The sequence below is a fragment of the Pectobacterium sp. HCp5_1 genome, assembly GCF_032905925.1.
GTDB classification, from domain to species: domain Bacteria; phylum Pseudomonadota; class Gammaproteobacteria; order Enterobacterales; family Enterobacteriaceae; genus Pectobacterium; species Pectobacterium brasiliense_A.
Genome location: NZ_JAUMIO010000029.1, coordinates 1 through 48,894, shown reverse-complemented (window position 1 = coordinate 48,894; position 48,894 = coordinate 1). Strand labels below are relative to the sequence as shown.

The window sequence follows — 48,894 nt, the reverse complement described above, 5'->3', positions numbered from 1 at the left end:
TCTGCGTCTCGTCAAGCCAGGTCGAAAGCATAAAAAAGCCCCATCAGAGAATTGATGAGGCTATTGTCGTCTACCCGCCGGATCGTTCAACCGATCATTTTGCTTAACCGATCGGTGTTACGCTTTTAGCCGGTTTGCTGATTCCTGTCAGTAAACCGGCAGCTTCTCGCTAACGTTTTCCCTCAGTTTGTCATCCTCCTCCAGACTGGCTATGTGCCCGGTGTCTCTTTTTTAACGCTGCATATTAATATTTTTCTCTTTTTTTATTTTCTAAAGCAGTAAACTTCGCTCCCTGTTTTCGGTGCGGTGCTACTCCGCTGCCGGGGAATTTCTGTCAGATAATTTATTATTCAGGTATCGAAACCCACTATGCTCGAACTTTTGATTGGTGTTGCTGTAACGATTCTGGTTGGTCGTTACATTATAAAAGGGTACTCCGCGACTGGCGTGTTGCTGGTGGGAGGCCTCTTACTTTTGGCAATCAGTGCCATGCTGGGGAAAAACGTATTACCAGCCAGCGCGAAGGCGACGGGCTGGAGTGCAACAGATATTGTTGAATACGTAAAAATTTTGCTGATGAGCCGCGGTGGCGATCTCGGCATGATGATTATGGTGCTGTGTGGATTTGCCGCTTATATGACGCATATCGGTGCCAATGATGTCGTCGTGAAGCTGGTTTCCCGCCCGCTTAAAATGATTAACTCGCCTTATTTACTGATGATCGCGGCCTATTTTGTCGCCTGCCTGATGTCGTTGGCGGTGTCATCAGCCACGGGATTAGGTGTGCTGTTGATGGCAACGTTGTTCCCCGTCATGGTGAACGTTGGTATTAGTCGCGGTGCCGCTGCTGCAATCTGCGCTTCCCCTGTGGCGTTAATTCTGTCGCCGACGTCGGGCGATGTAGTCCTTGCCGCACAGGCATCACAGATGAAATTAGTGGATTTTGCCTTTAAAGCCACGCTGCCTATTTCTATCATGGCGATCGTGTGTATGGCCGTCGCGCATTTCTTCTGGCAGCGCTATCTGGATAACAAAGCGAATGTCAGCCATGAGATTCTGGATGTCAGCGAGATCACGACGGATGCTCCGCGTTTTTACGCCATTCTGCCGTTTACGCCGATCATGGGCGTACTGGTGTTTGATGGCAAATGGGGGCCGGAACTCCACATTATCACTGTACTGGTTATCTGTATGGTGCTGGCCGCAGCACTGGAATTTGTCCGTTCGTTCAGTGCGCAAAAAGTGTTTGATGGGTTGGATGTGGCTTACCGCGGGATGGCCGATGCCTTCTCTAGCGTCGTCATCCTGTTAGTTGCTGCTGGTGTCTTTGCCCAGGGTCTTGGCACGATTGGTTTTATCAGTGGCCTGATTGGCCTGGCGCAGTCATTCGGCAGCGGTGGGTTGGTGATTATGCTGGTACTGGTCGCGATCACGATGTTGGCTGCGATGACAACGGGCTCGGGCAATGCGCCGTTCTACGCGTTTGTTGAACTGATTCCAAAGCTGGCGTCGCAAATGGGCATCAACCCTGCTTATCTGGCGATTCCGATGCTTCAGGCTTCCAACTTGGGCCGTACCATTTCTCCGGTATCCGGTGTAGTCGTTGCGGTCGCCGGGATGGCAAAAATATCGCCGTTCGAGGTGGTTAAGCGCACATCGGTTCCGGTTTTGGTTGGGCTGATTGTGGTGGTGGTTGCCACCGAAATTATGGTGCCAGCCTGATAGACCATAGAACACAGCCCCTACCGAATGGAAAGGGGCTGTAGAGATAAATGCGGTGTTGAGCATAGCGATAGCGCCGCTATCACACTTCAAAATCAGTCTGTGGTTCGTCGTTTGGTGTGATTCGGACCTCAATGATACGGTGGCTTTCCACCGCCAGAATAGTGAACTGATAGCTATCGATTGACAGCGTATCGCCCACCTGCGGAACCCGCTGCGCGTGTTCCATCAACAGCCCCGCTAACGTGTAGTATTCGCGCTTTTCATCCAGCGTCAGCGGAACATACATCGTTAAGTCTTCCAGCGGAATATAGCCATTTACGGTCCAACTGCCGTCGTCATTCTGCTGAATGCTATGGCGCGCATCGCGATCTTCGCCTTCGCGCGGCAGGTTGCCGGCAATGGTTTCCATCACGTCGCTTAATGTGACTATCCCTTCCATCGAACCAAATTCATCAACGACAAACGCAAAGTGTGTTCGCGCTTCTCTAAACTGTTCCAAAGCCTGTAACAGTGAAAGCTGTTCAGGAAAGACCAGCGGCTGACGAATCAGAATACGTGGATTGAACGGCTCGCGGTTTAGCTGCTGCTGGAGTAAATCGGCAACATGTACGATACCCAACGGTTCGTCGGAGGTATTGCTGTCGGTTACCACCAGTCGGGAATGCTGGTTGGTCGTTAACAGTTTAGCGAGCGCATCCTGTGTAATATCCAGCTCAACCGAGTCGATGTCATGCCGCGACGTCATAATGCTGCTGATGGTTCGCTGCGCCAGCCCCAATACCCGCTTTATCATCCGGCGTTCCTGAATATTGAAGACTTCCTGACCTGCCCGGGTGTTGTCTGCAATCATCGATGAGGTTTGATTGTCGAGTTCAGCTTCTTCATGGTTACCGCGCAAGATACGCAAAACCACTTCCGCGGTGCGCTGGCGCAGTGGAACCGAGGAAGAAAGAAAACGCCGGCGGTTGAACAGGGAGACCTGATTCAACATCTCAATCATCACCGAGAAACCTATCGCGGCGTAGAGGTAGCCTTTAGGAATATGATAACCAAAGGCGTCTGCGACCAGACTGAAACCAATCATCAGAAGGAAGCTGAGACACAGGATAACGATGGTCGGGTGTTCCGCGACAAAGCGGGTCAGCGGCTTGCTGGCCAGCAGCATGAGGAAAATAGCGATGGTCACGGCGGACATCATAACCAGCAAGTGATCGGTCATGCCGACGGCGGTAATCACGGAGTCCAGCGAGAATATGGCGTCCAGTACCACGATCTGTGCCACTACCGGCCAGAAACGTGCACCTTTACGCTGGGCTTGCTGCTCCTCATCTTTTCCTTCGAGACGTTCGTTGAGTTCCATGGTGGCTTTAAAGAGTAGAAACAGTCCTCCAACCAACATGATGACATCGCGAGCGCTGAATGTGTGCCCAAGGAACGTGAAGAGGGGGGTAGTCAAAGACACCAGCCATGAAATGGACGCCAGCAGACCCAGGCGCATAATCAGAGCAAGTAACAGACCGACGACTCTGGCTTTATCGCGTTGTTCTTTTGGTAGTTTCTCAGCCAGAATGGCAATGAAGATAAGATTATCAATGCCCAGAACCAGTTCCAGGACAACCAGCGTGGTCAACCCGGCCCATATCGTTGGATCAGCGATCCACTCCATATCTCTTTTTTCACCTTTAAAGGAACATAACCTCGATAGCGTATCAGGGCATGCACAGATGAACCAGAATTTGCAGGGATATTCTTTATGAGAAGCACAATCTATAACTACAAGCAAATTCTGAGCCGATAGGTGCCCTGATAGGTATTGTCATTTTTTTGACACGGAACGTTGTGTAGCTTGTTGGAGGGGGGGGCGAAAGATCGACAATAAGTAAAATTTTAAGAATGATACATAGAGTAACGCACGTTAGTATTTGATTGCATGAGCATACAACGCATAGAATATGCCTGCGGATTTAGCAAGATTTTTACGACAGGGATGCGCGTAGTCTTATTCTGAAAAGCTCCTTTTAAGCCATCTTACCCTTGTACTCGTTGCATCATCGTCAATACTATGGGGTGAAAATTTGGCTTTGTCGATTTAGTTATATTTTTATAAATAAATATATTTATTAGTCCTATTTTGTTAGCGAGATCAGTTGGCTAGCAAGGAAATGGAATCTTTACACACAAACAGATGGTTTACGGATCCAGGGTGTAGCCACAGGATGGTGTTCCGTACGTTGTTTGACAGCGCATTGGTAGCTATGAGCCAAGGGCGGTAGCGTGTCTGATGCGAAACATTCACATAACGGGTTGATGATGGTGCAAAAATGCAAGAATTCATGGTGGTTTTCCTGAGTGCCTTTATTGCGTTGTTCTTGGCAAGAAAAGTCGCAATAAAGATCGGGCTGGTGGATAAACCTAACGAACGCAAGAGACATAGTGGGCATATTCCACTTGTCGGCGGTGTTTCTATCTATATGGCCCTCTGGGTTATGTATGCATTTGATCCTATATGGCTCCCCAATTTCTCTCTCTATATGGTCTGTGCAACTGCACTACTGGCAGTTGGTGTGCTGGATGACCGATTTGATCTTCCTGTTCTCCCCCGGGTTGGCCTACAGGCATCCGTGGCAGGCCTGATGATGTACGCGGGGCTATATCTTTCGTCCTTAGGCAAGGTGTTATTCGGTTATGAGCTGTTTTTAGGGATTTTCGGTTATACGGTTACGCTGTTTGCGGTATGGGGAGCTATCAATGCTTTTAATATGGTTGACGGCATTGATGGCTTACTGGGCACACTTTCCTGTGTAACATTTGGTGCTCTGGCAGTAGTTTTTTATCTTGATGGGCGACACGAACTTGCACTGTGGAGCTTGTGCTTGTTGGCTGCGACGCTACCTTATATTTTTCTGAACCTTGGTGTGCCATGGGGAACAAAATTTAAAGTGTTTATGGGGGATGCGGGTAGCACACTTATTGGTTTTACGGTTATCTGGCTATTGATTTTGGCAACGCAAGGTAGCGAAGCTGTAATTCGTCCTGTAACTGCACTGTGGTTGATTGCTATTCCCTTGATGGACATGGTGACAATTATGGTGCGCAGAATCCGCAGAGGCGATAGTCCATTCAAACCCGATCGTGAGCATTTGCACCATATCCTGATGCGCGCAGGGCTGACCCCGAGGCAGTCACTATTAGCGATTGTTGCTGCAGCAATGACTTTGGCTGCTATTGGTATTACTTGTGAGTTAAGTGGTATAACTGACTCAGTTATGTTATGTGCGTTCCTGGTTGTTTTTGTCGGCTATTTTTGGGCAATTACGCGAGTGTGGCGCTTGCTGACATGGATAAGACGAACCAATCATGGGGCTGCTGTTGTTCCGGATAAAGTGGGGCAGCGCCGCTAACAGACAAATTAACGGTTTTTTACGCTTCAGACTGTAGGTTTATTTAACTAAACGTCCTCTATAATTATTTGATATTTTGTAGGGATTTGCACGATTTTTAATCAGAATACGATGGCATAAACAGGATGATAAAGCATAAATTGAAATTGATGCCGATGGTGGTGTCACTGGCTTTGCTGAGCGGCTGTACTATAATCCCCGGTGGCCATCTTTCTACAAGTGGCAAAGAAGTTATCGAGCAGCAAGATGCTGATTTTAATATTGATAAATTAGTAAATGTTTATCCACTAACACCGTATTTAGTGGATAAGATGCGGCCGAAGCCGTTGATTGCGCAAACTAACCCTGCGTTAGAACGTGAGCTACAGCAATATGAATACCGTATTGGTATTGGCGATGTCATCATGGTTACCGTGTGGGATCACCCTGAGCTGACGACACCTGCTGGTACATATCGCACTGCCGCGGATACGGGTAACTGGGTGCATTCTGATGGCACTATCTTCTATCCCTATATCGGTAAAGTGAAAGTTGCTGGTAAAACAGTAATGGAAGTGCGCAGTGAGATTTCATCCCGGCTAGCTACGTATATCGAATCTCCACAGGTTGATGTCAACATTGCGGCATTCCGCTCTCAAAAGGCCTATGTAACGGGTGAGGTGAAAACCTCTGGTGAGCAACCTATTACCAACGTGCCACTCACTATACTTGATGCGATTAATAAAGCCGGTGGGTTAAGCGAAGATGCCGACTGGCGTAATATCGTGTTGACGCATAATGGTCAAGAAAAACGCATCTCTCTTCAGGCGTTAATGCAAAATGGCGACCTATCCCAAAATACTCTGTTGTATCCTGGTGATATTCTCTACATTCCCCGTAATGACGACTTGAAAGTTTTCGTCATGGGCGAAGTTAAGAAGCAAAGCACGCTCAAAATGGATCGTAGTGGCATGACCTTGACCGAGGCGTTGGGCAACGCTGAAGGGATGGATCAGACATTTTCTGATGCTACAGGGATTTTTGTTATCCGTTCATTACGAGGAACGCAAGGTCCTAAGCTGGCCGATGTCTATCAACTTAATGCGAAGGATGCCACTGCAATGGTCATGGGGACTGAATTCCAGTTACAGCCTTACGACATTGTCTATGTTACGACGGCACCGATCGTTCGTTGGAATCGTGTTATTAGCCAGCTCGTACCGACCATTTCTGGGTTCAATGAACTGACAGAAGGTTCACTGCGAGTTCGTACCTGGCCATAGAGATAATTATGTTTGATTCTATATTGGTTGTTTGCGTCGGTAACATCTGTCGTTCCCCTACGGGGGAACGGCTATTAAAACAGGCATTGCCTAGCAAAAAAATTTCATCGGCAGGGCTGGGCGCATTGGTTGGAAAACCTGCAGACGCGACCGCAGCGGACGTGGCGAGCCAGCATAATCTCTCTCTTGATGGCCATGAAGCACAGCAATTAACGTCAGTACTATGTCGTCAGTATGATCTCATTTTGGTTATGGAGAAAGGGCATATTGATGGCGTATGTCGTATTGCGCCAGAAGTCCGAGGCAAGACAATGCTATTTGGCCGTTGGCTTAACCAGCAAGAGATTGCTGATCCATATCGCAAAAGTCGTGAAGCATTTGAATTCGTTTACTTGCAACTTGAGCAGTCTGCCCAGAAATGGGTGCAGGCATTAAGCCGTTAACAAGTCAGGGAAACCCATGGCAGAGAAAATTTCAGTAAAAGCATCCGAAACCAATACGGATGAGATTGATTTAGGACGTTTGTTGGGAACATTGCTGGATAATCGTTGGTTAATTATTGGTGTTACTGCAGTTTTCACAATTCTTGGTATTCTTTATGCGACCTTTGCCACGCCGATTTATAAAGCAGATGCACTCATTCAGGTGGAACAAAGTTCCGGTAACTCTTTGCTAAAAGATATTTCCAGCGTGTTACCTGATGCTAAACCAGAATCGGCTGCTGAAATTGAGTTGATCAAATCGCGTATGGTAGTCGGTAAGACAGTTAACGATCTCTCTTTAGATATTATCGCGCAGCAAAAATATTTTCCTGTCTTTGGTAAGGGCTTTGCTCGTTTGATGGGCGAAGAGGCTGGAAAAATCGCAGTATCAAGACTGGAAGTGCCTAAATCCTGGGAAGATGAGACCATCAGTCTTGTAATTATTGATGAACAAAACTATGCGATAGAAGCAGGTGATGCTCTAACGTTTAATGGAAAAGTTGGGAATATAGAAAAGCATAATGGTCTTTCTATATTGGTTAGTGATATTAAAGCCGAAAAGGGTACTGCTTTTCGCCTTAAAAAATTAAATACTATTACGGCTATTAATAATGTATTAGAAAATTTATCCGTTGCAGATAAAGGAAAAGATACTGGAGTACTTTCGCTGAGCTATGAAGGTGAAGATCCTGAGTTGACCAATAAAATACTCAATAGTATCAGTCAAAATTATCTTCAGCAAAATGTCGAGCGTAAATCTGAAGAAGCTGGGAAAAGCCTAGAGTTTCTTAAAGAGCAACTTCCAAACGTACGGCTGACGCTTGATGAAGCGGATAATAAATTAAACAACTATCGGCAAAAGAATGAATCGGTTGATTTATCACTAGAGGCTAAAGCGGTTTTGGATACGATGGTGTCCGTGGAATCTCAGCTTAACGAATTAACATTTAAAGAAGCAGAAATATCAAAACTATATACCAAAGAACACCCAGCTTATCGTGCGTTGATGGAAAAACGAAAAACGCTGGAAGAGGAGCGAGAAAAAATCAACAAACGGGTAGGAGGGATGCCAAAAACTCAGCAGGAAATTTTACGTTTAACGCGTGATGTGAACGTAGGGCAAGAAGTCTACATGCAGCTGTTGAATAAGCAGCAGGAACTGAGTATTAACAAAGCGAGTACGGTTGGTAATGTTCGTATTATTGATGCGGCAGCACTCCAGCTTAAACCTGTAAAACCTAAAAAACTCATTGTTGTGTTACTAGCGTTGATCATTGGTGCTGTGATATCAACGGCATTTGTTGTATTAAAAACTATGTTGCATAAAGGGATTGAAAGCCCTGAACAACTGGAAGAACTGGGCATTAACGTGTACGCCAGCGTTCCTTTATCAGAGTGGCAACAGAAGAAAGACAGGGCGCTATTAGGAAAAGGAAAGAAAGGTAATACGCGCTCGACTGAGCTCCTGGCTGTGGGGAATCCTGCTGATCTCGCCATTGAAGCGATTAGAAGCCTGCGCACTAGTCTGCATTTCGCGATGATGGAGGCTAAAAATAATGTATTAATGATCTCGGGCGCTAGTCCGGCAATTGGTAAAACGTTTGTCAGTGCAAACCTTGGTGCTGTTATCGCACAGTCAGGACAGCGTGTATTGATTGTTGACTGTGACATGCGTAAAGGGTATGCGCATGAATTGATGGGAGTACAAGGGATAAATGGTCTCTCTGATATTTTGTCTGGGCAAATAACGACAGAAAAAAGTATTCGCAAAACTGCTATAGAAAATATGGACTTTATCGCCCGTGGACAAATTCCACCCAATCCTTCTGAACTCTTAATGCATAGTCGTTTTTCTCAGTTCATTGACTGGGCTTCTGAACATTATGATATTGTTCTATTAGATACTCCACCAATCTTGGCTGTAACGGATGCCGCGATTATCAGCCGTAATGCGGGGACTTCTCTCTTAGTTGCGCGTTTTGAGGTGAATACTCTGAAAGAAATTGAAGTAAGTATTCGCCGTTTCGAACAGAATGGTACCGAAATTAAAGGGGTTATTCTGAATGCGATTGTAAAACGTGCTGCAAGCTATTATGGATATGGAAATTATAACTACTATACGTATGACTATAAGTCAGAAAAAAATAGTTAATATGTCTCTCTGAATTAAATTTTATCTTGCGATAGCCGGGTGTTCGCATCCGGCCTTCCTTATACCTCACTCATAAATTATCTGTCATAACTTTTCTATCAAAAATTATATCCCAAAAGTGATTTTTTATTGGAGTCAACCGTGAAAGGTATAATCCTCGCTGGCGGTTCAGGAACACGTCTTTATCCTATTACACTAGGTGTTTCCAAACAGCTGCTGCCTATTTACGATAAGCCGATGATCTATTATCCGCTATCTGTCCTCATGCTGGCTGGAATCCGGGATATTCTAATCATTACTACGCCGGAAGATCTGAAAGCATTTCAGCGGTTGCTGGGCACTGGTGATGCTTTTGGTGTGCGACTCTCTTATGCTGTCCAACCTAAACCTGAGGGATTGGCACAGGCATTTATTATCGGTGAAGAATTCCTGGCTGGTGATAGCTGCAGCCTGGTATTAGGCGATAATATTTTTTTCGGGCAAGGATTTAGCCCCGTTTTAAAACGCGCTGCCGCTAAGAAAACGGGCGCGACAGTATTTGGCTATCAGGTTATGGATCCGGAACGATTTGGCGTCGTTGAATTTGATGAGAATAAGAGGGTTATGTCCATTGAGGAAAAACCTAAAAAAGCCAAATCGAATTGGGCTGTGACAGGATTGTATTTCTATGATGAGCAAGTTGTCGAATTAGCCAAACAGGTAAAACCTTCGGAAAGAGGTGAGTTGGAGATTACGACGCTTAATGAAATGTATCTGGAGCGCGGGCAACTGGAAGTGGAGTTCTTAGGGCGTGGCTTTGCCTGGTTAGATACAGGCACGCATGATAGCTTAATCGAAGCCTCTACTTTTGTTGAAACGGTAGAGAAAAGACAAGGAATGAAGATCGCGTGTTTGGAGGAAATTGCCTGGCGTAACGGATGGCTAACTAATTCACAGTTGCTGGATTCAGTAAATAGACTGATTAAAAATCAATATGGTCAATATCTAAAACAACTGCTCAGAGAACGGTAGATAAATTATGCAAGTAAAAATCATACAACTGCAAACACACGGTGACGATCGTGGTGCATTAGTTGCGCTAGAGCAAGAAAGAAATATTCCGTTTGAAATTAAGCGTGTGTACTATTTGTTTAAAACTAAAGAGGGTGTTCGAAGAGGATTTCATGCTCATAAAACATTAAAACAAGTCGCTATTGCTGTGCGTGGTTCATGTCGATTTTTATTAGATGATGGAAATGAAAAAGTTGAATTAGTATTAGATAATCCGGCACAAGGCGTTGTTATTGAACCCCATTTTTGGCATGAAATGTATGATTTTTCCGAAGACTGCGTTTTAATGGTATTAGCCGATCAGCCTTATGATGAATCTGATTATATTAGAGAATATAATAAGTTCAGAATTGGAGTGAAAAAAAATGGTATCTAATATATCGAGCAAGACAATAAATTTGTCATTGGCAAAACTATCAGATTCTGATTTTATATTTAGCTTGCGTGTTAATGGAAAGTTAAATAAATATATTTCAACTTTTTCTGGGAACGTTGAAGATCAACATAGATGGTTAGAGGATTATAAAAAAAGGGAACGTGAAGAACGTGAATTTTATTATGTAATCCGTCGTAATGATAGTAATTTGCCTATCGGAACTGTTAGATTATATGACTTTATAGATGACAGTAACTCTTTTTGTTGGGGGAGTTGGGTTATCAATGAAAACAAAACTTCATCTTCAGCTATAGAAAGTGCACTTTTAGTGTATAAAATAGGTTTTGAATATTTGAGATTTTCTGGTTCGCATTTTTTCGTTGATAAAAGAAATACAGCGGTTGTAGATTTTCATAAAAAATCAGGGGCGATTTTTTTAGGGGAAAACGATATTAATTTTTTCTTTAACTACACGCCTGATTTGTATAATTCTCTCGCAAGTAAATATAAAAAATTCCTTTAATTATTCCGCTAGTACTAGATACAATGATGGAAAATAAAATGATTCATTTTCTTGATCTTAAAGAAGTTAATGCTAATTATAAATATGAGTTAAAAGATGCTTTTTCGAGAGTGTTAGACTCTGGCTGGTATATCGCTGGAAATGAGCTTTCTGAATTCGAAAAACAATTTTCAATTTATTGTGGAACTAGGCATGCAATTGGTGTGGCTAATGGACTGGATGCTCTGATTCTTACCCTCCGAGCATGGAAAGTTCTCGGGAAATTAAAAAATGGTGATGAGATTATTGTTCAAGCTAATACCTATATTGCTTCGGTACTCGCTATAACCGAAAATGGTTTAACACCAGTATTAGTTGAGCCAGACCCTGTAACTTATAATCTATCACCTGAATCTATAAAGTCCGCAATTACCTCGAAGACTAAGGCTATTTTACCTGTCCATCTTTACGGGCAGATTAGTCCCATGAATGAGATTATGGAGATTGCTAAAACACATAAACTCCTAGTTCTTGAAGATTGTGCTCAGTCCCATGGTGCACTACTTAATGGGAAGAAAGCGGGAGCATGGGGAGATGCCGCTGGGTTTAGTTTTTATCCAGGGAAGAATCTTGGTGCATTAGGTGATGCTGGTGCCATTACGACCAATGATGATGAATTGGCTGATGCATTAAAAGCACTAAGAAACTATGGATCACATAAAAAATACGAAAACCTTTATCAAGGCGTAAATAGCAGACTCGATGAACTTCAGGCTGCGTTGCTGGCGGTAAAATTAAAATATTTAGATGAGACAAATCGCAGAAGACAGGAAATCGCTAAAGTTTATTGTTCTGGCATCATTAATGAATTGATTTCATTACCTCATCCTCCTGAATATATTTCTGAACATGTGTGGCATTTGTTTGTAATACAGTGTGATGACAGAGATAAGTTGCAAAGATTCCTCTCGGGAAAAGGTATTCAAACGTTAATTCATTATCCGACTCCTCCACACCTTCAGCATGCTTATCAGGAATTAGGCTTTGGAGAAGGCTCTTTTCCTGTTACTGAATCTATTCATAAAAAGGTATTGAGTTTACCAATGGGGCCAACGTTATCTGATACAGAGGTTCAAGAGGTTATTACGGCGCTAAACGAGTACCGGGGATGAAAAAATTACTCTCGGTGACCTTTTTTAGCGGGCTACTGACATTAGCAAAAATGGGAAGTGGGTTTGTAATTGCCAAGGTAGTTGCTATTTATACTGGCCCGTCAGGTATGGCCATGCTGGGGCAGATTCAAAGCATAGTGACCAGCTTTAACGGCATTGTAAATGCTCCTGTTGGTAGTGGTATCGTACGTTATACTGCCGAGTTTGAAAAAGAAGGTGTGGAAGGGTGTGCACCATGGTGGAAAGCCGGCCTATGGTGGTTGGCTATTATACTTTCCATTTTAATGCCTGTCGGTTTTTTTTTCGCTCGTTCCTTATCAGATTTTTTACTTAATGACCCTAATTATGCATGGATCATTTGGATTACAGTTGCTTCATTACCTGTTGCTGCGCTTGGTACGCTGGTTAATTCAGTAATTAATGGATATCAGCAATATAGACGTTTTGTTATATTGGGAGCAATATCTACAGCTTTTTCATGTACGTTAATGATTACGTTAATCATTAATTTTGGTATCCAGGGTGCTCTGTTAGCTGCGGCTATCCAATCAGGACTGATTGGATTAATTCTTATTTCTAGCGTACTACGGCAGCCATGGGCTAAATTAAATTATTGGTGGGGGGGAACAGACACATCGAATAAAAAAAGGATTGGTGGTTATATACTCATGGCGACGACCACGGCCTTAACCACGCCCATCGCATTAATCGGGGTTAGAAATGTTCTGATTAGCCATGTCGGCTGGGAGGAGGCAGGGCAATGGCAGGCAGTTTGGAAAATCTCTGAGGTTTATTTAGGGGTTATCACCATTGCCTTAAGTACTTATTATCTACCTAAGTTATCGACGTTGAAGGGCGTTGAAAATGTTAGAACAGAGATTAATCAAACTGCAAAAATAGTAGTTCCGATTGCTGTTGTTATGGCTATTGGCGTGTATTTGTTTAGAGATATTGCTATCAGTTTACTTTTTACCGAAGGCTTTAGGTCAGCGAGAGAACTATTTGCTATACAACTTGTTGGGGATGTTATAAAAATTACCAGTTGGCTATATGCATACCCGATGTTATCCCGTGGTGCTACGAAATGGTTTGTGTCAACTGAAATTATTTTTTCTGCTACCTTAGTTATTTTGACTTATTTTCTTGTTCCTTTGTATTCGACACAGGGGGCAAATATGTCTTATGTTATTAACTATTCCTTTTATCTTTTGTTTGTCGTGAGTTTTTTTGGGCGCTATTCTCGGTAAGAATATTTATTTTTCCTGTGTATGATTGGTGGTCATTTTCCTGGTAATGTTGCTATTTCAGTATCTAGTCACCATAAGGTAGAGACTATTAGTATTATGAATAAAAAGCCAGTTTCCGTCGCTGTTATATCATTTAATTCATCATCTACTATACTTGAAACGTTGAATAGTGTCGTTAATCAAAGCTATGGTGCTGAGAATATAGAGCTAATTATAAGTGATGATAGTTCTAAAGATCATACTGTAGATTTAATTAAATCATGGTTAAAAGAAAATGAGTCTTTTTTTAAAAGAGTAGAGTTAATAGCTAACCCGATTAATGGAGGGGTTCCCAAAAATTGCAATCTTGCATGGAAAGCTGCTACTTGTGAGTGGATTAAAACAATTGCAGGTGATGATATATTATTAGTCAATTGCTTAGAGTTAAATGTGAATGAGGCAAATAAAAAACCTGATGTGGCTGTTATATTCTCTCTAATGGATGGCTTTTTTGTTAACGATCTAAATGATAAAATAATAAAAGCATCCTATCCACTTAGACACCAACAGAAAGTATTATTGTCACCAGCCTGTAAACAATTAAAATATCTAAGATATGGTGATATTAGCGGTGCGCCAACTGCATTTATTAATAATAAAAAACTGATCGAAATTAACTATGCTGATGAAAGAATGCAGCTTGTTGAAGATCTTCCTATGTGGTACAACTTTGTCCGAATTGGTTATAAATTACATTTTTTTCCTGAAAAAACGGTACTCTATCGAATGGATGGGGATTCAATAACAAACTCTAAAGCTAGATTGATTAATATTAATTTTATTAATGATTTAATTAAGATTGATAAATATATCATCAATAAAGATTTGAATCATAAACATGCTTTCTTGAAAATTAGGAAGTATTTATGGCCTCGATGCGCTTTTTTCATCTCGAGGGTGTTTAACAATAACTATAGTTTTATGGCAAAAATCATGCTTTCGACTACTTTGTTAATTAAACCAGGGAATATAAGCAGTAAACTGCTAAAATTAAAGGATAAGTATATAAATGAATGATAATCACATGGAGGCGAAAACAAAAAATAAATACACATTAAAATTTAATGGCTTCCTTATTGTCCTTCTTCTTACATATTTAATATATAGTGTAAGTTATAAATATCTTTATATTCCAAGTACTTATCTTGTTGTTTTTGTGTTTTTTTGTTTTTTCTTTCTTTATGCCGTTGGAAATAATCTAAAGGTAAATTATAACGCTAGTTTATTGCCGCTGTTTTTAGCTTTTATTTTTTTTGTTTGGTCTGTTTTTAGTTATTTGATTAATTTAAATGATGGCGCGGATTTATATATTATTCGCACCTCGTTCATTTATTTTCTAATGATTTTTTTAGTTCCTTTCGTAGTCCGTTATTTTTTTATCCGTCCTGCAAGTGTTTTATTTTTCTTTGGTCTTGTTGGTTTTATTAATGCTATTTTTATATTTTCGATGTTATTGATTAAACCATTTCAAGAGTTTTATCTTTCACTTATTGAGAGTAGTGCTTTTGATTTAATAGGAGGTAGTGAGTCTTTAGATAGCTTTATGTCATTACGTATGGTCGGTATTACGGGGTTGTCTGTATATTCCTCGGGTTTTATGCAAATGATGTTGGCTGTTTCTTTAGCCACGTACATGCATTTTTCGCCTAAAGAAACTCGACTCTTTCATTATGTTATGCTGGTGTTGATTATACTATCTGCATTAATCGCTGCGCGGTCTTCTATTATAGGTCTTTTGTTTTTTTGTGTCTTTTTCATGTCTTCCTTTAGTATAAAGAAAATAGTTAAAATTTTATGCATTATTCTGATTCTTCTTTATATTGTTTTTATTTCTATTATGAGTTTTTTATCTTCAGATTTAAGCGACTTTTTTTTGAAATGGGCTTCTGAAATATTTGTATCGGGAGCTAATACTGGCTCTGTGAAGGAAAATATATCGATGTTCATTTATGGCTTTAATGATTTTAGTTTGGTTGGTGATTCTAGGTGGTATGGTGATTTAGATGGATATTATAAAGGCACTGATGTTGGCTGGTATAGATTGCTTTTCTCTGTTGGATATTTAGGCCTCATTATTTGGTTTGGATTACTACTTTCTCTTTTTCATCATTCCTTATTTTCTTCTTCAAGAAAAGTTTTTTTATTAAGCTGGTGCATCTTACTCTATATTATAGTGATGATGTTTAAAGGCGCTGTTCTTTTTGATGCTTATCAAGCTGTTTTTGTAATTTATTCGATTTTTTTTGTCATGAAGCATAATGAAAAGCTGGTGAGAGGATAATATGAGTGTAGGGTTATATTGTAACTGGGGAGTTAAAGTTGAAAATAATGGCTTTTATATATCAAGTGTAGATGCTAAATATCTATATGCTTTTAAAAAAAAACACGGCGGTGTTACATTATTGAGTTCGACGACAACAGAGAGAAATGAAAACCAAGATGTATTCATCTCATTTAATGAGGCAGTATTAATCCCCCTTCCTGTCTTTAGCAGTTATCTTGGTTCTATTAGATTTTTTGTTTCTATTTTAATTGGAGTGAGAAAGTTATTGTCTGCATCTAAGAATATATATGTGCGTACTCCTGAGCCTTTCGGGTGGCTTTTCTCTGTCTTAAAAAATAAAAAGTGTCATTTAATAAATTATCATTTCACATCTAATCCTATTGAAGTAATTAAAAATAAAGAAGGTATGAGTGAAATAAAGAAAAAAGCCATGCTTGCTTTATTTTATCCTGAGTATCTTGCAAACTGTTTTTCCGCCTATATGTGCAAGTGTACTGTTAATGGCCCATCAGTTGTTGTAAATATTCCCCAATTTTTGAGAGGTAAGGCTGAGGTTTTAATAGAGACAACTCTAGATTTAGATGATGGCCTTATAGATATAAGCAATAAATTTGATGGAAATGTTGTTAATTTTATTTGCGTTTCTCGATTTGTTCCTGCCAAGGGGTTGCAACTTTTAATTGATGCTTTTGCTTCATTTAAAGCAAGGAACCCTAGTAAAAAATTTCAACTAATATTGGCAGGGAATGGTCCTTTGTTTGGTCTTATCAAAGATAAAGTTAACTCTTTGGATCTTGATGAACAAGTGATTTTTTTAGGATACTTGAAAAATGGAGATGAACTAAATAGTAGATATCGCGAGGCTGATGTTTTTATTAATCCATCACTATCTGAAACAGGGCCAAGGGTATTGCTGGAAGCTATGTCAAATGCGCTATTTTGCATATCTACAGATGTTGGTTATGTGAGGCATGTCATGAGTGATAATAATGATACTTATGGTTTAATTATTAATAAAAACTCAGTGTCAGAATTGGTTGGCGCTATAGATTTTGTTTTTAATAATATATCTTATTGTAGGGGAGTTGCGATAAAAGGGCCGATTGTTTCGTCCAAGTATACTTTGGAGCGATTCGTGGAGAGTGTTTTTTTATAGTTTTATTTTATACGGGAATTATATGTCTGAAACTTTCTCTGTTATTATGCCGACTTACAATTCATCTTCGACACTAAATGACAGCATCAAATCCGTGTTAAACCAATCTTTCCGTGATTTTATATTGTATGTCATCGATGATTGCTCTAATGACGAGACTGAAGAGATTGTTAAAAATTATTCTGATTCTAGAGTTGTGTACCTCAAGACTGATAAAAATTCCGGTGTTGCGGATGCTAGAAATATGGGCATTAGATCTGCATCAGGAAAATATATAACTTTCTTAGATAGTGATGATATTTGGTGTGAAGAAAAATTAGAAAAGCAGTATTGTTATTTTAATAATGGTTTTGATGTGGTATGTTCAAATTATAAAACTTTTTTTGAGATTTTTGATTTTAATTCTGGCGTAACAAGATTATCTCCTGAGTATATTTTTTATTCCGACATGCTTAAAAGTAATTTTATAGGGAACTTAACTGGAGCCTATAATGCTGAAAAATTAGGGAAGTTTTATCAGAAGAAAATTGGCCATGAAGACTATGTCATGTGGCTTGAAATTATGAAGAAAGCTAAGAAAGCATATTGTGTGCAAGAGTCTTTAGCTTACTACCGTGTTTCTTCTACCTCATTGTCTGGAAATAAATTTAAGGCATTGATTTGGCAGTGGAATATTTATCGTAATGAAGTTAAGCTTTCTCTGTTTTCTTCATTTTATTTCTTCTTGTTTTATATTTTCTATGCTTTGAAAAAGAGAAAGAACTAAAAGGTGTTTGTATGAATAAATATGTAGCAATAGTTGGTGGTTCTGGTTTTATTGGTACGATTTTGTCTAAGAAATTTATCAAAGATAATGTTGAATTTAAAATTTTAGACAAAGTTAAATCAAAAGAATTTCCTGATAAATGGGAGTATGCTGACGTTACTAATCTTGATACGCTTATCCCTGTGTTAAACAATGTTCATACGATTATTAATCTTGCCGCTGAACATAAGGATAATGTGAACCCTATAAGTCTGTACTATGATGTAAATGTCACAGGCGCTAAAAATATTTGTGAAGCTGCAAAAATAAATTCTATCAAAAATATTATTTTTACTTCTTCAGTTGCTGTATATGGTTTTGTAGAAAAAGAAACTGGAGAAGATGGTGAATATCATCCGTTTAATGACTATGGAAAATCAAAGCTAGAAGCTGAATATGTGTATGATGCATGGTTTGCTGAAAGTTCAGATAAAAAATTAGTGACGATAAGGCCAACCGTTGTTTTTGGTGAAAACAATCGCGGTAATGTATATAACTTATTTCGGCAGATTGCATCTGGTAAATTCTTGATGATTGGTTCAGGTAATAACCAAAAATCAATGGCATACGTCGAAAATATTGCCGCATTCATTCATTACGTCACCAGTTTATCTGATGGGAAATATGTATTTAATTATATTGATAAGCCTGATTTTACTATGAATGAGTTAACGGGGATAATAGCTAAAGCCTTAGGAAAAAAAGAAAGTAATATTAGAGTCCCATATTCTTTTGGTTTGCTCGGTGGTTACTGTTTTGATGTATTAAGTAAAATTACAGGTAAAGAATTTCCTGTTAGTAGTATTCGCATCAAGAAATTTTGCGCAAGAACCCAATTTAAGTCTAATTTTATTGATGATTTTGATTTTGTTGCGCCAGTTCCTTTGTCTGAAGGGATTGCAAGAACAGTTCGAAACGAATTTTCGAACTGATTTGACTGAGCTGGATTGTTATACTGTAAACCTGCCTTGATTACGAAGGCAGGCCGTTTTTAAATCATATCGTTGATTCTTTTTAACCAGTTTGATTGGTGAATATTAAGGCTGTTGATTTTCAAACAGCTCAATACCGAATACTTTGGTCGCTTCGCTGGCGTAGGGTATTCCTCACCGCTTATTGCCGCTAAGGTTGGTATACAAGAAATGGCATTTTTTTTACTGGCAACCTTAAAAATCCCCTCAGCAAATTCATACCAACTTACTTCCTTATCTCCACAGTAGTGATAAATCCCACCCACAGCATTTTTTTCCAGAAGAGAAATAATCGCCTGCGCTAAATCTCCTGCATAGGTTGGGCAGCCGCGCTGGTCGTTAACTATACTCAACGAGTCTCGTTCTTTAGCTAACCGGAGCATTGTCTTAACGAAATTATTGCCGTATTCGCTAAAGACCCATGCGGTGCGCACAATAATTGCTTTGGGGGAGATTTTTGTTACCGCCTGTTCACCTGCCAGCTTGGTGTTGCCGTAAACGCTTAGCGGATTTGTTGCACTATCTTCGTTGTAAGGTTCTGTTGCACTACCATCAAAGACGTAGTCTGTAGAGACATGAACGAGCCGCACATTGTATTTAGTCGCTACAATTGCTAGGTTCTGGGGGCCGTGCACGTTGATGCTTTCTGCAATCTCAGGCTCTGATTCTGCTTTATCCACGGTTGTGTAGGCCGCGGCATTAACGATAGCATCTGGTTGAAAACTTTTTACTACCTCTGCAACACGTTCTAAATCTGTGATATCCAGTTCATTAGAATCGGTTGCCAAAATCTCCCATTCTGCAGGTAAACGATCCTGAAAACAGCGACCCAATTGCCCATTCGCACCTGTCAGTAATATTTTCATTTTGCTAGATCCTTGAATAATTTACCTAACTTATCTTTCTCGGATAACAGCGGGGCTGATATTGGCCATTCAATACCCACCTCAGGATCGTTCCACAACAAGCAGCCCTCATCGCTGGGATCATAATAATCCGTGCATTTATATTCAAAATCAGCGATGTCAGAAAGCACTGCAAAGCCATGTGCTAGCCCTGGTGGTAACCAAAATTGGGTTTTGTTTTCTTCCGAAAGGATAACACCTTCCCATACTCCGTATGTTGGGGAACCCGGACGAATATCCACGGCGACATCAAATACCTCTCCGCGAACCACATGTACCAGCTTCCCTTGTGGTTTGGTTTTCTGAAAATGCAGGCCGCGTAAAACACCTTTACTTGACCGAGAATGATTATCCTGAACAAAGTCTACATCAATATTCAGCATCTGCTGATAACGCTTTTTCTCGAAGGTCTCCAGAAAAAAACCACGAGCGTCGCCAAATACTTTGGGCTGAATGATTTTTGCCCCATGAATTTTTGAGTCGGTAATCTGCATCTTATTTTTCTGCAATCAATCGTGAGAGATAAAGTCCGTAAGGAGTCTTCGCCATGACAGCGGCTTCCTCAGCAAGTTGGTGGGCTGTTATCCAGCCTTTTTTAAAGGCGATTTCCTCAAGGCAAGCGACCTTAAACCCTTGGCGTTTCTCGATAGTATGGATAAATTGTGATGCCTCAATCAGACTGTCATGTGTACCCGTATCCAGCCAGGCGAAACCACGTCCTAATAGTTCAACGTCTAGATTGCCTTGCTCTAGATACATCTGATTGAGCGTGGTGATTTCTAACTCGCCGCGGTGTGACGGTTTAACCTGCTTCGCCATTTCTACAATATTCTTATCGTAGAAATAGAGCCCAGTGACAGCCCAGTTAGATTTCGGTTTTACCGGTTTTTCTTCTATCGACAGCGCTCTGAAATCTTGATCAAACTCGACGACGCCAAAACGCTCAGGATCGGTGACTTGATAGCCGAAAATCGTTGCACCTTCTTCTTTTGCCGCTACTGATTCGAGTTTCTTACCAAAGCTCTGCCCGAAATAGATATTATCACCAAGCACCAGTGCACAGCGTTCCCCGTTGATAAATTCCTCGCCGATGATAAAAGCCTGGGCAAGTCCATCAGGGCTGGGTTGAATCGCGTAGCTAAGCTCAATGCCAAAACGGCTTCCGTCGCCCAACAGGCGTTGAAATGCTGGCATATCCTCAGGTGTAGTGATAATCAGTATTTCACGGATACCCGCAAGCATAAGAACGGAAATCGGATAATAAACCATTGGTTTATCGTAAATCGGCAGTAGCTGCTTAGAAACTCCGCGAGTAATCGGATATAGCCGAGTACCACTTCCCCCTGCAAGCACGATCCCTTTCATCAATAACTCCACCTTTGTTTCATTAAAAATTGTCTTTAAATAGTTGTTCTAGTATATCACTCTACCTCACCAGAATTGTCTGACGTATCAGAAAAAGTCAGATACCAGAGATCGCTTTGTCGCAGATTGGGTGTAATCTTAGTGTCATGCATGGCGTTGTGGGATTACGCTGCTAAGTGAAAAGTGTTCGATAAAACAAAATCGTTCTCCAGATAAAAACCATCAGATTGAAGAGAGTCAATCCATGACATCATTGAAAGCTATTATCCCTGTAGCAGGTTTAGGGATGAATTTGTTACCAGTGACCAAGGCCATTCCTAAGGAAATGTTGCCATTGGTTGACCGCCCGGTGATTGAGAAAATCGTCAACGAGTGTGTGAGGGCGGGGATTAAAGAAATTGTTCTGGTGACGCATGCGTCGAAAAACGCAATTGAAAACCACTTCGATACCTCGTTTGAGCTTGAATCTCTGCTGGAAGAACGCGCCAAGCGTCAACTGCTGGCTGAAGTACAGTCCATCTGCCCGAAAGGCGTGACGATCATGAACGTTCGTCAGGGAGAAACGCTGGGGTTAGGGCATGCGGTCTCCTGTGCTCGCCCAATCATTGGTGATAGTCCGTTTGTGGTGGTGTTGCCCGATGTGGTGTTGGATGAAAGCACGGCCGATCAGACGAAGGAAAACCTGGCGCTGCTAATCTCTCGCTTTGAAGAAACGGGGCGTAGCCAGGTGCTGGTGAAGCATCGTCCTTATGAGGTGTTGCCTGAGTATTCTGTCGTCGATTGCGACAAACCGCTGGTGAACCCGGGCGATGCCGCAGCGATTACGTCTATGATTGAAAAGCCTGAGGCACCCTCTGAAACGGGGTCTGATCTTTCAGCGGTCGGGCGCTATGTATTAACTGCCGATGCCTGGCCACTGCTGGAAAAAGCGGTCCCTGGCGCGTGGGGACGTATTCAGTTAACGGATGTTATTGCCGATATGATTGCGACTCAGCAGGTTGATGCTGTGCAAATGTCAGGCAAGAACTTTAACTGCGGCCGTAAATTGGGTTATGCACAGGCATTTGTGTCCTATGGATTGCGCAATCCTGAGTTTGGTGCCGAATTTAAAGAAAGTATTAAGGCGCTGCTGAAAAAGTAATATTGCGTGATAACTCGCTGTAAAACCGCAGATCGTTGAATCGTTCTGCGGTTTTTTCTTTTTCCCGCCATACGTTCCGATTGGGTGAGCTTTCGCTATCAAACCAATCACTACCCACTCACGCAAAGCTGAGTTACCATGTCGGCCTGTTTTTAAATTGCTTGCGAGGTCGCAATGCGAGGCGTTGTCGCCGTTGCAGGCAGGTTATCCTTCAGACAGGAGTTGCTTTAATGTCCAAACAGCAAATTGGCGTTGTCGGTATGGCGGTGATGGGGCGCAATCTGGCGCTGAACATTGAGAGCCGTGGCTATAGCGTTTCCATCTTTAACCGTTCTTCCGATAAAACCGATGAAGTTATCGCGGAAAATCCGGGTAAAAAACTGGTGCCGTCTTACACCGTTGAAGAGTTTGTCGAATCCCTGGAAAAACCCCGCCGTATTCTGCTGATGGTGAAGGCCGGTGAAGCAACCGATAAAACGATTGAATCGCTGAAACCTTACCTGGAAAAGGGCGATATTCTGATCGATGGCGGTAACACCTTCTATAAAGATACGATTCGCCGTAACCGCGAACTGTCCGCTGAAGGGTTTAACTTCATCGGTACAGGCGTATCTGGTGGGGAAGAGGGCGCGCTGAAAGGGCCTTCCATCATGCCGGGTGGCCAGAAAGAAGCGTATGAACTGGTTGCTCCGATTCTGGAACAGATTGCCGCACGTGCTGATGGCGAAGCCTGTGTGACCTACATTGGCGCTGATGGCGCAGGCCACTATGTCAAGATGGTGCATAACGGCATTGAATACGGCGACATGCAGCTGATTGCTGAAGCCTATGCATTGCTCAAGCAGGCACTGAATCTGAACAACGACGAGCTTGCTACGACGTTCTCTGAGTGGAACAAAGGCGAGTTAAGTAGTTATCTGATTGAAATTACTGCCGATATCTTCAAGAAAAAAGATGAAGAAGGCAAATACCTGGTTGACGTGATTCTGGATGAAGCCGCTAACAAAGGCACGGGTAAATGGACCAGCCAAAGCTCTCTGGATCTGGGCGAACCGCTGTCTCTGATCACGGAATCCGTTTTTGCCCGTTACCTGTCTTCACTGAAAGATCAGCGTGTTGCTGCCTCTAAAGTGCTGACTGGTCCGACGGCTCAGCCATTCGGTGGTGACAAAGCTGAGTTTGTTGAGAAAGTGCGTCGTGCACTGTATCTGGGTAAAATCGTTTCTTATGCTCAGGGCTTCTCACAGCTGAAAGCGGCATCAGACGAGAACAACTGGGATCTGAACTACGGTGAAATCGCCAAGATTTTCCGCGCGGGTTGCATCATCCGTGCACAGTTCCTGCAGAAAATCACCGATGCGTATGAGCAGAAAGCAGATATCGCTAACCTGCTGTTGGCTCCTTACTTCAAGAAAGTGGCTGACGAATACCAGCAAGCTCTGCGCGACGTTGTCTCTTATGCTGTTCAGCAAGGTATCCCGACGCCAACCTTCTCCGCGGCCATTGCTTATTACGACAGTTACCGTTCAGCCGTATTGCCTGCTAACCTGATTCAGGCTCAGCGTGACTATTTCGGTGCACATACTTATAAGCGTACAGATAAAGAAGGCGTATTCCATACCGAATGGCTGGAATAATCGTTTCTTATGCTTAGATAGCGCTGTTTGTTAATAAAACGCCAGATTAGGAAATATCTGGCGTTTTTATATTGCTGAATCAGTGGATTGATATCGTTAAGATATCTATGACTTTTTTTCTGCAATACTGTAAATTTCATTAAAGAAATCTGCTTTTTTACCGAGATCATTGCTGTTTATTACATCGGGATCTTGCTATTTTTAACAGTGTTGCAAAAATCGAGTTGTAGTTTTGCTTTCTGGTGTTGCTTATCAGAGGCTGTTGCCTCTTAAAGAAGATGCTGTCATAGAAAGCTTGATCGCCATTGAACTGTAACTCATTACTGGGAGGATCCCGGTAACGGTCAGTAAACGAGGTATAAGGTATTTTTCCTTGTGCTGGCTGGAATGAAGGACGGGGTATGGTCTTTTTGACGGTACCCCACCCTGAAGTACTTCATGTTAAAAAGGAAATCGTAATGAAGAAAACGTTAATCACGCTGGCCGCTGTTCTGGCCATGTCGTCAAACGCGTTTGCTGTTGATGGCGTCTCCAGCGCAACCGCTGCAGGTACCACGACCACCTCGACGACCAGCGCTAGCGTTGGTGTTGCGGCTGGTGCTGCAGGTGCCGGCGCTGCTGCGGGTACCACTGCACTGATTGCCGTGGGTGTTGCTGCTGCTGTTGCTGTTGGTGTAGCTGTTGCTGTTGCCAGCAATGACAACAACAATACGACGACAACGACGACAAGAACCTGATGTCTCGCTAATCCCAAGGCCACTTCGGTGGCCTTTCTTTTTCTGGGCTACGCTGTTCAACGAGAACTTCATTGTATGACAAGAATAAAGCGAATAGCAGAAATGAAAGCGCTGATTGCTATCCCCCTTTTCTCAATTTTATTAACCGGTTGCTCCCAAAATATGGATCAGGTGGGGAAAACGTTTAAACTGGCATTTTTCGGGCAGGATGATACTCATGTGACGGCCAAACAGGTTGCTAATACGCCCTATGCCTCGGCTTATCTGAAGGTAGGGAAAGCACCGCAAGCGTTTGTCGTGCTCGCTTTTGCTGAACAGAACCAACTGAAATGGATCGGGGCCGATAAAAATATGGTATCGACCCAACATGGCCGCCTGGTGAAAACACAGGGCTTCGGTGAAGACATTACCTATGTGGATAACCTGCAACAGGATCCCCTGACGTTAGGCCTATTGAAGACATCGACGCCAATGACATGGCAAAGTCGGGTTGAATGGGCTCAGGTCTTCCGTGGTGGTTACGATACCCGGTCCGTTTTTCAGGCTCGTGGCAAAGAAATCGTAAAAATTCTGGATACCTCGCGTGAGTTGCTGCGCTTTGATGAGCAGGTGACGGTTCCCGCCTTGAATGAATCTTACACTAATAGTTACTGGCTTGATCCGGCTAACGGAAGCGTGGTTCAAAGTCAGCAGTATATGGGGCCGGGTATGGCATTGGTTACATTCACCGTATTAAAACCCTACGCACAATAAGGGGCTGCAATGTTGGCACTCAATCGTATCGCTACCTTGTTGCTGCTGGTTTCCAGCGTCGCGACGTCTGCGCAACTGACGGTGAAATCGCCTCAAGAGACGGTCGCTGTCGTTAAACTTGACGACGGTACGCGTCTTGAAAAATTTTACGAACAGGTTCCCTGGCCACAAAATATTAACTGGCAAACCGCATTTATTTCTGATTTTGCGACGACGCAGAAGGTACGCGCGCAAGGAGATGTCTTGCTGCAAAAGCTGGCTGAACTGGAAACGCGCTGGCGCAATTCAGGCGATGGCGATCTGGCTATCTCCGCCTGGCTGCTGAGAAAGACCATTAATCCGATTAATGTTGCAGGTCGTATCAGTACCGATCTTGATCCTGACCGCGTGCGTGTCTATGCAGAAAATAATCGCCCTCTGGTGGGGGAATATGCACTGTATGTGGCACCTTATGATGACAAGTTGTCCCTGATTGGCCTGGTCAATACTTCCGCTGACGTGGGGGAACTAGAGACATCGGGGAAAGTGGCGCTGCGTGCCGGATGGTCGGTCGAAAATTATCTCTCTGGACGGCGACTCCTTGCGGGGGCGGATAACAGCTATGGTTATCTGATCGCGGGAAATGGCAAGTGGCGCAAAGTCCCGCTGGCACTGTGGAATCGTCAGCATATTGAGCCCGCCGCGGGTGAAACGCTCTTTATCGGTTTTAACCCTGCGGTCTTACCCCAAGAGATGTCATCACTCAACGAGCAGCTTGCTGACTACCTGGCTAACCGGATCCCACTCGAATGACAAAAAACAGAAACATTAAACTAGGCTGTCTGTCGTTGGCGATTGGCAGCATCTTGAGTGCACAGGCGATGGCGGCTGAAACAGAAAGCCCTCGTACTGCGACGAACCCGAATCTGCGCTTTCAGCCTGCGGGGGTATCGCAGTCTGATTTCGGCGGCACAGGTCTGTTACAGATGCCTACGGCGCGTATGGCGGAAACGGGCGAGTTTAGCCTTAATTACCGTGATAACGAAGAATACCGACGCTACTCCATCTCGCTCCAGCTCTTTGACTGGCTGGAAACCACGGTGCGTTATACTGACACGCGTACGCAACCATACAGCCCAAATCCTGCTTTTAGTGGCGATCAGACGCAAAAAGATAAAGGCTTTGATGTGAAAGCGAGGCTGTGGCAGGAAAGTTATTGGTTGCCGCAGGTTTCCGTGGGGCTGCGTGATATTGCCGGTACAGGCCTATTTGATAGCGAATATCTGGTAGCCAGTAAACGTTTCGGCCCGTTTGATTTCACCCTAGGGATGGGCTGGGGCAATATGGCCGAGAGCGGCAATATTAAAAACCCCGCTTGTTCGTTTAAGGCCAGTTTCTGCCAGCGTAGTGATTCTTTTAAAGCGGGTGGAGGGCAGTTTGAGTTTGAGAATTTCTTCCACGGCCCCGCTGCGTTGTTTGGCGGTATCGAATACCAGACGCCGTGGGATCCACTGCGTTTAAAATTTGAGTATGACGGCAATGACTATAGCCGTGAATTTGCCGGTATTATCAAGCAGGACTCCCCCTTCAACATCGGTGCGGTCTACCGTGTTGGCAACAATCTGGATACCACCTTATCGTGGCAGCGCGGCAATACGTTGATGTGGGGCTTTACCCTACGTACTAATTTCAACGATCTGAAGCCGAACTATTTAGACGATGCACCACCCGTCTATGCGCCGGTGCAGGATGGCAAAGGCACAAACTGGCAGCTCGTTTCGAAAGAGCTGAATGATAAGGCCGGCTTTAAGGATGCCGATATCTACGCTGACCAAAAACAGGTCACCATTGTTGCCGATCAAACCAAGTATCGCGACAGCGATCAGGCAACACAGCGTGCTGCCACCATACTGGCAAATCATGTACCTAGCAGTATCGATGAATACCACATTGTTCAGCGCAGCCAGCGTCTACCGATTGCCAGCACGGAAGTCGATGCTAAACCTTTTCATCAGGTTCAACAGGCCGCCGTCCCACTGGGTCAACCGGAACCTGTTACGTATCGTAAAGAGCCGGTATCCGACATACGTGGTCAGCAGGTGTTGCTCGCGCAACCCGATCGTCTGACGTACTCATTAGATCCGACGCTGACACAGTCTTTCGGTGGCCCTGAATCCTTCTACATGTACCAGATTGCGCTGAAAGGTAACGTTGACTATCGGATCAGCGATCACTGGAGCGTCGGGGGAACCGCGACGCTGAATCTGTTGGATAACTACGACAAGTTCAATTACAAAACGCCGCCGGCGGATGGGGCTGCATTACCTCGTGTCAGAACCTGGGTGCGTGAATACGTGACCTCTTCCGATCTGCTGTTGACCAATCTGCAATTAACTCGCACAGATAATCCGGCGCAGGACTGGTATACCCAGGTCTACGGCGGCTATCTGGAAATGATGTACGCGGGTGTCGGGTCTGAGGTGCTGTATCGTCCGTTTGGTAAAAGCTGGGCGCTGGGGATAGATGTTAACTACGTCAAACAGCGTGACTGGAACGACATCATGAGAATGGCCGATTACGATGTGGTGACAGGCCATCTGACTGCTTACTGGGAACTGCCGTTTGTGGAAGGTGCGGTGGCGAAAGTGAGTGTGGGCCGTTATCTGGCAGGGGACAAGGGGGTTACCCTCGATCTGTCTCGCCGCTTTGACAGCGGGATTGTTGCGGGTGCCTTTGCGACCAAAACCAACGTCAGCGCTGCTGAATATGGTGAAGGAAGTTTCACCAAAGGCTTCTACGTCTCCATACCGTTTGATCTGCTGTTCACTGAACCGACGGTGAAACGTGGGGCGGTCGGTTGGGTACCGCTGACGCGTGACGGTGGTCAAATGCTACAGCGCCGTAATCCGTTGTATGGCGTGACCGATCATTAATCGATCCCGATCCGTTTAGGCTTAATCAAGCCCGTCATGGTCAAGTGCCACGACGGGCTTTTTTGTGCCTGTTGGCTTTGCAGAGTAAAGTTGTTTGATAACTAAAATGAACTATTTCATTTGGTTATCGTTTGTATCTTAATCATGTCGTACTGAGGATGATGCTTCTGAGTCTTTAGCCATAAATCGATGATAATTTAATGGCTTAACCACGATCGTCGTGACGAGCTGGAGCATTGTTAAGACGAAGTGTGTCCTGAGGGTAATGATTGAAATAGTTTCGTCATGGAAGATTCATATAGCGAAACCTATTATCTCCTGCCGCAATGGCGAAATAAAACATAGCCATAGATCTTCATGGTAGTGCTAACAGGAGAGTGCAACCCGATGAATTTGCCTATTTCCGCTGTTATCTCGTTAATGATGAGCGCTGTTTGGTCTGTTCCTCTCTATGCCACAGCGCAGGATAATCCTCTTGGGATCTATCAACTGATTCAGGAGCGGATGGTGTTAATGAAGGATGTTGCGGGGTATAAGGCTCGTCAACACCTGCCCGTTGAGGATCTAAAACAAGAGGAACGTATTTTGAGCAAGGCGCGGGAGCAATCCGCTGCCGTTGGTTTATCCCCTCAGAGTACACAGCTGTTCGTGACTTCATTAATGAATGCCAGCAAAGCAATTCAGTATCGTTACATGGCTGACTGGCTTGCGACACCGGAGAGCGACTGGACGCCGCTTTCGCTGAACGACACCATTAGACCCACGCTACTCACGATTGATGACCAGCTCTTGGTGAGTATTAAACGTTATCTTGCGAATGGCGGGCGTTTTGCGCCCCAGCAAGAGGCTACATTTCTTTCTTCTATTAATGTTGAGCATCTGTCACAGAACGACAAGCGCCAGATTTATGCGGCATTGAGTCAAATTGAACCAGACGGCAAATAGCTGAGTGGAGAGAAGACGATGACTTATCAATTATTGAAAGGGAGTGAACGCGGAAATATCGCTAACGCCGTGTACCGCGAACGCTGCGATGTTAATGAAAGCGTCAGAGTCATGCTGGTGTTGCGTTTTACGACGCCAGATGATGAGTATTACGCCGAACTGCACGATTGCATCGATCCACAATTTGGCGGCATTAGCGCCAATAACCCGCTATCGAGAGCCATCTACGCCAGAAAATTCAGCGCAGATGAGGCCGATATAGAGCATGTCCGTGCGTTTGCGCGGCATTATAAGCTATCTGTCGAGCGTGAACATGCGGCCAGCCGTACTGTCTTCTTGACGGGGACGGTGGAGCAAATGGAGCAGGCGTTTCGCGTGAGCTTAGCCCGGTATGACCACAAACACGGGGCATTTCGTGGCAGAGCGGGGGGAATTTATCTGCCGGGATACCTACAGGGCGTGGTTATCGCCGTATTAGGCCTTGATGAGCGTCTGGCGTCGAACTGTTACCTGCGCATGAATGATGCGTTCTCTGCTACGGCAAAGCGTCTGTCGGGCTATACGCCGCTCGAGTTGGCGGAGCAATACCACTTCCCAGAACATGACGGCGCGGGGCAGTGTATCGGTATTATTGAACTGGGGGGCGGGTATCGCTTACCGCAGTTGGAGCGCTATTTTAAGCGAATGGGCGTCAATCCGCCGCAGATCGTCGATGTTTGTGTGGGCGGTGCTAAGAATGCCCTTGCTTCGTCAGATGACAACAAAGAGGTGAACCCGATTGATATCGAAGTGCAGATGGATATCGAAATCGCGGGTACATTGGCACCTGCCGCTAAAGTGGTGGTGTATTTTGCGCCGAATACCGATGCCGGGTTTTTAGAGGCGATTAACGCGGCGATTTATGATGAGAAAAATGCCCCGTCGGTGATTTCGATTAGCTGGGGGGCCAGCGAGTCAGAATGGACCGCGCAATCATTACAGGTGTACAACCAGGCCTTTCAGACCGCCGCGGCGCTGGGGATTACGGTGTGTGTGGCGTCTGGGGATCATGGATCACAGGATGGTGAACCCCATGGTTTGCACGTCGATTTCCCGGCATCCAGCCCCTACGTTTTAGCCTGTGGCGGCACTCGCTTGCAAAAATCAATGGAAGAAACCACCTGGCATAGCCGAGACGGCGGCGCGACGGGCGGTGGCGTTAGCCAGCATTTTGCGTTGCCCGGTTGGCAGCTAGGGATGTCGCTGGTCGATAAATATGGCGGCCATCATCCCTTGCAACACCGCGGCGTACCTGACGTCAGTGGCAATGCCGATCCTGAAACCGGCTATCTGGTTGAAGTTAACGGACGGGAAGGGGTTGTTGGGGGAACCAGCGCTGTCGCACCGCTGTGGGCGGGGTTATTGGCGCGTATACTGGCGTTGACCCACTCGGCATCGCTGTTTATCCCTCCCTTGTTGTACCGTAATCGTAATAGCTGCAAGGATATCGTGCGGGGAAATAACGGGGCATTTGTCGCCTCTGAAGGGTGGGATGCCTGCACCGGGCTAGGGTCGCCGGATGGAATGAAACTGCTAAGGCTGCTGAAACGACTCGTGAGGCTCAATGGTAATGGCGTGCACGACCGTGATGATGGGCACGAGCGGTGAGTCTATATACCTGAGAGGGCTGGCGAAGGGGACACACCCTGCTCAGATGAGGAGATTATCGGTGATATTCATCACAGATCGCCCGACCTCGGTTTGAGTCTGGGGCGGTTAGCAGATATAACCCGATAAGAAGGACGTGATCGGGCGAAGGCCCGAGCGAAACCTGATACGACGCATGTTATTCAGACATGTTCGTATCAGGTTTTTTTTTACCTGAATCCAGCCCGATCGCGCGCTATCCATAACATCAGTGATGTCTTGCTGGCATTGTCTTGTTGAGAAATTATCTCGTTGAGAAAAGGAGAAAAACCGTGAAATACCGTCATCTGAAACGTTTCCCAGAGGGATTTTTATGGGGCGCGGCGACATCGGCTTATCAGGTTGAAGGAGCATGGAATGAAGACGGCAAAGGGCCGTCGGTGATTGATGCCAGAACGTCCTATCCTGAGGGCACAACGGATTTTAAAGTCGCCAGCGACCATTATCATCGTTACAAGGAAGACGTTGCACTGTTTGCCGATATCGGCTTTAAAACCTACCGTTTTTCCATCGCCTGGAGCCGCATCATTCCCGATGGTAGCGGCGAGGTAAACCCCGCGGGCATTGCGTTTTACCACAATCTTATCGATGAATTGCTGCATTACGGTATTGTGCCGATTGTTACGATGTACCATTTCGATCTGCCGCAGGCGTTACAGGAAAAAGGCGGTTGGTATAACCGGGAAACGGTGGATGCATTTGAGCGCTTTGCCAACGTGCTGTTTGATGAATACGGCGACAAGGTAAAGTACTGGCTGACCATCAATGAACAAAACATGATGATTTTGCACGGTTCTGCATTGGGCACGCTCGATCCTACGCTGGAAAATCCGAAGCAGAATCTCTATCAGCAGAACCACAACATGCTGGTGGCGCAGGCAAAAGCGATGAATGCGCTGCATGCAAAAGTGCCCGGTGCGAAAATTGGGCCGGCACCCAACATCGCGTTGATTTATCCGGCCTCACCAAAGCCTGAAGATGTGATGGCGGCGTTCAACTATAACGCGATCCGCAACTGGCTGTATCTGGATATGGCAGTATACGGGCGCTACAACACCGCGGCCTGGCGCTATATGGAAGAAAAAGGCTATACGCCGGAGATTCTGCCCGGCGATATGGATATTCTGGCATCGGCCAAGCCCGATTTCATCGCCTTTAACTACTACACCTCGCAAACGGTGGAAGCCAGTAAAAATGACGGGCAGGATGAAACGGCGCGCGGCGGCGACCAGCACTTGAAATCAGGTGAAGAAGGCGTACATCGCGGGGCAAGTAATCCGTGGTTGCAGAAAAATGCCTTTGGCTGGGAGATCGATCCGATAGGTTTCCGCAATACGCTGCGTGAGCTGCACGATCGCTACCATTTACCGCTGATCATTACGGAAAATGGGCTGGGTGCGTTTGATACGCTGGATGAAAACGGTGAGATTCACGATGATTACCGCATCGACTATCTGCAACGCCACATTGAGCAACTCCAGCTTGCGATCACCGACGGTGTGGATGTCTTCGGCTATACGCCATGGTCGGCGTTAGATCTCATTTCCACCCATCAGGGATGCTCGAAGCGCTATGGCTTTATTTACGTTAACCGTGAAGAGTTCGATCTGAAAGATCTGCGGCGTATCCGTAAAAAAAGCGCATACTGGTATGCTGATGTGATTAAAAACAATGGGCTGGATAGCTCAGAAGCTAAGTAATGAAAGAAGACGCCTCGTCGATATCACGCTGAGGCGCTAAACGGTAGGGAAGGCCAGCGTGCCTTCCCGTCAGACAGGACGGCTGATGCGATGATCATTGAAAAAATACTGAGCAATAACGCCGTTCTGGTGCTGGCAGATGACCAACGGGAAATTGTGGCGATTGGCAAAGGCGTCGGGTTTGGCAAGAAAGTGGGTGACCCTATCGACCCGCAGCGCATTGAAAGCCAGTTTGTGAAAAAAAGCGACGGTATAGCGGATGTGCTGTCACAACTGCTGGCGGACATTCCGCCTGACTGTCTGGCGGTCACGCAGCAGATCATTACTCTGGCGCAAAAAACGCTGCGACTTGATGTACAGGACACGCTGTTTCTGGCCTTAAGCGATCACATCAACTTTGCGCTTCAACGCCATAAGAAAGGGCAGACGATCAAGAACCTGATGCTGTGGGATATCCGCCAGTTTTATCGCAGCGAATTTGCCGTTGGGTTGGAGGCGCTGGAACTGATTCGCGCGAGATTGGATATCGATTTGCCGGAGGATGAAGCCGGGTTTATTGCGTTGCATTTGGCGAATGCGACAAATAACAGCGACATGCAGAGCACGATGCAAAGTGCGGGTATCATTAAAGATATTTTGACCATTCTGAAATACGATCTCCACATCACGTTTGACGAGCACTCTCTCAATTATCAGCGTTTGGTGACGCATCTGAAATTTTTTGCTCTGCGTTTGTTAAATCGAGAAACGGTGAATCACGGTGATGACTCTATCTATCAGGGGATTACTGAATTGATGCCGCGGGCCTATGCCTGTGCGATGAAGGTGTATGACTATGTGGAAAAAAATTACGCCTGCCATCTCACCACCGATGAGATCATGTTTCTGACTATTCACATCAACCGGTTGCAGCCTTCTCCTGCTTAACAAGATGATAGGGATCCCTACGGCAATAATTGGAACGAAAATCACGGGTAAGACCAGCTATCGTTAACATCCGTGCTACTCTTTCCAACCCTTACGACACCTGTTAGTTTCGTTATGTAACAAAATAAATTCAAAAATTGCTCACTGTTACTGACAGGCTTTCAGCCATAATGTTCTTTTTTCTCGCTATTTGTTCGTGAACCGCATGGGGGTCGTTATGTCAGCCTCGCCGCCGACGTTTTTGACGGTAGATGTACGTCGCTCAGGGCTACGCTTTTCCCAGCGAGTCTATATTCCACGGATTGTCGGTACGATCCTCTGCTCCCTCTTTATTTCCTCGGTGCTGATTACCCGGCCTATCCCGACGCTACTGTGGGTGCTGCTCTTTCTTAACACCTTCATCTGGCCTCACGTTGCTTACCTGTTGTCCCTGCGGTCACGCGACCCTATGCGGTGCGAGAAGCGTAATCTATTGCTGGATGTGGCATTTGGCGGCATCTGGATAGGATTTATGGGCGTGAATCTTCTGCCCAGCGCTCTGATTGTCGCGATGGTTGGGATGAACTGTACGGCTGGCGGTGGGATAAAGCTGTTTGTGCAGGGTATCGTATTGTTGTGTGTGAGCTGTGCGCTGACTCTTGTGCTGTTTGCCGTGCCTGTTTCGCTGGATACGACACCCATACAGATTTATGCCTGTCTGCCGATGTTGCTGATCTACCCGATTTCTCTGGGCTACGTGACCTATGCCACCGCGCTAAAACTGGCGGAACACAAACGTATGCTGATGGAAGTCAGTATTCATGACGGCATGACCAGCCTCTATAACCGTCACCACTGGGAACGTCTGCTGAAGCATGAGTATGATATTTGCCAGCGTTATAAGCGTACGGCGACGTTAGTCCTGTTTGATATCGACCATTTTAAAGCCTTTAACGATAACTTTGGGCATAACGTCGGCGATCAGGCGATCTTGCTGCTGGCGCGTGAACTGACATCCGGCTTTCGGGAAACGGATGTCATTGGGCGATTCGGCGGAGATGAGTTTGCCGTTATTTTACCGCAGACCAGCGCGGGAGAGGCGCTGGATGCCGTGAATCGCATTCGGGAGAGTTTGTCGTTGAAGTTCCTAAACCAGACCCCGCAGCTGGCGGTGTTTGTCAGCGTCGGCATTGCGGAGATTTCACCGGAAATGGGCCAATATATTGACTGGTTAAAGTCAGCGGATATGGCGCTCTATCGGGCAAAAAATAAAGGCCGTCGCCGAACCGAAGTTGCCTGAATGCACCAGGTCATAGTCTGAATGTTTTTATTCTGTCTGATAACGATCAATAGACCCTTATCGCCATTGAGGTGGTGATTGGGGTTTCGTCTTCTTTATACCTTCAGTAATACCATACCACTCTAAAACGATACCGAGCTATCCCAGCTAATTTTTTAGAAATTGGGGGGAGATAATACGCATCATTTCTGTTTTATCTTTACATAAAACAAGTGGGGATTCATGCAGTGAAACTTGACGTTTAAATGAAAAAAACGCCACACATAAACACTATGCATTTGATATTTATTGTGTATTTTATCATTAGTCTTTTTTAAGATTTTCAAGGAAATATTTCTTTTTAAAAGCTATTGTTAATAGATGTGTGTTTATGAAAATATAGCGCCAATGTCTTACCTTTCCAGTCTTTTCCTTCCTTTATCCGACACCCTCTGTCGGCGGGGATGGCGTGAACGAGTGATGTCTGATCACAAAGAAAACATCATTTAAATTAAACATCGAGCAAGGAACAATGCGGCTTTAAGGAGTCCTGCTATGGCGTGGCGTAATTGGTTTACTCGATCTTCTCAGTCAGCGAATGCAGTCAAGCAGGCGGCGGCAAATCCGATTCAGGTTTCCTCATTACCGGTCTATGTTCTTGAGCCGCGTATATTGTTTGATGGTGCGATTGCGGCAACGGTGAATGACACAGCAGCAAGCTCATCGGAAACGACTGCCGATCGCGCAGCATCTGACTCCCATGCCTCTACGACAGATCAACCTCCCCATGATTCCCAATCCGCTGCGACACAGGATATTGATATTACGGCGGTGGCTGATGGCACGACGTCCTCGCGTAAAGAAGTCGCCTTTGTTGATACGTCGGTGAAGGATTATGAAACCCTGGTAGCGGGGATCAAGCCCGGCGTTGAGGTCGTATTGATTGACGGATCGCGGGATGGCTTGCAGCAAATGACCGACTGGGCAGCGACGCATACCGGCTATGACGCTATCCATATCTTTTCCCACGGTTCTGAAGGCAAAGTGAATCTGGGGACGCAGGTACTGACGGAGTCATCGCTGAAATCGAGCGACGTGCAGGCACAGCTTGCAGCGTTAGGTGCGGCATTAACCACCGAGGGGGATTTGCTACTTTACGGTTGTGATATTGCCGGTGGCGCACAGGGTGATGCTTTCCTGACGAATCTGGCCCAGGCTACTGGTGCGGATGTTGCCGCATCCATTGACGTTACGGGTAGCAGCGCGATCGGTGGGGATTGGGTGTTAGAGAAGAATACCGGCGATATTGATACCGAGGCAATGGTCATTGACGCATACAGCGGCGCGTTGACGACGATAACGTTCACAGATAGTGACAGCGATTTATATACCTCTACGCTAGTGCGAGATGTCGGAGGGCGGCCTGTTACTTTTTCTGGTGGTGAAAATTCCGGCGGTTTATATCTCGATGGGGATGTAAATAATCGTGGGCTCTATGCGCTGGAGGGCGCTGATAGCTCCACTGGAGGGAGCGATATAAAACTGACGATCGCCCCCAATTCTGGTTATATGTTTGATTTTAATGGATTCCGTGCGCTTGCTGATAGCGGCACGGTGAATATTGTGGTGACCTACGCGGATAATTCAACGGAATCCTTCAATTTCGATGCGAGTAAAACTAACCTTCAGGCCGTTAACTCATTCTCCACGATTTCTGGTGCAACCAAGGTTGTGATTACCTCCAGTCGATATGCGGTATTGCAGGATATCAACATCACCGATGTGAGAACGGCCGCGGTTATTCCACGGATCACGGCAGCCACCTACGACGCCAATACCAATGTGTTGACGGTGACCGGGGCTAATATGGTCGCGGGTGACACCATTGATGTGTCCAAGTTGACGCTGGCGGGCGAAAACGGCAATACCTATACGCTAACCAGCAGCAACGTGACCGCAGTAAATGCCACCACATTCAGTATCACACTGAATTCGACCGACCAGCTTAACGTTGAAGGACTGCTGAATAAAAACGGTACGACGTCGGCCGCAAGTGGGACAACCTTTAATTTGGCCGCGGCTGCGGGGTGGGATGCCACACAATCTTCTACTCCAGCCGATCTGGTCCGTAACGGCGTCACTGTCAGTAATGTTCAAATGCCAACCATCACCTCTTCGACGTACGACAGTTCGACGGGCACATTGGCGGTTACTGGTACCAATCTGGTGAAGCAGAGCGGGGCGAATAATGATATTGACCTCTCTAAGCTCACCTTCACTGGTCAAGGCGGTAGCACTTATACGCTCAGCGCAACCAGCAATGTTGAAATCGTCAACGCCACTTCTTTTATCGTGGTATTAAGCGCAACCGATAGAACCGGACTTAGCGCGATCATTAACCAGAATGGTACGTCCTCTTCGGGTGGGACGACCTATAATCTCGCCGCCGCCGACGACTGGAACGGGCCTATAACGGGTGGAAATATTGCAGATCTGACCGGCAACGGTATCACCGTCAGTGGATTTAATACTGCACCGGTGATGAGTAACCTGAACGGCGATAGCGTTAACTTTACCGAGGGCGCGTTACCGATTAGTTTAGACGCGGGCGGTAATGCTACGGTTACGGATGTGGATTCAGCCGATTTCAACGGCGGCAGCGTGCGGGTAGCGATCACCACTAACCGTAACAGTAGTGAAGATGTGTTAGGCATCATGAACCAGGGGACGGGGATCGGGCAAATCGGCGTGTCTGGATCGAATATTACTTATGGTGGCGTCGTGATTGGCTCCTTTACCGGGGGCTCTGGTGTGAACGACCTGGTGGTAGCCTTGAACGGCAGTGCGACTCCAGCAGGCGTTCAGGCATTAGTTCGCGCCCTGTCTTATCAAAACAGCAATACGACCGATCCTGCCATCACGACGCGTTCCGTTAGCATTACCGTGAATGATGGCGATGGCGGGAGTGCTTCCGCAATGGTGACCGTTGGCGTCACCGGGGTGAACGATGCCCCTACGCTGTCTGCTACCGGTAATAATGTGACCTATACCGAAAACGGTAGCGCCGTCGATCTTTTCAGTAACGTTTCAGTCAGCACGGTTGAAGCCGGGCAGACCATCACGCAGTTATCTCTTGTTGTCAGTAATGTGTTGAATGGCAGCAGTGAACAACTGCAAATCGATGGAACAACCATTACGCTGATCGGCGGCAATAGTGGCACCACGACCACGAACGGTTTGTCTTATTCCGTTAGCGTGGCTGCGGGCACCGCCACGCTAACGTTGAGTAAAGCGGGTGGCATCAGTGCCTCGGCGGCGGCCACGGCGATCGACGGCATCACTTATCGCAATACCAGCGAAAACCCCACGGGGCCGGCTCGTACTGTGACGTTGACGAGTATTTCTGATAATGGCGGAACAAGTAACGGCGGAGCGGACACCACAACGCTGTCGATTGCTTCCACGATAACCGTGGTGGCGGTGAACGACTCACCGACTATCAGTGCGCCCGCCTCGATCACGGTAACGGAAGATCTGGCGAAGGCGATTACCGGTATCAGTTTTGCGGATGTTGATGCCGATAGTAATAACGTCACGGTGACCTTATCTGTGGGCAGCGGCGTGCTCAATGCTAACGGTGTCGGCGTTGGCGTAGTGGGAAATGGCACGAGTAGCCTGACGTTGACGGGGTCTATTGCCACTATCAATGCTTATATCGCAGGCAGTAATGTGCTATTCAACCCGGCCAGCAATGCAACAGGGAATGTCACGCTGACGATCGGCATTGATGACGGTGGTAACTCGGGAAGCGGCGGAGCTAAAACCGCGTCGGGCACCGTGACGTTGAGTATTGATGCGGTTAACGACGCGCCAGTCAATGGCGTACCTACGGCACAGGTGGTACAACAGGATGGTTCGCTGGTATTTAATACCGCTAACGGCAACCTGATTTCTGTCAGTGACGTCGACATCGGTGGCAACACCATGCAGGTGACGCTAACCGCGACGAATGGATTACTGACCTTATCGTCATTCTCCGGACTGGTTTTCAGCGTGGGATCGGGCACAGGCGATAGCACGATGACCTTCCAGGGTAGCCTGACCGATATTAACAATGCGTTAAATGGCCTGACGTTTACCCCAACCAGTGGCTATAACGGCAGCGCGTCGATCCAAATGGTCAGTAATGATTTAGGCAGCTCAGGCTCCGGCGGGGCACAAACTGACACCGATACCATTGCGATTACGGTGAATCCGAATAACCCCACGATTACCAGCGTCAGTGCGAGTAGCGCCGATGGGGCCTATAAAATAGGGCAAACCATTCAGGTTACGGTGGCATTTGATTCCAATGTCGTTGTCGATATCACTGGCGGTGTGCCGACCCTATTACTCGAAACGGGCGCGATCGATCGCGTGGCGACGTATGTGGCGGGTTCTGGATCCAACACACTGACCTTTGCATATATTGTGCAAAATGGCGATCTGAGCGCTGACCTGAACTACGCCAGCACGTCTGCGCTGTCGCTCAATGGTGCGACGATTCAGGACAATACCAACCGCATGGCTGTGTTGACTCTGCCAGGGCTTAATAGCCTTAATTCGCTGGCGGCGCAGAAAGCCATTGTTGTCGATGGTGTGTTGCCGACCGCAGCTATTACGGTGAGTGACAACGCCCTGAAAGCGGGCGAGACTGCGGAAGTCACCATCACGTTCTCGGAAGCGGTGACGGGTTTTAGCAACGCCAACCTGTCGGTAGCAGACGGCACGCTAAGTAACGTGACCAGCACTGACGGCGGTGTGACGTGGAAAGCCACCTTTACCCCGAATACCAACGTGACCAATGCGGGCACGGCGATTGGGCTGACCTACAGCGGTGTCACCGACGCAGCGGGCAACGCGGGCGTGGGCAGCGAAACCTCCGGTAATATCAGCGTTGATACGACATTGCCAACAGCGACGATAGCCGTCAGCGACAGCGTCCTGAAAGCGGGTGAAAGTGCTGAGGTTACCATCACGTTCTCGGAAGCGGTGAGCGGTTTCAGCAACGCCAACCTGTCGGTGACAGACGGCACGCTAAGTAACGTGACCAGCACTGACGGCGGCGTGACGTGGAAAGCCACCTTTACCCCGAATGCCAACGTGACCAATGCGGGTACGGCGATTGGGCTGACCTACACTGGTGTTATCGACGCGGCGGGCAACGCGGGCGTGGGCAGCGAAACCTCCGGTAATATCAGCATTGATACGGCATTGCCGACCGCGACGATAGCCGTCAGCGACAACGCCCTGAAAGCGGGCGAGACCGCGCAAGTCACCATCACCTTCTCGGAAGCGGTGACGGGTTTTAGCAACGCCAACCTGTCGGTAGCAGACGGCACGCTAAGTAACGTGACCAGCACTGACGGCGGCGTGACGTGGAAAGCCACCTTTACCCCGAACATCAATGTAACCAACGTCAGCACGGCGATTGGGCTGACCTACAGCGGTGTCACCGACGCAGCGGGCAACGCGGGCGTGGGCAGCGAAACCTCCGGTAATATCAGCATTGATACGACATTGCCAACAGCGACGATAGCCGTCAGCGACAGCGTCCTGAAAGCGGGTGAAAGTGCTGAGGTTACCATCACGTTCTCGGAAGCGGTGACGGGTTTTAGCAACGCCAACCTGTCGGTAGCAGACGGCACGCTAAGTAACGTGACCAGCACTGACGGCGGCGTGACGTGGAAAGCCACCTTTACCCCGAACACCAATGTAACCAACGTCAGCACGGCGATTGGGCTGACCTACACTGGTGTTATCGACGCGGCGGGCAACGCGGGCGTGGGCAGCGAAACCTCCGGTAATATCAGCATTGATACGGCATTGCCGACCGCGACGATAGCTGTCAGCGACAACGCCCTGAAAGCGGGCGAGACCGCGCAAGTCACCATCACCTTCTCGGAAGCGGTGACGGGCTTCAGTAACGCCAACCTGTCAGTGACGGACGGCACGCTGAGCAATGTAACGAGCACCGATGGCGGCGTGACGTGGAAAGCCACCTTTACCCCGAATGCCAACGTGACCAATGCGGGTACAGTGATTGGGCTGACCTACACTGGTGTCACCGACGCAGCGGGCAACGCGGGCGTGGGCAGCGAAACCTCCGGTAATATCAGCATTGATACGACATTGCCAACAGCGACGATAGCCGTCAGCGACAACGTCCTGAAAGCGGGTGAAAGTGCTGAGGTTACCATCACGTTCTCGGAAGCGGTGACGGGCTTTAGCAATGCCAACCTGTCGGTGACAGACGGTACGCTAAGTAACGTAACCAGCACTGATGGCGGCGTAACGTGGAAAGCCACCTTTACCCCGAACACCAATGTAACCAACGTCAGCACGGCGATTGGCATGACCTACAGTGGTGTCACCGACGCGGCGGGCAACGCGGGCGTGGGCAGTGAAACCTCCGGTAATATCAGCATTGATACGGCATTGCCGACAGCGACGATAGCTGTCAGCGACAACGCCCTGAAAGCGGGTGAAAGCGCTGAGGTCACCATCACCTTCTCCGAAGCGGTGAGCGGTTTCAGCAACGCCAACCTGTCAGTGGCGGACGGCACGTTGAGCGCGGTGACCAGCACTGACGGCGGCGTGACGTGGAAAGCGACCTTTACCCCGAATACCAACGTGACCAATGCGGGCATGGCGATTGGGCTGAACTACACCGGTATCACCGACGCGGCGGGTAACGCTGGCGTGGGCAACGTCACTTCCGACAGTCTTAGCATCGATACCGCTCGTCCTGTGCCGGTTAGCCTAGCGCTGACGGAAACGTCAGGTTCGCAGGCTCTCAGTTACACGTTAGTCTTTTCAGAAGCGGTAACGGGTTTAGATGTTCGTGACTTCTCTTTGGTTAACGCCAACGGTACTACGGCGACAATTGGTGCGGTGACAGCGCTGAGTCCGACAACCTATCGAATTGATTTAACCAATGTGACTGGGGCGGGTGCCGTGCAGTTGGTCTTTACCGGTAATCACGGCGGAGTGACGGATCTGGCAGGCAATGACCTGAACGGTCAGGGAATTAGCGGAGAGGTTTATAGCAATACTGCACCTATTGCCAACGGTATCGGGAATCAGTCAGCGAGTCAGGGGAGTGCATTTACCTTCACGTTGCCCGCTAACGCGTTCGTTGATAATGATGCGGGAGATAGTCTGACTTACCGTGCCTCGTTGTCCGATGGTTCGGCTCTGCCGTCCTGGCTGGTGTTCAATCCTCAGACGCAGACATTCTCAGGTACGCCGCAAAATGCTGATGTGGGATCGTTAGCGATTCGTATTACCGCAACCGATAAAAACAGTGTCTCAGTGTCCAGCGATTTTACGGTTGTCGTGAATAACGTTAATGATGCGCCGACCACCACCGGCATTAGCAACCAAACGGTGAATGGTGATGGGGCATTTAGCTTCCAGATTCCTGCTAACACCTTCTCTGATATTGATGTGGGCGATACGCTGCGCCTCAGTGCAACCCAGGCGGATGGTTCTGCGCTACCAGCCTGGATAAGCTTCGATCCTGCAACCGGCACCTTTAGCGGATCGCCGGGACGCGCGAATAGCGGCGATCTATCAATTCTGGTTACCGCAACGGATGTAGCGGGCGCGAGCGTGAGCACCACATTCGTCTTGCGCGTCCTGTCTTCTACGCAACCGGATGGCGATCCAGAATTCAAATCGAATGCTGGCAGGCCAGCGGTGGCGATTGCTGGTAATAACGCCGCAGTTCAAAGCCAGCTGTCGCTGTTGACCGTTGGGGCTGCGTCAACCAGTGGCGATGGCCTGTTGGGTGCACCGTCTTCACTCTTTAATGCGAGTAGGGGGGAAGGTAGCACGCCGGGAACTACCAGCGTGTTTAGCGCAGCGGCACAAGGCGGTGGTGCAGTAGGCGGTTCTGCGGTTGCCGTGGCCTTTGCCAACAATGGCGTGAATCGTTATGAACCCGGTATACCACGCAGCAATGTTTCTGATTTCAACCAGCCGATGGGGGGGAAATCCACTCTGGCGGGGATGTTTGTGAACAATATCATTCCAGGCAATACCGCGCTTGAGGTGTTCAGCGGAGGCAGTTGGCAATCCGTGTCGGAGGGCAACTCGACATCAGCAATGCCGCCCGTCTCCGTCTTCGGCGCGCCCGTATTTAGCCAGCAGCTAAAAGCATTGGATGACTATGAACGTCTGCAAATCACTTCTCTCGAAGGCGCATTCCAAAACATGAGCAAACCAGCCTGAAACGGCGGTGGCAGGGTGTGATGAATACAATAAAAAAACAGGGGTAAGGAATTGACTATGCAAAGATGCCCGAAAATTTTCAGCGTCACACTGCTGGCGCTGTTAGTCAGTGGATGTGCGGTATCAACTCAGCCGCTCGATAAAGCAGAAAGTACCCGACGTGCGGATAACGATCTGCGCGTGATGTTCAGCAATCAAGAGCCCGTGACGGCACCCATTACGTTACACGATGCGATGGCAAGGGCGCTGAAATATAACCTCGAAGCGCGCTTAAAAGTGATGGAACAGGCGCTGGCGCAGGAGCAGGTGGATCTGGCGCGTTTTGATATGTTGCCAAAAATGGCGGCCAATGCGGGATATGTGACGCGCAGCAACGTGAGTGCTTCCAGTAGCCGCAGCATAGAAAGGGGCGTCACCTCGCTGGAACCGTCGACCTCGCAGGATCAAACCCGCCGCGTCGCGGATCTGAATATGGTGTGGAATATTCTCGATTTTGGCGTCAGCTATGTTACGGCGCATCAACAGTCGGATAAGCGCTGGATCGCCGAAGAACGTCGCCGAAAAGTGACGCACACTATCGTGCAGGATGTGCAGTCGGCCTACTGGCGAGCCGTGGCGGCTGAACGTTTGCTTCACCGTATTGATGCCTTAATCGAACGCGTTAACATGGCGCGTGAGAACAGCCAGAAAATGTCGGCGCAAAAAGTCGGTGACATTATTGAAGCCTACAGCTACCAGCGCGCACTGCTGGATGCGACGCGCCAGTTGGAGGAGCAACGCCGTGCGCTGTCTCTGGCGAAAACCGAGCTGGCAACGCTGATGAATTTGCCGCTAGGCACAGATTACCAACTGGTCTTGCCGAAGGAGAGTGAACTCGTCGAGCCAGAGCTGAAAGTGGCCTTTAGCGATCTGGAGAAGGCGGCGTTAGTGAGCCGTCCTGAACTGCGTGAACAGGATTATCAGGTCCGTATCAGCGCGGCGGAAACGCGTAAATCACTGCTTCGTATGCTGCCGGGGATTGAAATGTCGGTCGGGGGGAACTACGACAGCAACTCGTTTCTGGTTAACCAGCATTGGGCGGATGCCGGGGTGAAGGTAACCTGGAACCTGTTCAATCTGTTCTCCGGTCCGGCCGCTATCGATGTGGCAAAAGCGGGCGAAACCGTTTCCGAAATGCGCCGTCAGGCGATGTCGATGGCGGTACTGGCGCAACTTTATGTGGCTCGCGCCAATTTCAATGAAGCGCAGCGCCAATACCGTACCGGTAAAGAGTTACAGAAGCTGGATGTCGATATCCTTGAACAGCTGAATAACCGCTACAAGGCCGGCAATATCGGTGAATTACAGCTGATTCAGGGCGAGTTGAACGCGGTGAATACTTCTTTGCGCAATGATTTGGCCTATGCTGAATTGCGTAATGCGTATGGCCAGATCTTTGTTACCGCGGGCTTGGATCCTCTGCCAGCAACGCAGACCTTGAATGATATCCCGTCGGTAGGGAAGGCGCTTGACCAAACGGAGAAGCGCTGGGCGACCGGTAACCTTTCGCTGTAAGGAACGGTGTGCGGTCTGGGTATTCTCCTCCAGACCGCCTCATAACACACTGCGTGTTGGATGACGATGTTGAATAAGAAAATCCTATTTCGTAAAACGATGCCGTTGCACATGATGTTTCATCGCAGGACGCTGCATAACATTCTGCCGAAGAAAACGACGCTTTCCCTCGTGCTAATGGCGTTACTCTCCGGTGTGCCGTATTCCGCTATGGCAGAAAAGATAGAGGATGAGCTACAGCTCGCTCCGGTAAGCCATGCTTCGGTAGAGACGGCGGCGAGAGAGGCCAGAGGCGTATTAAGAGCGGTGGATCAGGCGACACTGTCCAGTGAGCTGAATGCGAAAGTGGTTGAGATGCCGTTTCGCGACGGTGAAGCGTTTCAGAAGGGCGATTTGCTGGTGCGTTTTGACTGCTCGGCCTATCAGGCACAGTTTGCTGCTTCGCAGGCTGCCATGAGGGCGGCACAGCAGGAGTTGAGTCAGAACAGGCAACTGGCCGAGATGAAATCCGTCGGCCGCAATGCGGTCGCGGTGGCGGAGGCTCGTCTGGCGCAGGCCACGGCGGAAAGCCAGGTTTATCAGATCCAGACGAACCGCTGTCGCGTTGTTGCCCCATTCTCTGGTCAGGTTGTATCGCGGAAAGTTCAGGTCTCGGAATATGTCGGTCAGGGGATGCCACTGCTGGAAATTGTGGATAACCGCCATCTGGAAATCAACGTTCTGGTGCCGTCACGCTGGCTCGCTTCACTCAAACCGAAGCAAGCATTTACTTTCATTCCCGATGAAACTGGCGTGCCGCTACAGGCGGAAGTGCTGCGCATTGGCGCACGTATTGATGAAAGCAGCCAGACCTTGACGCTGATTGGGCGAGTGCTCAAACCCGATAATAGCTTGCTCGCCGGAATGAGCGGCAGTGCTCGCTTCACGGGGCAACCGTGAGCGAATCGCATTCCTTCACGGTTGAGCGGGTATTTGCCGAATTCATTCATCTGGAGCGTCTGGCGCGTAGCGCCAAAAATAGCGAAACGCTCGCCTACTCGATGGTGAATGACAGCCAGAAGCTGTTCGGTTTCCGTCACGTCGCGCTGGTGATCAATGGGCGTGTACGTGCCGTCACCGGGGTTTCCGTTCCCGACCCGCATGCACCGTTTGTCGCGTTTATTGAACGTGCAGGCAAGCAACTGGTTACTCAAAAAGCCGCTGAGCAAATCACGACGGTGCGTGCCGACTGGTTTGATACGCAAACGCAGAATGACTGGCAAACGCTGTCTGCACAAGAAGCGCTCTGGGTACCGTTGAGGGATCGGCAGGGACAGCTGATTGGCGGATTATGGTATGCGCGGGATCTGCCGTGGCAGGAAACCGATCGGACGCTGATGGAGCAGTTGGCTGATGCCTATGCGCATGCCTGGCTGGCGCTGGAGCCGCGCAAAGCGTGGCGGCCGGGGATGGCAAAAGCTAAAGTGCTGGTTGCCGTTGCGGTACTGATTGGGGCGCTGCTGATACCGGTTCGTCAGTCGGTACTGGCACCGGCCGAAGTTGTGCCGCTGGATGGGCGGATCGTGACGGCACCGCTGGATGGTGTGATCGCTGAAATCACGGTTAAGCCAAATCAGGTCGTGAAGAAAGATGAGGTGCTGGTACGGTTTGATAACACCACGCTGAAAGCTCAGGCTGATGTGGCAGAACGGGCGCTGGGCGTAGCCGAAGCCGAGTGGCGATCGGGGTCGCAGCGGGCTTTTCAGGATGCAGATTCCAAATCGAAGCTTGATTTGCTGTCGGCGCAGGTCGAGCAAAAACGTGCCGAACTGATGTATGCCAACGATCTGCTGTCGCGCAGTGAAGTCAGGGCGGAGCGTGATGGCATCGCTGTGTTTGCCGATGGCGATCGGCTGCGCGGGAAGCCCGTCAGAACAGGGGAACGCCTGATGGAGCTGGCTAATCCTCAGCAGGCGGAACTGAAGATTGAGCTGGATGTGGGCGATGCGATCCAGTTTCCGGTGGAAGCCGATGTGGCTCTCTTCCTGGATAGCGATCCGCTGAAACGCCATGACGCCACGCTACAACGTATCGCTTATGAAGCGGCGTTAACCGATCGCAGCACGTTAGCTTATCGGCTCGATGCCCGTTTTATCGCCGACGCACCGCGTATCGGCTTACGCGGCACGGCGAAGGTTTATGGTGAATATGTGCCGCTGGGTGTCTATCTGTTCCGCCGTCCCGTCGCGGCGTTGCGCAAAACGGTTGGATTCTGATGGCTGTTTTACCTCCGCTACGTGACGATCTACACCTTTCCCCGGCAGCGTCAGCGAGAGATGGTTCCCCGCAGTGGACGTTAGCGGATACGATATCTGGCCGCTATTTTAAACTGAACAACACGGCAATCCGCCTGCTACGTCACTGGCCCTTACGTGAGTCGGAACAGGTGATGGTCGCGGTGAATAAAGAGCCCGGTATACCGCTTGGAAATGACGATCTGGAGCAGTTCCTGCGCTTTTTACGTGCACACGATTTGATCGCGGGCAGCGATAAAGAACAACGAAGCAGCTACGAGGCTAAAGCGGCCAGCCGCCGCCGTAGCCTGATCAAACAGGTGTTACATCAATATCTATTTTTCCGCATTCCGCTGTGGCGTCCCGATCCTTTTCTGAATAAGACGTGGCCGTGGCTACAGCGTTATGGCGCTATGCTGCTGCGCGTGGCTTTTCCGCTGATTTTACTGCTGGGCATATTTCTGGTCAGCCGAGACTGGCCACGCTATCGCAGTTCGTTTCCGCATCTCTTCAGCCTTGAAGGGATGATGGCATTTGGCTGCGCCCTGATTTTCGCAAAATTTATTCACGAGCTGGGCCACGCCTACATGGCAAAAAAGGCGGGCTGCCGGGTTCAGAGTATGGGTGTGGCGTTCATCGTGATGTTTCCGATGTTGTATACCGATGTCAGCGATGCCTGGCGGGTCGGCGATCATCGTGCGCGTGTGCTGATTGGCGCAGGGGGAATTCTGGCGGAGCTGCTCTTGGCGACGCTGGCGCTGCTGGTCTGGTCGCTGTTGCCGGAAGGGCCGTTGCATTCGGCGGTATTCCTTCTTTCCAGCGCCACCTGGATTACCACGCTGCTCATCAATGTTAATCCGCTGATGCGCTTTGATGGCTATTTTATACTGAGCGATGCCTGGCGTATCGATAATCTACAGGGGAGAGCCTACGCCCTGTGCCGCTGGCACCTGCGAGAAAAACTGTTTGGCTATGGTGATGTGCCGCCGGAGCGCTGGTCGCCTCCGATGGCGAAAAGGCTGCTGCTGTGGGGATATGCTTCCTGGGTGTGGCGTTTCTTCCTGTTCTTTGGTATTGCGCTGGCGGTCTATCACTATTTTTTCAAAGTGCTGGGCATCTTCCTGATGCTGGTTGAGGTCGGCTGGTTCATCGTTCTGCCTATTGTGCAAGAGTGCGCACAGTGGTGGCATCAGCGCAAACGCTCGCAGCGCCGTGCCGTCTGGCGTACCGCGCTGTGTTTATTGCTACTGCTCATAGTACTGTTTTTCCCTTGGCGCAGTCAGGTAGAAATACCAGCGGTGCTGGAAGCCTCTCGTGTCAGTACCCTGTATTCGCCCGTTGCCGCACAGCTGAAACAGCTACAGGTCAAGGATGGACAGCGGGTTGAGGCGGGCGATGTCCTGTTGACGTTGACATCCGGCGATCTCGATTTCCGGCTGGCGATTATTCGTCAGCGTATCGGCATCTTGCAATTACAAATGCGCCGCCAGGCGGCGAATCGTGACACCGTGGGTGATTCGCTGATTCTGGAACAGGAGCTGGCGGCGGCGCTGGCGCAATATCGTGGCCTGAAAGCACAGCAGGAACGGTTGCAAATTCGTGCACCGCAGTCTGGCGTGGTGAGGGACATTGCTGTTGATTTAACGCCGGGACGGTGGCTGGATGCCGATCTGCCGCTGTTGCGCGTTGTGAGCAGCGAAGGCGGTCGTCTGCGTGGCTATCTGCGTGAAGACAAACTTAATCGCATTGCTGCTGGGATGTCCGGCCAGTTTATTGCTGATGATCCGGCACGTGCCGCGGTACCCGTGATATTGAAAGACATTGATCCAACGGGCATTGCCTTTATTGAGCATAACATACTGGCTTCCGAGTATGGCGGGCCGATAGCAGTAAGGCGGGATGAGCAGAAACAGCTGCGCCCGGTTCAGGGCTGGTATGGTGTAAACCTCGATGTCGCTACCGATTCGGCGCTGCCATTACAGCCACTGCGTGGCCTTGTGGTGATGAACGGAGAAGCGGAATCGCTGTTCGCCGGGATGTGGCGTCAGGTTGCCGCTTTAGGTGTGAGAGAAAGTGGGTTCTAAATAGCTTCGCCAAATAGTAGATCACTCGAAGGGAACTCAGTCCGAGTTATGCGATCTGATCAATCGCCAAACCAAACAAATCACCAACCGGACTGAGCGATGCCGATCATAGCAGCAAT

Annotated in this window: 35 protein-coding genes; 31 read left to right on the top strand and 4 right to left on the bottom strand. The window is 47.6% G+C overall.

From position 1 onward, the window contains the following. The first annotated feature begins 369 nt into the window (after positions 1 to 369). Positions 370 to 1,722, top strand: a complete 1,353-nt coding sequence (dcuC, locus tag Q3A88_RS17325; protein ID WP_014914716.1) for an anaerobic C4-dicarboxylate transporter DcuC — start codon at positions 370 to 372, stop codon at positions 1,720 to 1,722. Positions 1,723 to 1,804: 82 nt separating this feature from the next. Here the strand turns inward: dcuC and Q3A88_RS17320 are convergent, their stop codons facing one another. Continuing rightward, entirely contained in the window at positions 1,805 to 3,391 is a 1,587-nt protein-coding gene (locus tag Q3A88_RS17320) for a TerC family protein (protein ID WP_014914717.1), read from the bottom strand. A 655-nt stretch (positions 3,392 to 4,046) separates the two neighbouring features. On the opposite strand from Q3A88_RS17320, the gene wecA reads away from it, so the two are divergent. The 14 genes from wecA (at position 4,047) to Q3A88_RS17250 (ending at position 18,585) form a co-directional block, all read left to right on the top strand. Beyond that, complete coding sequence (gene wecA, locus Q3A88_RS17315) at positions 4,047 to 5,126, top strand: UDP-N-acetylglucosamine--undecaprenyl-phosphate N-acetylglucosaminephosphotransferase (RefSeq protein ID WP_110162711.1); 1,080 nt, start codon at positions 4,047 to 4,049, stop codon at positions 5,124 to 5,126. Positions 5,127 to 5,251: 125 nt separating this feature from the next. Further along, positions 5,252 to 6,388, top strand: coding sequence for a polysaccharide export protein (locus Q3A88_RS17310; RefSeq protein WP_110162710.1), 1,137 nt, complete (start codon positions 5,252 to 5,254; stop codon positions 6,386 to 6,388). An 8-nt stretch (positions 6,389 to 6,396) separates the two neighbouring features. Continuing rightward, positions 6,397 to 6,831: a protein tyrosine phosphatase gene (locus Q3A88_RS17305; RefSeq protein ID WP_110162709.1), complete on the top strand. Its 435-nt coding sequence runs from the start codon at positions 6,397 to 6,399 to the stop codon at positions 6,829 to 6,831. Between the two features lie 16 nt (positions 6,832 to 6,847). After that, a complete protein-coding gene (gene wzc, locus Q3A88_RS17300; protein ID WP_110162708.1) occupies positions 6,848 to 9,022 on the top strand; it encodes a tyrosine-protein kinase Wzc in 2,175 nt (724 codons plus the stop codon). A 141-nt stretch (positions 9,023 to 9,163) separates the two neighbouring features. Continuing rightward, a complete protein-coding gene (gene rfbA, locus Q3A88_RS17295) occupies positions 9,164 to 10,033 on the top strand; it encodes a glucose-1-phosphate thymidylyltransferase RfbA (protein WP_317178337.1) in 870 nt (289 codons plus the stop codon). 7 nt (positions 10,034 to 10,040) lie between these two features. Further along, positions 10,041 to 10,448 carry a sugar 3,4-ketoisomerase gene (locus Q3A88_RS17290; protein WP_110162706.1) on the top strand — a complete coding sequence of 136 codons (408 nt, stop codon included), beginning with the start codon at positions 10,041 to 10,043 and terminating at the stop codon, positions 10,446 to 10,448. A gap of 22 nt (positions 10,449 to 10,470) precedes the next feature. Further along, positions 10,471 to 10,971, top strand: a complete 501-nt coding sequence (locus Q3A88_RS17285; protein WP_258307576.1) for a GNAT family N-acetyltransferase — start codon at positions 10,471 to 10,473, stop codon at positions 10,969 to 10,971. Positions 10,972 to 11,009: 38 nt separating this feature from the next. Beyond that, entirely contained in the window at positions 11,010 to 12,122 is a 1,113-nt protein-coding gene (locus tag Q3A88_RS17280) for a DegT/DnrJ/EryC1/StrS family aminotransferase (protein WP_110162704.1), read from the top strand. After that, positions 12,119 to 13,369 (top strand): O-antigen translocase, encoded by a 1,251-nt coding sequence (locus Q3A88_RS17275; RefSeq protein WP_317178336.1) that lies wholly within the window; start codon positions 12,119 to 12,121, stop codon positions 13,367 to 13,369. Before Q3A88_RS17280 ends, Q3A88_RS17275 begins: the two co-directional genes overlap by 4 nt. Positions 13,370 to 13,465: 96 nt before the next feature. Continuing rightward, complete coding sequence (locus Q3A88_RS17270) at positions 13,466 to 14,425, top strand: glycosyltransferase family 2 protein (protein WP_317178335.1); 960 nt, start codon at positions 13,466 to 13,468, stop codon at positions 14,423 to 14,425. Then, complete coding sequence (locus tag Q3A88_RS17265) at positions 14,418 to 15,689, top strand: hypothetical protein (protein WP_110162701.1); 1,272 nt, start codon at positions 14,418 to 14,420, stop codon at positions 15,687 to 15,689. Before Q3A88_RS17270 ends, Q3A88_RS17265 begins: the two co-directional genes overlap by 8 nt. A gap of 1 nt (position 15,690) precedes the next feature. After that, complete coding sequence (locus tag Q3A88_RS17260; RefSeq protein ID WP_110162700.1) at positions 15,691 to 16,848, top strand: glycosyltransferase family 4 protein; 1,158 nt, start codon at positions 15,691 to 15,693, stop codon at positions 16,846 to 16,848. Positions 16,849 to 16,870: 22 nt separating this feature from the next. Continuing rightward, positions 16,871 to 17,614 carry a glycosyltransferase family 2 protein gene (locus Q3A88_RS17255; protein ID WP_258307575.1) on the top strand — a complete coding sequence of 248 codons (744 nt, stop codon included), beginning with the start codon at positions 16,871 to 16,873 and terminating at the stop codon, positions 17,612 to 17,614. Between the two features lie 11 nt (positions 17,615 to 17,625). Further along, positions 17,626 to 18,585, top strand: coding sequence for an NAD-dependent epimerase/dehydratase family protein (locus Q3A88_RS17250; protein WP_110162699.1), 960 nt, complete (start codon positions 17,626 to 17,628; stop codon positions 18,583 to 18,585). Positions 18,586 to 18,644: 59 nt separating this feature from the next. Here Q3A88_RS17250 and rfbD read toward each other — a convergent pair whose 3' ends face one another. Genes rfbD through rfbA (Q3A88_RS17235) form a run of 3 tightly spaced genes read right to left on the bottom strand, consistent with a single transcriptional unit; the run spans position 18,645 to position 20,894 of the window. Next, positions 18,645 to 19,490 carry a dTDP-4-dehydrorhamnose reductase gene (gene rfbD, locus Q3A88_RS17245; RefSeq protein ID WP_110162698.1) on the bottom strand — a complete coding sequence of 282 codons (846 nt, stop codon included), beginning with the start codon at positions 19,488 to 19,490 and terminating at the stop codon, positions 18,645 to 18,647. After that, entirely contained in the window at positions 19,487 to 20,023 is a 537-nt protein-coding gene (gene rfbC, locus Q3A88_RS17240) for a dTDP-4-dehydrorhamnose 3,5-epimerase (RefSeq protein ID WP_039550993.1), read from the bottom strand. The genes rfbD and rfbC overlap by 4 nt, the downstream gene beginning before the upstream one ends. Before the next feature lies 1 nt (position 20,024). Further along, positions 20,025 to 20,894, bottom strand: coding sequence for a glucose-1-phosphate thymidylyltransferase RfbA (gene rfbA, locus Q3A88_RS17235; RefSeq protein WP_110162697.1), 870 nt, complete (start codon positions 20,892 to 20,894; stop codon positions 20,025 to 20,027). 244 nt (positions 20,895 to 21,138) lie between these two features. Here rfbA (Q3A88_RS17235) and Q3A88_RS17230 point away from each other — a divergent pair, with 244 nt between their 5' ends. The 16 genes from Q3A88_RS17230 (at position 21,139) to Q3A88_RS17155 (ending at position 48,775) form a co-directional block, all read left to right on the top strand. Then, a complete protein-coding gene (locus Q3A88_RS17230; protein WP_014914740.1) occupies positions 21,139 to 22,035 on the top strand; it encodes a sugar phosphate nucleotidyltransferase in 897 nt (298 codons plus the stop codon). A gap of 230 nt (positions 22,036 to 22,265) precedes the next feature. Further along, a complete protein-coding gene (gndA, locus tag Q3A88_RS17225) occupies positions 22,266 to 23,672 on the top strand; it encodes an NADP-dependent phosphogluconate dehydrogenase (protein ID WP_010281382.1) in 1,407 nt (468 codons plus the stop codon). A 458-nt stretch (positions 23,673 to 24,130) separates the two neighbouring features. Beyond that, positions 24,131 to 24,409 (top strand): hypothetical protein, encoded by a 279-nt coding sequence (locus Q3A88_RS17220; RefSeq protein ID WP_110162696.1) that lies wholly within the window; start codon positions 24,131 to 24,133, stop codon positions 24,407 to 24,409. A gap of 75 nt (positions 24,410 to 24,484) precedes the next feature. Further along, positions 24,485 to 25,162: a YjbF family lipoprotein gene (locus tag Q3A88_RS17215; RefSeq protein WP_317178334.1), complete on the top strand. Its 678-nt coding sequence runs from the start codon at positions 24,485 to 24,487 to the stop codon at positions 25,160 to 25,162. Between the two features lie 9 nt (positions 25,163 to 25,171). After that, a complete protein-coding gene (locus tag Q3A88_RS17210; protein ID WP_317178333.1) occupies positions 25,172 to 25,954 on the top strand; it encodes a capsule biosynthesis GfcC family protein in 783 nt (260 codons plus the stop codon). Continuing rightward, entirely contained in the window at positions 25,951 to 28,074 is a 2,124-nt protein-coding gene (locus tag Q3A88_RS17205; RefSeq protein ID WP_110162693.1) for a YjbH domain-containing protein, read from the top strand. Before Q3A88_RS17210 ends, Q3A88_RS17205 begins: the two co-directional genes overlap by 4 nt. A gap of 387 nt (positions 28,075 to 28,461) precedes the next feature. Continuing rightward, positions 28,462 to 29,019 carry a chorismate mutase gene (locus Q3A88_RS17200; RefSeq protein WP_039287719.1) on the top strand — a complete coding sequence of 186 codons (558 nt, stop codon included), beginning with the start codon at positions 28,462 to 28,464 and terminating at the stop codon, positions 29,017 to 29,019. A gap of 18 nt (positions 29,020 to 29,037) precedes the next feature. After that, positions 29,038 to 30,666, top strand: coding sequence for a protease pro-enzyme activation domain-containing protein (locus Q3A88_RS17195; protein WP_110162692.1), 1,629 nt, complete (start codon positions 29,038 to 29,040; stop codon positions 30,664 to 30,666). Between the two features lie 311 nt (positions 30,667 to 30,977). Next, entirely contained in the window at positions 30,978 to 32,405 is a 1,428-nt protein-coding gene (locus Q3A88_RS17190) for a glycoside hydrolase family 1 protein (RefSeq protein ID WP_110162691.1), read from the top strand. A gap of 90 nt (positions 32,406 to 32,495) precedes the next feature. Next, positions 32,496 to 33,332, top strand: a complete 837-nt coding sequence (gene licT, locus Q3A88_RS17185) for a BglG family transcription antiterminator LicT (protein WP_014914749.1) — start codon at positions 32,496 to 32,498, stop codon at positions 33,330 to 33,332. 217 nt (positions 33,333 to 33,549) lie between these two features. Beyond that, entirely contained in the window at positions 33,550 to 34,611 is a 1,062-nt protein-coding gene (adrA, locus tag Q3A88_RS17180; protein WP_110162690.1) for a diguanylate cyclase AdrA, read from the top strand. A 534-nt stretch (positions 34,612 to 35,145) separates the two neighbouring features. After that, a complete protein-coding gene (locus Q3A88_RS17175) occupies positions 35,146 to 42,864 on the top strand; it encodes an Ig-like domain-containing protein (protein WP_317178332.1) in 7,719 nt (2,572 codons plus the stop codon). Positions 42,865 to 42,921: 57 nt separating this feature from the next. Continuing rightward, on the top strand, positions 42,922 to 44,418 hold the full coding sequence (locus tag Q3A88_RS17170; protein WP_110162688.1) for a TolC family protein: 1,497 nt from the start codon (positions 42,922 to 42,924) through the stop codon (positions 44,416 to 44,418). A gap of 114 nt (positions 44,419 to 44,532) precedes the next feature. Next, complete coding sequence (locus tag Q3A88_RS17165) at positions 44,533 to 45,357, top strand: efflux RND transporter periplasmic adaptor subunit (protein WP_410522769.1); 825 nt, start codon at positions 44,533 to 44,535, stop codon at positions 45,355 to 45,357. After that, a complete protein-coding gene (locus Q3A88_RS17160) occupies positions 45,354 to 46,673 on the top strand; it encodes an efflux RND transporter periplasmic adaptor subunit (RefSeq protein ID WP_039504487.1) in 1,320 nt (439 codons plus the stop codon). Before Q3A88_RS17165 ends, Q3A88_RS17160 begins: the two co-directional genes overlap by 4 nt. After that, positions 46,673 to 48,775: an efflux RND transporter periplasmic adaptor subunit gene (locus Q3A88_RS17155; RefSeq protein ID WP_110162687.1), complete on the top strand. Its 2,103-nt coding sequence runs from the start codon at positions 46,673 to 46,675 to the stop codon at positions 48,773 to 48,775. Before Q3A88_RS17160 ends, Q3A88_RS17155 begins: the two co-directional genes overlap by 1 nt. The last annotated feature ends 119 nt before the right edge of the window (positions 48,776 to 48,894 follow it).

Excerpts from the sequence above, each read along its gene's own strand:
- dcuC (WP_014914716.1), top strand. The coding sequence starts at position 370 with ATGCTCGAACTTTTGATTGGTGTTGCTGTAACGATTCTGGTTGGTCGT.
- Q3A88_RS17320 (WP_014914717.1), bottom strand. The coding sequence starts at position 3,391 with ATGGAGTGGATCGCTGATCCAACGATATGGGCCGGGTTGACCACGCTG.
- wecA (WP_110162711.1), top strand. The coding sequence starts at position 4,047 with ATGCAAGAATTCATGGTGGTTTTCCTGAGTGCCTTTATTGCGTTGTTC.
- Q3A88_RS17310 (WP_110162710.1), top strand. The coding sequence starts at position 5,252 with ATGATAAAGCATAAATTGAAATTGATGCCGATGGTGGTGTCACTGGCT.
- Q3A88_RS17305 (WP_110162709.1), top strand. The coding sequence starts at position 6,397 with ATGTTTGATTCTATATTGGTTGTTTGCGTCGGTAACATCTGTCGTTCC.
- wzc (WP_110162708.1), top strand. The coding sequence starts at position 6,848 with ATGGCAGAGAAAATTTCAGTAAAAGCATCCGAAACCAATACGGATGAG.
- Q3A88_RS17290 (WP_110162706.1), top strand. The coding sequence starts at position 10,041 with ATGCAAGTAAAAATCATACAACTGCAAACACACGGTGACGATCGTGGT.
- Q3A88_RS17280 (WP_110162704.1), top strand. The coding sequence starts at position 11,010 with ATGATTCATTTTCTTGATCTTAAAGAAGTTAATGCTAATTATAAATAT.
- Q3A88_RS17275 (WP_317178336.1), top strand. The coding sequence starts at position 12,119 with ATGAAAAAATTACTCTCGGTGACCTTTTTTAGCGGGCTACTGACATTA.
- Q3A88_RS17270 (WP_317178335.1), top strand. The coding sequence starts at position 13,466 with ATGAATAAAAAGCCAGTTTCCGTCGCTGTTATATCATTTAATTCATCA.
- Q3A88_RS17265 (WP_110162701.1), top strand. The coding sequence starts at position 14,418 with ATGAATGATAATCACATGGAGGCGAAAACAAAAAATAAATACACATTA.
- Q3A88_RS17260 (WP_110162700.1), top strand. The coding sequence starts at position 15,691 with ATGAGTGTAGGGTTATATTGTAACTGGGGAGTTAAAGTTGAAAATAAT.
- Q3A88_RS17255 (WP_258307575.1), top strand. The coding sequence starts at position 16,871 with ATGTCTGAAACTTTCTCTGTTATTATGCCGACTTACAATTCATCTTCG.
- Q3A88_RS17250 (WP_110162699.1), top strand. The coding sequence starts at position 17,626 with ATGAATAAATATGTAGCAATAGTTGGTGGTTCTGGTTTTATTGGTACG.
- rfbD (WP_110162698.1), bottom strand. The coding sequence starts at position 19,490 with ATGAAAATATTACTGACAGGTGCGAATGGGCAATTGGGTCGCTGTTTT.
- rfbC (WP_039550993.1), bottom strand. The coding sequence starts at position 20,023 with ATGCAGATTACCGACTCAAAAATTCATGGGGCAAAAATCATTCAGCCC.
- rfbA (WP_110162697.1), bottom strand. The coding sequence starts at position 20,894 with ATGAAAGGGATCGTGCTTGCAGGGGGAAGTGGTACTCGGCTATATCCG.
- Q3A88_RS17230 (WP_014914740.1), top strand. The coding sequence starts at position 21,139 with ATGACATCATTGAAAGCTATTATCCCTGTAGCAGGTTTAGGGATGAAT.
- gndA (WP_010281382.1), top strand. The coding sequence starts at position 22,266 with ATGTCCAAACAGCAAATTGGCGTTGTCGGTATGGCGGTGATGGGGCGC.
- Q3A88_RS17220 (WP_110162696.1), top strand. The coding sequence starts at position 24,131 with ATGAAGAAAACGTTAATCACGCTGGCCGCTGTTCTGGCCATGTCGTCA.
- Q3A88_RS17215 (WP_317178334.1), top strand. The coding sequence starts at position 24,485 with ATGACAAGAATAAAGCGAATAGCAGAAATGAAAGCGCTGATTGCTATC.
- Q3A88_RS17210 (WP_317178333.1), top strand. The coding sequence starts at position 25,172 with ATGTTGGCACTCAATCGTATCGCTACCTTGTTGCTGCTGGTTTCCAGC.
- Q3A88_RS17205 (WP_110162693.1), top strand. The coding sequence starts at position 25,951 with ATGACAAAAAACAGAAACATTAAACTAGGCTGTCTGTCGTTGGCGATT.
- Q3A88_RS17200 (WP_039287719.1), top strand. The coding sequence starts at position 28,462 with ATGAATTTGCCTATTTCCGCTGTTATCTCGTTAATGATGAGCGCTGTT.
- Q3A88_RS17195 (WP_110162692.1), top strand. The coding sequence starts at position 29,038 with ATGACTTATCAATTATTGAAAGGGAGTGAACGCGGAAATATCGCTAAC.
- licT (WP_014914749.1), top strand. The coding sequence starts at position 32,496 with ATGATCATTGAAAAAATACTGAGCAATAACGCCGTTCTGGTGCTGGCA.
- adrA (WP_110162690.1), top strand. The coding sequence starts at position 33,550 with ATGTCAGCCTCGCCGCCGACGTTTTTGACGGTAGATGTACGTCGCTCA.
- Q3A88_RS17175 (WP_317178332.1), top strand. The coding sequence starts at position 35,146 with ATGGCGTGGCGTAATTGGTTTACTCGATCTTCTCAGTCAGCGAATGCA.
- Q3A88_RS17170 (WP_110162688.1), top strand. The coding sequence starts at position 42,922 with ATGCAAAGATGCCCGAAAATTTTCAGCGTCACACTGCTGGCGCTGTTA.
- Q3A88_RS17165 (WP_410522769.1), top strand. The coding sequence starts at position 44,533 with ATGTTTCATCGCAGGACGCTGCATAACATTCTGCCGAAGAAAACGACG.
- Q3A88_RS17155 (WP_110162687.1), top strand. The coding sequence starts at position 46,673 with ATGGCTGTTTTACCTCCGCTACGTGACGATCTACACCTTTCCCCGGCA.